The following is a 57671-nucleotide window of genomic DNA, read 5'->3' as shown; positions in this document are numbered from 1 at the left end:
TCGACTGTAATTGAGTGAGAATTGCCGTGACGCGGTCGAGTTTTTTGAGGTAATGGTCGTTCATTGGGTATGAAGGTCGGAGTGTTTTAGTGTTTTAGTGTTTTAGTGTTTTAGTGTTTTAGTGTTTTAGTGTTTTAGTGTTTTAGTGTTTTAGCAAAGTTATCTTTTATCTTTTATCTTTTATCTTTTATCATTATAAGTATTAACCAATTTATCCAGATTTAAACTTCTTGCAGAGGCATCAAAAATTTCTCTGTAGGTTCCGTTGATCTGTACCAGCTCATCATGCGTTCCACTTTCTACTACTCTGCCTTTTTTCATTACATAAATTTTATCTGAATCTAAAATCTGTGATAATGAATGAGAAATAATAATCACGGTTCTGCCTTCTTTTATCGCATCCAGAGAATTTTTGATCTGTTCTGTTGCAATGGCATCAAGGCTCGCCGTTGGTTCATCAAGGAAAATAATCGGTGGATTTTTTAAGAATAATCTGGCGATGGCAATTCTCTGCTGTTGTCCTCCCGAAAGTTGCGTAGCATCATGGTTATATTTTTCCGGTAAATCTAAAATCTGTTCGTGGAGATAGGCTTTTTTGGCAGCTTCCTCAATTTCTTCGAATGTCGCATTCATATTTCCGTATCGGATGTTGTCTTCGATACTTCCCTGAAAAATATGGTTCTTCTGAAGTACCAATCCCAGATCGTTTCTCAGAAAAGTATTGTCGAAATAATTGAGATCTACCCCGTCCAAAAGAATTTCTCCGGAATCGGGAAGATAAAATTTACACAGTAAATTGATAATCGTTGATTTTCCGGCTCCGCTTAAGCCTACTAAAGCTGTTGTTTTTCCGTTTTCAATTTTCATGGAAACATCGTGAAGCGCTTTAGTTCCGTTCGGATACGAAAAGTTGATGTTTTTCAGTTCAAAATTTCCTTTGATATCTTTTTCTACAAAATTACCGTTCGGTTCTTTTTCGTCGTCTGCATTTAAAATATCAAAATAACCTTCTGCATAGATCATCGCGTCATTCATGTCATCATAAATTCTGTGCAGTTGTCTAATCGGAGCCGAAACATTATTGAAAAGCATGATGTGAAGCATAATCGCTCCGATGGTCATCTGCTGATCCAGAACTAGGTAAACCGTCAGAAGGATAATTAAAACCACTCCGAACTGTTCGATAAACGTTTTTAAGCCATCGTAAATAAAATTTGTTTTTCTGGTGAACATCTGGCTTTCCATCAACTGCATCTGCAAGTCGTACTGTTTTTTTCCTTCAAATTTTTCACGGACAAAACTCTTAATTACCATAATGGAATTAATTAGATTTAAAAGTCCTGAAGTTTTCTGTTCACGCTGATTACGCAGAGTTCTTCGTACTCCACTTAACTTCTTCGCCTGTAATGAGCTTACATAAAAATAGATGGGAACAATGATGGTGGAAACAATTCCGACGTACACATTTTGCAGATACATGATGATTAAAGCGATAATTGCATTGGAAAACAAAGGCAGCATATCTATAAAAAAGTTCTGCACCAGTCGTGTTAGACTTTCAATTCCTCTGTCTATTCTGATCTGTAGTTTTCCGGATTCGTGGTTTTCATCATTAAAATAGGCAACTCTGTAGGTTAAAATTTTATCGATGGCAGATTGTGCGAGAATAGAACTTACATTAATCCTGATCTTTTCGCCATAGAATTTCTGTCCGAAATTGATGAAAATATTCAGCAGTTCTTTTCCCAATAATATAACGGAGATGATAACGAGAATATGAATTCCTTCCGACATCGGATGCGGAAGATGCGTAAGTTTGGTTACCTCATCCACCGTATATTTTAAAACCAAAGGATTGACCTGCGCCGCCAAAGCTCCTAAAAAAGTAAGAAAAAGCGTTCCGTAGATCATCAAACGATACGGTCTGATAAAAGGAACAAGCTGTTTATAAATTCCGAATAAGGTGACAGTTCTGTTGAATGGTTTTGCCATACGATGATTTTAAATAAAAAACGTACCGTTTTACAGAGAAAAAGGTACGTTTTATTCTATTTTTCAGCAAATAATTGCCTTATTTAATTTTCGAATACGTAAGTTGTAAGGTAATGCAACTCAGCTTTACTGGCGGCTTTTGAGTCTGATTCTGCCTGTTCTAAAGAATACATTGAATTAATTTCTTTCTTCTGAAACACAAAAGAATTATTGGCATTTTTATCGACCACCTCATTAAAAATATGCTGAATTTCGGAATTTCCCAATGAGGCAAAACTGATGTCTTCAAAGCCATACAGCAATCTGAGATCATCAAACTGCGCAAAATTTTCGTCCACAAAATTCTGAAACTGGGTTTTAGAATCGAAATTTCCAGCCCAGATATTATATCCGTAACTTTTCTTTTGTGGTTTATCGAAAATGCTTTGGTAAACGAAGTTTTCTCCTAAATAAGCTTCTCTTACCTGCGGATCGTTTGCCAGTTCTTCCGGAAGTCCTTCTTTCAGTATTCTTCCTTCAAACATGATGTATGTTTTGTTGGTAATTGCCAGAGTCTGCTGTACGTTGTGGTCGGTAATGAGGATTCCGATGTTTTTATCGGTCAGACTTCTTACGATTTTTTGGATATCTTCTACCGCAATCGGGTCTACTCCGGCGAAAGGTTCATCCAGAAGAATAAAACTCGGATCGGTGGCAAGACATCTTGCGATCTCTGTTCTACGTCTTTCCCCACCGGACAAAAGGTCTCCACGGTTTTTACGGACGTGCTGTAAGGAAAATTCTTCAATCAGCTCATCGCATTTCATCTGCTGTTCGCGTTTTGAAAGCTTAGTTAACTGTAAAACGCCCATGATATTGTCTTCTACCGAAAGTTTACGGAACACAGAGGCTTCCTGAGCCAAATAACCGATACCTTTCTGAGCTCTGCGATACATGGCATCGGTTGTAATTTCCTGTTTATCGAGGAAAATTTTTCCGGAAGTAGGCTTAACCAAACCGACAATCATATAAAACGAAGTGGTTTTTCCTGCTCCGTTCGGACCAAGCAAACCCACAATTTCTCCCTGCTGAACCTGTACAGAAACGCCTTTTACTACTTTTTTAGGACCGTATTCTTTGATTAAGTTTTCTCCACGTAAAATCATAAGGGCAAAGATAAAGTTTTTTTGAATTCAAATTTTAGATTAAAAAATGGACTTGAAAGTTTTGTGAAATTTTAATACATCGTTTAAAGATTCTACGAATAATATTTAACTCAAAATTTTTAAAAACTTTATTTTATTTCCATAATTTTAAGCTTTCATCAACACTTATTATTACTATGGAAAATAATCAACAGCTTACTGAGCTTTTAGCTTTAGATCTTGGTGTAAACATCATCAACCGAAGACCTTACGCGAAAGAAGTTTTCAAATGGCAGGATATGGATCTGCTTCCGCATTCTTCCACTGATACTTTGCTTTGCGAAATCTACGAATGGAACGGAAGAAACTGGAGAACCACGAATAATAATCTTATAGGCTATTTATTTGGCAGCCACCAGTTAAGTACGGTTAAAAATCAACTGATGAATGTTCAGAAATTTCCGGCTCTGATTCCTGATTTTGAATTTACGAAAGACAGCATGATTGAATTCGGACTTGCTCTTCCCTCTCTTTTCAATATCGGAATTAAAGGCGACATTAAAAGTGCCAAAGATTTCTCTGTAAAAGTAAACGGCGTTACAAAATCCAGAATCACCAACATAGATTCTCCGGGAATAGAAATCCTTAGAAAATATTCTGAATTTACGCAAAACGAATCCAGATCATACAGAAAGAACATCAAATTTAATTATCTGAGTACTTCTTTATTTTATGCAGAAAGTGTGGAAATTAATCTTGAAAAAGACGCAGGCGTGAATCTTGATGTGAGTTTCCAGACGCAGAATGTTGAAGTGAAAGCCAATGTTGATACAGATACAAAAAAGAATTTCGTTCTGAAATATACAGGAAACCAAGCTCCTTTTGCTGCAAAATTTACGAAAGGAAAAGATTTTAATATTTCCTGATATTTTTAGGAATGGGTTTTAGCCAAAGCTTACAATCATCAATCATTTTCTTTGGTTTCAAAATAAGTTTTGGCTAAAGCCTAATTTAGAGTTCATCAGTAAAAAACGGGCTAAAGCCCGTTTCTATTGATAAAAACATTTCGGATCGAAATGTTTTTTATTTAAAATATAATGAGAAAAAATTATCTGTTCAAAATCATTGCAGCTTCTTTCGCGAAATAGGTGAAAATCATATCAGCACCGGCTCTTTTAAAGCAGGTTAAGCTTTCGATAATGGTTTTGTCATTATCCAGCCATCCGTTTTGTGCAGCCGCTTTTACCATTGCATATTCTCCACTCACGTTGTAAACCGCAATCGGAAGATCAATCGCTTCACGAACTTTAGAAACAATATCCAGATACGGAAGTCCCGGTTTAATCATGATAATGTCGGCTCCTTCTTCAATATCCTTAAAAACTTCGTTCAACGCTTCTCTGGAATTGTGAAAATCCATCTGATATGTTTTTTTATCCTTCGGAATTTCCATATTATCTTTTGGTGCACTGTCTAATGCGCTTCTGAAAGGTCCGTAAAAAGAACTTGCATATTTTGCAGCATAGCTTAAAATACCCACATCGGTAAATCCGCTGTCTTCCAACGCTTCGCGAATGACCTGAACCCTGCCATCCATCATGTCACTTGGAGCCACAATGTCTGCTCCGGCTTCTGCGTGTGACACCGACATTCTTGCCAAAGCATCGTTTGTAGCATCATTTACAATTTTTCCGTTTTCGATAATTCCGTCGTGACCGTAAATAGAATACGGATCTAAAGCAACATCGGGCATTACCACCATTTCGGGAAGCGCATCTTTGATCGCTCTGATCGTGTTCTGCATCAGTCCGTTTTTATTCCATGCTTCTTTTCCGGTATTGTCTTTCAGGTCTTCTGAAACCTTCATATAAAGATTAACCGCTTTTACGCCTAAAGAAAATAATTCCTTACATTCTTTCACCGTCAGATCAATACTCCTTCTGAAAATTCCCGGCATCGACGGGATCGGTTCTTCTTTATTTTCGCCCTCCATTACGAAGATCGGCATTACAAAATCATTGGTTGTAAGAGAACATTCTCTTACCAGACTTCTTACAGATTCGTTTACTCTCAGCCTTCTATTTCTTGAATGTATCATTTTGGAATACTTTTTGAATGAAATTTAATGCAAATTTACTACAACTTATATAAAAAACTATTGCGTAGAATTGCAGAATTAATTATTTTTGTTAAAATATCCCTTAGAAATTATAATTTGATGAGAAAACTTTTACTTTTGTTTATCTTTTTAGGCGCATTTGTTGGATTTTCCAACAATATGAAAGCGCAGATTAAAGAGCCGGCTTCCTTCTCTCAGAAGTCTGACGACGGAGTGCTTGTTGCTTATCCTAATCCGGCAAAGGATTTCCTTATTGTAAAGGCTAAAGATCCTAACCTGAAAATCAGAAGCGTGATTTTCTATTCGATTTTAGGTACACAGGTTGCAAGTTATTCAGTCAACATGAATTCCGGAGAGATTAATATTGAAAAACTAAAGCCCGGTAAATATCTAATCCGATATATTCTGAGTGACAATACGATGAAAGTCACACAGATTATGAAACAATAATTTAAATCCTGATAATCATCAGGATTTTTTCTTTTAGCTTAATTATTCCGTAACTTTCGGAACATTTTTATACTAATTATAAAAACAATTTAATGCTAAAAGCTGAACATATTAGAAAGACCTATAACGCAGGTAAAAAGGTAGCTTTGGATGATTTCAGCATCCATGTTCCGAAAGGAAGTGTTTATGGTCTTTTAGGTCCTAACGGAGCCGGAAAAACTTCTTTTATCCGGATCATCAATCAGATTACACAGGCAGATTCCGGAGAAATACAGATCAACGGACAAAAGCTTAATCCGGATCATATTAAAGATATCGGATACATGCCTGAAGAACGCGGGCTGTATAAAAACATGACCGTAGGAGATCAGCTTCTCTACTTCGGAGAGCTGAAAGGCATGAAAAAGAATGATGCTTTAACTGAGGCAAAAAAATGGTTTGATAAACTTCACATCGACCAATGGTGGAAGAAAAAGCTGTCTGAGCTGTCAAAAGGAATGGCGCAGAAAATCCAGTTTGTGGTTACCGTTCTTCACAGACCGCATTTATTGATTCTTGATGAACCTTTTTCGGGTTTTGATCCTGTGAATGCCAATTTAATTAAAGACCAGATTATTGATCTTAAGAATAACGGAACTACCATCATCCTTTCTACTCACCGAATGGAAAGTGTGGAGGAAATGTGCGATTATGTGGCTTTGATTAATAACTCAAAAAAGATTATCGACGGAAGAGTTTTCGATGTACGCGAGAAATTCAAGAAAAATATTTTTGGGATCACGCTTTCTGATGTAAAAAACGATCAACTGGAAAGTTTTCAAAATAAATATGAAATTTTCAATATCAATCATGAAAATAATCTGGTTTCTTTTGATCTGAAAAATGAGACTGACCAGAATAATATTCTTCTGGATCTGATAAAAGTAGGAAAAGTAAGGTCATTCGACGAAAAAATTCCGAGTATGAACGAGGTGTTTATTAATGCGGTAAGCAATAATTCTTAATTATGAATAACATTTTTTTAATTACAAAAAGAGAATTTCTTACGCAGGTTAAGAAAAAATCTTTCATCATATTAACGCTTTTAGCTCCGATCCTTTTATTGGGTTTTGGCGCTGTTATCGGCTTGATGTTTAAGGCAAATGAATCTCACAGCATTATTGAAGTGGTGGATAAAAACGGTTTGTTTAAAAATCAACTGAAATCGAATGATAAACTTAACTATGTTTTTGTTTCTGCGGCAGATGAAAAGTCAAAAATCAATAATCTTAAGAACAATGAATCTTTAGACGGGATTTTGGTTCTGCCTGAACTGAAAGATCAGAATTTTGACGAACTGGAAAAGAATACGAGGCTTGTTATCAACAATAAAATCGGGTTCGATACGAAGCAGAAAATTGTTTCGGATATTAATGAAGTCATCAAAAAAGAAAAAATAAAGAAACTGGGCATTGCTGAGCTACAGCTTGATAATCTGGATAAAAGTTTCAATTTAAAAACGATTAACGTATCGGAAAATAACAAAGAAGATTCTGATCTTGCTTTCGGCGTAAAAAGCGTTCTGAGTATGCTTTTAATGTACGTGACATTCATGTTTATTATTATTTACGGAGTTAGGGTGATGAGAAGCGTATTGGAAGAGAAAAACAACCGTGTTGTGGAAATTATTATTTCTTCGGTAAAACCTTTTGAACTGATGATGGGTAAAATTCTGGGGGTAACCATGGTTGCACTTACTCAATTTATCGTTTGGATCACCATGTCGGTTATCGGAGCTTTGGTGCTGAATACAGGATTTTCTGCCATTCCAAAAAACATTCCGGGAAATGAAGATGTCGCAGGTAAATTTGATATTTTACAAATCGGAACCCAGATTTCACACAGTTTACTGGAGCTGAACTTTCCGCTGATTATTTTTGTGTTTATAACATTTTTCCTTTTGGGATACATCTTCTACAGTTCCATTTACGCAGCGATCGGCTCTGCAGTAGATAACGAAACAGAAACGCAGCAATTCACCTTATTTGCGGTTCTGCCTTTAATGCTTGGAATGTATGGAAGTTTTACGTTAATGAATAATCCGGATGGTCCTTTAGGTTTCTGGCTTTCTATTATTCCGTTTACGTCTCCTGTTGCCATGATCGCAAGAATTCCTTACGGAGTTCCGGCGTGGCAGATTGCGTTTTCTATTGGCTTGCTTTTAGGAACGACTCTTTTCATGATATTTTTAGCCGGGAAAATTTACCGTGTAGGAATTTTAATGTACGGAAATAAAGCGACTCTGAAGGAAATCTGGAAATGGATTAAAGGATAAGTTTTAAACAGAATTTTTAAATAAAAAAACTCCCGAAACATTCAGTTTCGGGAGTTTTTTATGTTTTGATTAGAATCAATTTTTATTTGAAGATGTAGCTTAAGCTTACGCTAAGAACCTGTTCAGACTTACCTTTATCAGTTCCTTTCGGCTCCTGATCAAGGCCGGGATATGTATTCGTAACTCCGAAATCATATCTTGCCGTAAGTTCAAGCTGTCTTTTATAGCTATATCCTACTCCTAGTCCTATTCCAAAGTTAAATGAACTCGCCTTTCCGTTTACATTAGGATAATTCGGATCAATCTGATCTTTTGTGTAGTAGATTTTAGGCGCGTTTTTAACGTTCTGACTTAATAAAAAATTAAATCTGGGACCTATTAACCCAAAAAATTCAGATTCAGATTCAGAAAAATATCCTTTAAACGAGATCGGTACACTCAGATAGTTATTTGCGTATACCGCGTCATAACCGGGATAGTTTTTAGCATCCTTATCTTTTCCTGTTTCTCCTGCTCCAAAGTAAACTACTTCAGGCTGTATGAAAAACTGGTTGGCTGAACCTATCGGTATTAAAGCCAATACTCCTGCCTGAACGGTATATCTCGGTCCGGAAGGGTTATGAGCATTCTTCACTCGGGAATAGTTTCCTCCTACAGTAACACCGAATCTTGTGCTGCCAAAATCGATCTGTGCGAAAGACATGGTAGAAAGTGCCAATGCAGAGGCTAATAAAAATTTTTTCATATCGTTATGTTTTATGTTATCCTAGAATTTTTGCAACAGTAGCACCGATGTCTGCAGGAGAGTCTACCACGTTGATTCCGTTTTCTCTCATGATTTCCATCTTAGCCTGAGCTGTATCTTCTGCTCCGCCTACGATTGCACCTGCGTGACCCATTGTTCTACCTTTTGGAGCAGTCTGTCCTGCGATGAAACCTACAACCGGCTTCGTAGAACCACTTGCTTTGTACCATCTTGCTGCTTCCGCTTCAAGACCTCCACCGATTTCTCCGATCATTACAACCGCTTCAGTTTCAGGATCGTTGATGAATAATTCCAAAGCTTCTCTTGTAGTTGTTCCGATGATCGGGTCTCCACCGATACCGATTGCTGTAGAGATACCGTAACCCGCTCTTACTACCTGATCTGCAGCTTCGTAAGTAAGAGTTCCTGATTTAGAAACGATACCTACTTTACCTTTTTTGAAAACGAAACCTGGCATAATCCCAATTTTAGCTTCTTCAGAAGTAATGATTCCCGGGCAGTTCGGACCGATTAATCTGCAGTCTCTGTCAGCAATGTAAGATTTTACTTTCACCATATCCGCTACAGGAATACCTTCAGTAATACATACAATAACTTTGATCCCAGCTTCAGCAGCTTCCATAATAGCGTCAGCAGCAAATGCAGGCGGTACGAAAATGATACTTACGTTAGCTCCGGCTTTTTCTACAGCATCTGCTACCGTATTGAATACAGGCTTCCCTAAGTGCTCGCTTCCTCCTTTTCCCGGAGTAACACCACCTACTACGTTAGTTCCGTATTCGATCATCTGGCTTGCGTGGAAAGTACCTTCGTTCCCTGTAAATCCTTGTACAATTACTTTAGAATCTTTGTTTACTAAAATTGACATTTTATTATTTATTTAATTTATTTATTACTTTTTAAATGCACACAAATTTAATTAAATTTCTTTGATTAAAGATAAATCTAACTAATTTGTTTATTTGAGATTTCTCAGTTTAACTTCTTTTTTCAGATAGGTTTTGAAATCTTCTGCAAACATCCCGATATAGGTTCCTTTTTCGAGGTCTCTGTTTACTCCGGTTTTCCCTAATAATACAGCTCCGCTCTCGATTTTATTTCCTGAAGCAATGCCGACCTGTCCCCATAAGGTAACCTCATCACCGATAACGCAGCATCCTGCAATACCGACCTGAGAAGCGATAAGACATTTTTTTCCGATAACGGTATCGTGCCCGATCTGAATCTGGTTATCCAGAACGGAACCCTCACCAATAATGGTAGAATCTGTAACTCCTCTGTCGATGGTACAACCGTTTCCGATTTCTACATTGTTTTCGATCACTACATTTCCTACCGAAATGAGACGGTCGAAATTGCCGTTCAGTTTTCTGTAGTAAAAAGCGTCACCGCCTAAAACAGTGTTGGACTGGATCACTACATTATCTCCGATTACCGTTCTGTCGCCAATGACAACATTAGGAAAAATTAAGGTGTTTTTTCCTATTTTTACGTTATTTCCGATGACCGCAGAAGCATGAATTTTTGTTCCCTCTCCTATTTCGACATCATGAAGCTCTTCCGTGAAGTTATAGATTCTTGTAAAATGGGTATTGATTTTATTGAAATCCCTGAATGGATCTTCCGAAACCAACAGTGCTTTTCCTTCCGGACATTCTACTTCTTTATCAATTAAAATAATGGTCGCAGCAGAATTTAATGCTTTATCATAATATTTCGGATGGTTAACGAAAACGATTTCACCGGCTTTTACCATGTGAATTTCGTTCGTTCCCAACACTTCGAAGTCTTCTGAACCTACAAATTTTGCCCCGATAAGTTCGGCAATGGTTTTCAGTTTTTGTGGCTGATGAAACGTCATATTTTTTTTAAATGATGTTTTAAATTTTCAACGGTGTCTTAAAATCCAGACACGGCTTTGTTTTTCCAACTTTAATCGCAGCCCGACCTGAGTGGAGCTCTTTTTGTTTCGTTTGAAAAAACGAGACAAAAAAGCGGGAACGGAGGGCGGAAATAGCTGCCATAAAAAATGAAAGCTGAAAGTTGTTATACTTCCAGCCTCATATTATTTGTGAATAATTATTCTTTTACTCTTTCTAAGTAAGAACCGTCTTCTGTGCTTACTTTGATTTTGTCTCCCGGCTCAATGAACAGAGGAACCATTACTCTTGCTCCTGTTTCTACAATTGCATTTTTAAGAGCGTTGGTTGCCGTGTTTCCTTTTACTCCCGGATCTGCTTCTATTACATCAAGGTAAACAGATTGCGGAAGTTCTGCAGAAAGCGGAGTTTCGTCCACTTCTTTCAAAATGATGGTTACTTCTTCACCTGCTTTCATAAGGTTTGAGTTTTCAATCATTTCTTTATTTAAATATAATTGAGAGAAGTCATCATTATTCATGAAGTGAAATCCGTTCTCATCATCATAAAGATACTGGAATTTTCTGGTAATTACCTTTACTTCTTCAATTTTGTGACCTGCAGAGAAAGTATTGTCGATTACTTTACCGTTGGTTACAGATTTTAATTTTGTTCTAACGAAAGCAGGACCTTTTCCCGGTTTTACGTGAAGGAATTCGATAACTTTGTAAATATCGTTGCTATATTCGATGCAAAGTCCTTTTCTGATATCGTTACTTGTTGCCATTAATTTATTATATATTTTTTATTTTCTTTTGTTAAATTGTATTCCTTCTCCCTGAGTTGGCAGTCTGTTGAAAACATTATTATTGAATGAATTCACATTATTATTCAGCCTGTTCACATTCGTCTGGATCTCGGAATGATAGGGATTTGCGGTTCCAAAAATTGAATTTCCCCCGGAATTATTCTGTTTAAGAAGATCATTAAGATTATGTTTAGCAATGCTGTCATTAGATTTTGAAGGAAGTCTTCTTTCCAAAATAGAAGTCTTGGCTGTTTTCTCCGTTTTCAATCCTTCTGTCTGTTGTCCGGACAAAAAAGATGCTATAAAACACATTAAAACAAAAATCAGACTTTTCATTGATAACTGAGCTAAACTTTTCTTTATTATTCTCTTTCCTTCCCTGTTCCGTATCCTTTTACGATCCCTCTTGGAGAGTTCTGGATAAACTGAAGGATTTCATCTCTTTCAGCCGTCGGAAGCATTTCTTTTTCGATGTAAAGCAAAGCCTGAGAAACATTCATCTTCATCTGGAAAATAGCTCTGTAAATTTTCTGAATTTCAAAGATTTTCTCATTGGTAAATCCTCTTCTTCTTAAACCTACGGAATTAATTCCTGCATAAGACATTGGTTCTCTTGCCACTTTTACATAAGGCGGAATGTCTTTTCTTACCAGAGTACCTCCCGAAATCATCACGTGCTTTCCGATCTTCCCGAACTGATGAACAGCCGACAGACCACCCATCACGGTATAATCCCCAATTTCCACATGACCTGCAATACCACAACCGTTTACGATGATCACATGATCTCCGATTACGCAATCATGAGCAATGTGGGAAGTTGCCATAATAAGGCAGTTTTTTCCGATTTTGGTGAAACCGAGAGCTTTTGTTCCTCTGTTTACCGTTACACATTCTCTGATTGTTGTTTCATCGCCGATAATGACCTGCGTATCTTCACCATCAAATTTCAAATCCTGAGGAATCGCAGAAATTACCGTTCCCGGAAAAATTCTGCAATTTTTACCGATTCTTGCACCATCCATGATGGTAACATTGGGACCAATCCATGTTCCTTCGCCAATTTCCACGTCCCCTGCAATTGTAGTAAAAGGCTCTACGATTACATTTTTGCTGATTTTCGCACGTTTATCTACGGCTGCTAATTGATGAATCATTTAATCAACTTTATTTTTTGCAACTTGGGCCATAAGTTCTGCTTCTACCGCTACTGTATCTCCTACGTAACCATAACCCTGCATATGAACAATTCCTCTTCTGATAGGCTCTATTAATTCAATCTTGAAAATAAGCGTATCTCCGGGAATTACTTTTCTCTTGAATTTTACTTTATCTATTTTAATAAAATACGTAGAGTAATTTTCGGGATCCGGAACACTTGCCAAAACAAGAATCCCCCCTGTCTGAGCCAAAGCTTCTACCTGTAAAACTCCCGGCATTACGGGTTCTTTCGGGAAATGTCCAACGAAGAAAGGTTCGTTCATTGTAACATTTTTAAGACCTACCACATGAGAATCTGAAAGTTCAAGAATTTTATCAATCAATAAGAACGGCGGTCTGTGAGGCATCAGTCTCATGATTCCGTTGATATCGAAAACCGGTTCTTTTGTTAAATCAAAATCTGGAACATTTTTCTTTTTCTGCAGTTTCCACTGGCGGTTCAGTTTTTTTGCAAACTGTGTGTTTACGTAATGTCCCGGTTTGTTGGCAATTACTTTCCCTTTTATTTTCACTCCTGCCAAAGCCAGATCACCAATCACATCGAGTAATTTATGTCTTGCAGCTTCGTTGGGATAGTTTAAGTTCAAATTATCAAGAATTCCGTTTGGTCTTATCGATACATTATCTTTACCAAAGGCTTTCTTTAGTTTTTCTGTAGTTTCCGGTGTAAGATCTTTATCTACATAAACAATCGCGTTGGAAATATCTCCCCCTTTGATCAAACCGTGATCCAAAAGCATTTCCAGCTCGTGTAAGAAGCTGAATGTTCTTGCCGATGAAATTTCTTCTTTAAATTCAGAAATATTTTTAAGCGTTGCATTTTGAGTTCCTAAAACTTTGGTCCCGAAATCTACCATTGTTGTTACTTCATAAGTATCTGAAGGAATAATAGTGATCTCTGATCCTGTAGCCGGATCGCTGTAGGTAAGAACTTCTTTTACCACAAGATATTCTCTTGCTATATTTTGCTCCACTACTCCTACGCTTTCGATTGCTTCTACAAAGAATTTTGAAGAACCGTCTAAGATCGGCGGCTCAGAAGCATCCATTTCAAGAATGGCATTATCAATATCACATCCTATCAAAGCCGCTAAAAGGTGCTCGCAAGTTGTAATCTTTACTCCCAGTTTTTCTAATGTTGTTCCTCTTTCTGTAGCTACAACGTAATTAACGTCTGCTTCGACTTGAGGATGCCCTTCCAAATCTGTTCTTACGAATACGAAACCTGTATTTTCTTTTGCAGGTTTCATGGTTAATTTTACTTCTTTACCAGTATGAAGTCCGATTCCGGAAAGTGTCACTTCCTGCTGAAGTGTTTTTTGCATATCACTCATTAGTTTAATCTTTTGAGTTATTCTCGAGATTATTTATTCTTTTTACCACTTCAGGTAAGTTTCTGAAATGTACATAACTTCTAAGGTAGTCGTTGTAGCTGATCGCCGGAGAACCGTAGATGGTTTCTCTGTCATTTACGCTGGAATTTACACCACTCTGAGCCTGTATTTTTACCTGATTTCCTATTTTGATGTGTCCTACAACACCTACCTGACCTCCAATCTGGTTCCAGTCTCCGATGGTTGTAGATCCTGCAATTCCGGCTTGTGCGGCAATTACATTGTTTTTTCCGATTTTTACGTTGTGTGCGATCTGGATCAGGTTATCAATTTTAGTACCTTTTCCGATTACGGTAGAACCGATGGTTGCTCTGTCTATACTGCAGTTGGAACCAATTTCCACATCGTCTTCAATGATAACGTTTCCTAACTGCGGAATTTTTTTGAATCCGTCCGGAGTCGGCTGAAACCCGAAACCATCACCTCCGATTACGGTATTGGAATGAATAACACAATTGTCTCCGATGATGCAGTAATCATAAATTCTCGCACCACTGTCAATTTTACAGTTTTTCCCGATCTTCACACCTTTTCCGATGTAAACCTGCGGATAAATCTGGCTTCCCTCTCCCACTTTTGCTTTTTCCGAAACGTAGGTAAAAGCTCCGATATACACATCTTCTCCGATTACGGCAGTTTCATGAATGGATGAGCCATTTTCGATTCCTTTTCTTCTTCCCTGCATTTCCTGATATAAATTCATGAGAACCTGAAAAGAAAGATAAGCATCCTTTACTGCAATAACAGTAGGAAGATAAGAATCTTTTGAGATAAGCTTTTCCGAAACAATGATAACGGAACATTTTGAAGTCTCTAAATAATGCGAAAATCTATCTTGCGCGATGAAAGAAAGATGTCCTGTTTCCCCGCTTTCTATGGGCGAAACTCCAGTAATAAGTGCATTCTCGTCACCTATTATTTTTCCGTCGATAAAACTTGCAATTTGCGAAGCTGTAAATTCCATATTCTGCAAAGATAAGAAATTCTGTAATTCGCAAACATTTTTTAGTTTTCGGAACGTAAATTTTAATATTCTTTAAGAAATAATGTGTGAAATATTTCTTGGAAATGTAAGAATATACCTTGTGGTTTTGTTTCTCATGAGACCTGATAAAAGCTGGTCTTCCGATTCGTCAAGACGTATTTTTTTTCCATTTTTCTGCAACAGATAAATGGGTTGTTTTTCGGTGTCATAAGGAAGAAGTTTTCTTTTAATTTCATGTACAAGTTCTTTCCCATTATCAATTCCGAAAAATTCATTCACATTCTTTATTTTTTCTTCAATAAAACTTTGCTCAAAAGGATGTGAAGAAATTATGGTTTTCGGAAGGTTTCTCTGGATCACACATTTACACCAGTAAGACAAGATCATGTCATCTGTATTCTGCCAGTTTTTCATTGCCTGAATAATATCATTGTCGTCCAACTGCGTAAATCTTTCAATATCTTCATCTGTAGCAGCACTTTTCCCGCGATGAAGAAAATATTTCAGATTTTCCGCTGCCGGTAAATCGATTCCTTGCGACACCAAAAGTTTGGCTCTTTCTAAAATTTTAACGAGAAGAAATTCTGCCAGGGCAGACGTTTTATGGTAATATACCTGCCAATACATAAACATTCTTGCGGTAAGGAAATTCTCAATAGAATAAACGCCTTTTGCATCTATTACCAATTCGCCCTCATCACAGACGTTCATCATGGAAATGATTCTTTGCGTATTGATGCTTCCTTCGGAAACTCCCGTAAAAAAGCTGTCCCGTTTCAGATAATCCAACCGATCAACATCGAGCTGTGAAGAAATAAGCTGGTTGAAAAACTTTCGGTGGTATTTTCCCTGAAACATTTCGATAGCGCAGGACAATTCTCCGTTAAATTCATCATTCAGACGATTCATGAGTAATAAAGACAGTTTTTCATGATGCCAATCGTCCATCAGCATACTTTCCAACGCGTGGGAAAACGGTCCATGACCAATATCATGCATTAAAATCGCCAACATTGCCCCTTTTTCTTCCTCTTCTGAAATTTTCACGCCTTTCTGCTTCAATGTTTCCAAAGCGGTAAACATCAGATGCATGGCTCCTAAAGCGTGGTGAAATCTTGTATGTGTCGCGCCCGGAAAAATAAGATTCAAAAGTCCGGTCTGCCCGATTCTTCTTAATCTCTGGAAATAAGGATGCTCGATGATGTCGAATAAAATTTCATGGGGAATTTTGATGAATCCGTGAACGGGATCGTTGATGATTTTTAGCTTGTTCTGCATTGGAAAACGTCAGTATTTGTAACAAATTTAGGAATTTTATATTTTAGAGGTCATTAATTTTCAATAAACTGTTTGTTGTTTTAAAAGTAACTTTCTTTGTTGAATTTGTTTTTAGCACAAAGTCCGCAAAGATTTTGTTTACAGTTGTGCGGCATATTTTCGTTCGCAAAGGCGTTTCACTTAGCAAAGGCTGGATAAAAATCTTCTTTGAATAAATAGTTGTGCTATTAGTGTTTAAAAGCTATCTTTGACTGAATAACCTTTTCATGAGAAAATTCTCCCTTTTCATCATCTTATTTTTAAACTTACATTTTTCGGCGCAGACTTTATCGGAAAACCAAAAGCTTGAATCGTTATGCAAAGTATGGGGATTTTTAAAGTATTATCATCCGAATGTATCGAAAGGACAGTTCAACTGGGATCAACAATTATTTCAGAAAATTGATGAACTAGAAAATATTAATGATAAAGATCAATTGAATGAATTGTATTCTAACTGGATTGAAAGTCTCGGAAAAATTGAAGATTGTAAAAATTGTGTAAATGATAACGATAAAGTTTATTTCTTAAAAAATTTTGATCCCGGATGGATGGATGATCGGCAATTTTTTTCTGAAAATGTAAGCCAAAAGTTGAAATTTATTGAGAATAACAGGAATATCGGTGAAAATTATTATTTCGGGTTAAACGGAAGAAAGGTTTATTTCAGGAATGAAAATTCTTACGGCTCGAAATTTACTTCAAAACAAATTGCTCTTCTTGAATTGTTCAGATACTGGAATTATGCAGAATATTTTTTTGCATACAAATACAAAACCGATCAAAACTGGAATGATGTTTTACGGGAAATGATTCCAAAATTTCTCGCTGTTGACAATGATGAAAACTATCATTTAAGTTTAGCGGAACTTGTGACCAAAACGGATGATTCGCACGCTTTTTTATTTTCAAAGCTGACTAGTTTAAACCAATATGGAAGAAAAAATGTTCCGGTACAGTATTCTTATGCGGAAGGAAAGCTAGTTGTAACAAAAATATATCCGACTATTTTTAATGAAGAAAATCCGCTCAAAATTGGTGATGTGATCTACGATGTTGAAGGATTAACGATTCCGCAGAAGATTAATTCGTTTGGGAAATATCTTCCGACTTCGAATTCGTGGGGAAAGATCAACAAGTCGAAATATCTTTTTCTGTACACCAATAAAGATTCTTTGGAGCTTAAAATTGAAAGAGACGGAATTAATTTAGCCATAAAAGTAAAAACATATTTGCAGAAAGAAATTATCCGCGAAAATCCTACGGTTCCTGAAAAATGGAAGTTTCTCGATGATGAAAAAAAGATGGGTTATGTAAACATGGGATTAATCAAAAGATCGGATCTGAATGATATGTTCGAAAATCTGAAAAATACAGAATCAATCATTTTTGACTCCCGAAATTATCCGAATATGACGATTTTGCCTTTAAGCAGGTTGCTTCTTCCTGAAAATAAAATTTATTATGAATTTATTTTTCCAGAAACCAATTATTTAAGCAAATTTTACCGCCGCAAAAACAATATCGGAAGAAATAATCCGGATTATTATAAGGGAAATGTGGTCATTCTGGTGAATGAGGTAACACAAAGTCAGGCTGAAACCACCGTAATGATGCTTAAGCAGCATCCAAAAGCAAAAGTAATCGGTGGGTACACTTCAGGAGCAAACGGTGATGTCATTTCATTTAATATTGCCGGTCTTAAAACTTGTTTTACGGGTTTGGGAGCGTATTATCCGAACGGAAAAGAAACGCAGAGAATCGGCATTATTCCGGACATTATCGTACGACCTACAGTTAAAGGAATACAGCAGGGAAAAGACGAAATTATGGAAAGAGCTCTGGAATATTTAAAAAGTGGAAATTAAATAAAAGAAAAACGTAATTATTGCGTTATTTCATTTAACTTATATTTAACTTTACCTCTGCGGATTTTGGCAGATTTTAGAATTAATTGGTCAGCAATTTGATACAATAACCATGTAAAAAAATAATTATGTCGGAAAAGATATTATGGATAGATGATGAAATAGATCTACTTAAACCACACATCGTTTTTCTTGAAAAAAAGGGATATCATGTAACTCCTGTTAACAACGTTAATGAAGCGCTTGAGCTTATGGATTCTGAGAAGTTTGCACTAACGCTGATTGATGAGAATATGCCCGGAATTTCGGGACTGGAAGCTATTCCGATGATTAAGGATAAAGACAACTCACTGAAAATTGTTATGGTAACAAAAAGTGAGGAAGAGCATATTATGGAAGAAGCAATCGGATCACAGATTGCAGATTACATCCTGAAACCGGTGAATCCGAACCAGATTTTACTTTCGCTGAAGAAAAATCTCCAAGAGGATAATCTTGTGGAGCAAAAGACGATTTTGCAGTATCAGCAGGAATTCAGAAATCTTTCTATGGAACTTTCTTATCTAAGAACGTATCAGGATTGGGCGGAATATTATAAGAAAATCCTGAACTGGGAAATTAAATTTGATAAAGTAACGGATAATGAGTTTGCAGATCTTCTTCAGTCACAGAAAGAAGAAGCAAATATTCAGTTTGCCAAATTTATTGAAAAGAATTATGAGGACTGGCTACACGACTCGGATAAGCCGATTATGAGCCACACGCTTTTCAAGGATAAAGTAAAACCTGAAATTGAAAAGGATAAAGTTTTGCTTCTGATGGTCGATAATCTTCGTTATGACCAATGGAAGATGATCGAGCCTTTGTTTACAAAATATTATAACAAGGTTTCTGAGGATTATTATTACAGTATTCTTCCGACTGCAACTCAGTATGCTAGAAATTCTTTTTTTGCGGGTTTAATGCCTTCTGAGATTGAAAAACGTTTTCCAGATAAATGGTTCAATGATAATGAGGAAGGAAATAAAAATGAATTTGAGCGTGATTTCTTAGAAGATCAAATGAAAAGAATAGGTCTAAGCTCAAAATCCATGAAGTATCTTAAAGTTCTGAATGCTGATTTTGAAAGAAAGATTTATGATGATTTTAATCAGCACAAAAACAATGACCTGTTGGTAATTGTTTATAATTTTATTGATATTCTTTCTCATGCAAAAACGGATAATCATATTGTTGACCAACTGATTCGTGATGATAAAACGTTCAGATCTTTAACATTGAACTGGTTTGAGAATTCTTCTTTACTGAAAATTATTAAAGTAGCCGCTGAAAGTGGTTTCAAATTAGTAATCACCACTGATCACGGAACGGTTTACGTTAAAAAACCGAGCAAAGTTGTGGGAGACAGAGAAACTTCCACGAATATCCGTTACAAGACCGGAAAAAGCTTAACCTATGACGACAGCGATGTTTGGGCAATTACAAATCCTGAAAAGCTGTTTTTACCGAAAGGAAATTTAAGCTCTAAATATATTTTTGCAAAGAATAATATTTTCCTTGCTTATCCAAAGAACTATAATCATTTTGTGAATTATTATAAAGAAACGTACCAACATGGAGGGATTTCTCTGGAAGAGTGTATCATTCCATTCAGTATTTTAGAGCCCAAGTAGTTTTCATAGTTTGACTTCGGGTTATGAGGGGCGGAAAAAATCTTTGATTTTTTCCGCTTCTTTTTTATTAATACTTTTGAATTATGAAATTAATCACTTATAACGTTAACGGAATCCGTGCTGCTTTTACCAAAGATTTTTTGGGCTGGCTGAAAACGGCGGATCCGGATATTATCTGTATTCAGGAAAGTAAGGCAGGAAACGACCAAATTGATATTGAAAGTTTAGAAAAACTGGGATATCACAGTTATTGGCATTCCGCGGTGAGAAAAGGCTACAGTGGCGTCGGAATTGCGTCTAAAATAAAGCCCAATCATATAGAATATGGCTGCGGTATTGAAAGCTATGATAACGAGGGAAGAATCCTTCGTGCAGATTTTGACGGATTTTCTGCCATTTCTGTATATGTTCCTTCTGCTTCAAATATCGAAAGGCTGGATTTTAAAATGCAGTTCTGCCATGATTTTTTAGAGTATATTAAAAATTTAAAAAAGGAAATTCCGAATCTTATTATTTCCGGAGACTTTAATATCTGTCATGAAGCGATAGATATCCATAATCCGAAAGGTTTACAAAATGTTTCCGGCTTTTTACCGATGGAAAGAGAATGGATGACGAATTTTATCAACGAATGCGAACTGATCGACAGTTTCAGGTTTTTTAATAATGAACCCGACCACTATACATGGTGGAGTTACAGACAGAATTCAAGGGAAAGAAATAAGGGATGGAGACTGGATTATAATTTCACTTCCTACAGTTTGAAAGATAAGCTCACAAGAGCTGTTATTCTGAAAGAAGCATTACATTCTGATCATTGCCCTGCTTTGGTAGAATTAAGCCTTTAAAACAAAGCAAAAAGCCAACTGAATCAGTTGGCTTTTTAAAATTTAAAATCATAAATTTTAGTCGACAATTTCATATTCCACCGGAATTGTACCTCTGTCGGTATCTCCGATTTCATCGAACGCTGCTTTAGACATATCTAAAGCTCTTGATGAATGGTAAGGTCCTCTATCATTTACTTTCACTATTACCTCTTTACCATTGTTAAGGTTGGTTACCTTAATGTTTGTTCCAAACGGAAGCGTTCTGTTGGCTGCGGTGAACTTTGCATTATCAAAGATCTCTCCGCTTGCTGTTTTTCTACCGTTAAATTTATCGTGGTAGTACGATGCATAACTTGTTTTTTTCGCATCTATGGCATTCATTTTGAAAGAATAAATACCAAGGGTTGAAATCATCATTATGATTACGAGAATGAATCTTTTCATCATTTTGAAATTTTATTGGTTTTGACTGGGGCAAATCTATAAGGAATCTTTTAATACACCTATTTTATTTGTTAACAAGTGTTAATGAAAATAAAATTTTATGTTAATATTTTTCTTAACTCCCTATAAACAGGCGATTTAGATGCTATTGTTAAAAAGTGTTAAAAAACAATGTTAAAAGTTAACAATTTTAACTAAATTATTCAGATTAAGATATTTTTAACACAAACATTTCTCTATTAATCAATAAGTTAATGAATTTTATGATTTAAATTTTTTAGCCCCAATTTATAGGAGTTCTTAGCTTACAACTAATTTGTCTGATATTAATAAAGAAGGTTATAAGTTACGTTTAAAATAGCTCGGATTTTAATGTAAAAGATCAAAAACCAAATAAAAAACAACCTATTGTATTAGAATTTAGCTGAATATAGGGATTAGACAAATCAAAATTGATAATGACCAATATTTTATATGTGTATTAGTTAAGTCAATTATTTCTTTTATGTAAAATGTCTTAAAGATTATTCGTTTATATTTTCGTATGGCTTAGGCTTCTGCATCAACTTTACATTATATAAATAAAAACACATACGAAAGCAAGATTAAATTATCCTTGTTAAAAGAAATAAACTTTACAAAAATTAAAAAACCAATGAGAATACTCTCATTGGTTTTATATATTGTTGTTATTCAAATGTTATTTGAAATATTCTAATACATAGTCATAAGTATCTGCCGGATAAACTACAGACATACTTTGAGAACCGGTAATTGCAGCACCTGTAGTAACATCATAAGAATATAATTCTTTAGAATAAACCACTTTATTTCCAGTTCCTGATTTCTTATAGATTGTAATTCCATATAAAGAAGTCATTCCGGAAGGAGCAGGAATTGTAACTGAAGTAGAAGTACCTGTAGTCGTAAACTGACCTTTAATACCGTAAACCTGAGCTCCATCTACTTGTGTATTGGTAACAGTTTCAGTTGTTGCAAAATTTACTCTTGTATTAGGAGTTAAAGGCTTCCATGTACCACCAGTTACTGTGGTTGATTTATTATCATAATACCAAAAGCCAGGAAATAATGTTTCTGAGGTAGATCCAACACCAGCTACACCACCAGAAGCTGTGTTATAAACTATCATACCATCAAAACGAGTAGGAAATGACGTTCCGATTCCAACAGGACTTCCACTAAATGCATTAAAAGTAGTTAAATCTGTTCTTGGAAATATTAATCCTTTTCCAACATTTACTGTCGCATTTGTTGTAGAATTAGACGAAGCATCAATAAAAGCAGAGCTATTATTTACTGCGGTATTAGTAGTAGAATTAACAATTCTAACCTGTGCCATAGAAAAGTTTGTTACACTTAAAAAAACAGCTACAGCTAAATATTTAAATTTATTATTATTCATCATCTTAAAAATTAAAGAGGTTATTAATATCCTGAAATAATAGACCAAGGCTTAGTTGCATCACCAGTATACATAAGTATATTTCCCTGACCAGTAATTAAATTCTGATTAGCAGTTTCTCTAGGAGTAGGAGAAAGAGCAACATCATTAGTTCCTATTACAGAAACATAGATTCTTTTACCAATTGTAACGCCAGTGGTTGGTAAAGTTAATGTAACCGGTCCAGTAGTTGTAAATAGAATAATGTCATCAGTAGCTAAAGCTGTGTAACTAGCTGTTTGATTTGTAACATTCAAAGCAGTAGGAGTAACTACTCCTCCTAATCCTTTCCAAACAGAGTTTGGTGCATCATAGTAATAGAATCCGGTAGCCGTAATGTTTACTGCTTTTCCGGTAGCAGACCCATCAGCAATTGAGGAAACAAATGCCAATGCTCCGTTTTGGGTGGCAGTATACACTGCATCTTTTCCCTGTAACTGACCTCTTGTTAAACGAGGGACCAATAATGCGTCCGGCTTTGTTGCGTCAGCAGGAGCACCTACAACATCCAAAGTCGCAGCGGGAGTAGTTGTATTAATCCCCACTCTTCCTTGCTGAGCCTGAGCGATCGCTACAAATCCGACTAACATAGTCGCTGTTAATAAAAATTTTTTCATAAGTTTTTAAAGATTTTAAATTACATTTTAACCAATGAGTGCATTGTTAAATCAGGATACCATACCCAATTTGTGCATTCATTAATATAAATAAATATTTTTAATTATATAATTTCAAAAAATTATTTTCACATTTCACAAGAGTCTAATTTTTAACTCAATAGTTATGTAAAATCTCTTTATTTCGCAAAGTTAATATTTTTAAAATTAATTTTCATAACAATACATAAAAAAGTTTTAACATTTTAATTTTCAAAAATAAAATAATATTGAAAATCAAACAATTAAATTCTATGCAAGCAATGTTTTATTAATGTTAATTTTTATTAATCATTGAATAACATTGTATTAATGAAAACAATATACGATTTTTTTTACTAAAAAATCAAACAATTGGGAATAATTTTAAATTAATTCGCCATACAGATCAAATTCCTCAGCAGAAGTAATTTTTACTTGTGCAAAATCACCGATGGAAATGTATGTATTTTCAGCAGAAACCAATACTGTGTTGTCTACATCGGGAGAATCATATTCGGTTCTTCCGATGAAATAATTTCCTTCTTTTCTGTCGAATATACATTTATATATATTGCCAATTTTCTCCTGATTTTTCTCCCATGAAATCTGAGACTGGATTTCCATGATTTCTTCCACTCTGGCTTCTTTCACTTCCTGCGGAACATCATCTTCCAGAACATATGCTCCAGTATTTTCTTCGTGAGAATAAGTAAAACAACCCAGTCTGTCAAATCTCTGTTCTCTTACCCAGTCTTTCAGCTCATTGAAAATTTCCTGAGTTTCTCCGGGATAACCAACGATAAGCGTTGTTCTGATTGCCATATCCGGAACTTTTTCTCTGAATTTTCCAAGAAGGGCATCCGTTTTTTCGTGAGTAGTCCCTCTTTTCATTGATTTTAGTAAATCTGAATTGATGTGCTGAAGAGGAATATCTATATAGTTGCAAACTTTCGGTTCTTCTCTGATGATATCTAGAACATCTTCCGGAAATCCGCTCGGAAATGCATAATGAAGACGAATCCATTCAATTCCTTCCACTTTTACCAATTCCTTTAAAAGCTCTCCAAGCGCACGTTTTTTATAAATATCTAAACCATAATAAGTAAGATCTTGCGCAATAAGAATTAATTCTTTGGTTCCTTTTTTTGCCAATTTTTGGGCTTCCGTAACCAATTTTTCGATAGGTGTAGAAACGTGACCTCCTCTCATGAGAGGAATTGCACAGAATGAACAAGGTCTGTCGCAGCCTTCGGAAATTTTTAAGTATGCGTAATGTTTTGGAGTGGTGGTAAGTCTTTCCCCAACCAATTCGTGTTTATAATCTGCTCCTAAATGTTTTAATAAAACAGGAAGATCTCTAGTCCCGAAATATTGATCTACATCCGGAATTTCTCTTACCAGATCCGGCTTATATCTTTCCGAAAGACACCCTGTTACAAAAACTTTTTCAACCTCTCCCCTGTTTTTTGCCTCAACATAGTCGAGAATCGTGTTGATGGATTCTTCTTTTGCATTGTCTATAAATCCGCAGGTATTAATTACAACGATGTCTCCTTTGTCTTCATGTACCACTTCTTTGCCATTGGCTTTAAGCTGGCTCATTAAAACTTCAGAATCATATACATTTTTGGAACAACCCAACGTTACTACATTTATTTTTTTCTTCCCTACAGATTTTGTACGCATCTTTTTGATTTTGAGTTTGCAAAGATACAAAATATTGAAGAGTCTGTATTAAAAAAATAAAAACCACTTCAATAAGTGGCTTTTAGTATATTTAAAAATTCTTTTCTTTAAAGCTTGCTGCATTTTCATCTTTTTCTGAAAGAACAGCTTCACTGTCGGAAATTTTCCAGTCGATATTCAGATCCGGATCGTTGTATTTTACACTTCCTTCTGATTCTTTGTTATAAAAGTTGTCGCATTTATAAGAAAAAACGGCAGTTTCGCTTAAAACAGAAAATCCATGTCCAAAACCTCTTGGAATATAAAGCTGTGTTTTATTTTCCGCTGTAAGCTCAATCCCAAACCATTTTCCAAATGTAGGTGAATCTTCTCTAAGATCTACGGCTACATCCCAAACTTTTCCCTCAAGACAGGATACCAGTTTTGCCTGTGCGTGTTCTCCTTTCTGTAAATGAAGACCTCTCAAAACGCCGTAAGAAGATTTAGAAATGTTATCCTGAACAAAATGACCGTTCATTCCGGTAAGTTCCTCGAATTTCTTTTCATTGAATTTTTCGAAAAAATAACCTCTGTCGTCTTCGAAAATTGTAGGCTCTATAATGTAACAGTCCATTAAAGGGGTTTCTTTTATTTTCATTCTTTAAATTATATGCAATGTAAATTATAATACTAATCTTATCTGGTAAAAATTTTAAAAAAAGTCTGAAATAAAATCCGGACATCAGTCATTAAAGACATATTATCCAAATATTGAAGATTCATTTTTACCTTATCCGGAAACAATACTTCATCATTGTACTTTAAAGGATTTTCATACTGTCTAAGTATCTGTTCTTCATTACTATACTTAATACTAGCTTCGGATGTTAGTCCTGGTTTCAGTTCCAGAATTCTTCTCAAATCTCCTTTTAAATTATCATAATATCCTTCTATATCAGGACGCGGTCCAACAAAACTCATCTCTCCCTTTAGAATATTGAAAAGTTGCGGAAACTCGTCAAGTTTATATTTCCTAAGTAACAATCCTGTATTGGAAGATACTTTTTTACGATCATGAATTGTCTTGAATTTATAAATGGTAAATATTTTACCGTACTGTCCAACTCTTTTCTGAAAAAAAATCCCATTAGAATGTGTATCTACACTCGCTATAATAAATAATATAATTAATAAAGGTAAAAAAAGAACGATTAAAAAAATCGATAAAATAAAATCGATATACTTCTTTAAATACCTATACCTCCTATTCATTATTCAATATTATTCTCCGAAAAAACTATGAATTACCCCGGCAATTCTTTCTCTCTCTTCTGTGGTAAGATTGGATCCTGAAGGGAGACAAAGTCCGTCATTAAATAACTTTTCAGAAGTACTACCACCATAAAATGGGCAGCTTTCAAATACAGGCTGAAGATGCATTGGCTTCCAGAGTGGTCTGGATTCTATATTATCTTCCAGAAATGCCATTCTAAGATCCTCTCTGCTCTTCCCTGTTATCTGTTTATTCACTGTAATTGCAGAGAGCCAGTGATTAGAATAAAAATCTGAAGATGGTTCTGAAAATACCTTTATCCCGTCAATATTTTTAAAAATTTCTTTATAGAATTCGTGCATAGAACGTCGTGCCGCCACTCTCTGCTTCAAAACTTCCATCTGTCCTCTTCCTATTCCCGCAACAATATTACTCATCCTATAGTTATAACCTATGTATGAATGCTGATAATGAGGAGCATTATCTCTTGCCTGTGTAGAAAGAAATACAGCTTTATCTTTATCTTCCTGACTGTTGCAGACCAAAGCTCCTCCTCCGGAAGTAGTAATAATTTTATTTCCATTAAAGCTTAAAATACCGAAACGTCCAAACGTACCACAAGCCTGCCCTTTATACACAGAGCCTAAAGCTTCCGCAGCATCTTCGATAACATCAATTTCAAATTCATTGGCAATGGAAATAATACCATCCATTTTTGCGGGCATTCCGTATAGATGTACAATGATGATGGCCTTTGGTTTTTTTCCTTTCTGAATTCTTTCGCTAATAGTTTGCCTAAGACCTGCGGGACACATATTCCAGGTTTCAGGTTCACTGTCTACGAATACAGGAGTTGCTCCGCAATACGCAATCGGATTTGCTGAAGCAGAAAACGTCATTGATTGACAGATAACTTCATCGCCAGGTTGAACACCACATTGGATGAGAGCCAGATGTAGCGCAGCCGTTCCGGATGATAATGCTGCAACTTTAACATCTTCTCCCAAAAAATTTTCAAGATCTTCTTCAAAACCATTTACATTCGGTCCTAAAGGAGCTACCCAGTTTTCGGCAAAAGCCTCACTAATATATTTTTGCTCATTACCTCCCATATGCGGAGAAGAAAGCCAGATTTTACTATTCATAATTTATTCATGAAATTTTATTGGTTTTGCAGGAATTCCAACTGCCGTACAGTTTGCAGGGATATTTTTTGCTACAACGGCTCCTGCTCCTATAATCGAGTTTTCACCAATTTCCAAAAGATTAATGATTTTAGCTCCAGTTCCAACATAAACATTTTCATTGATAACAACTTCTCCAGAAATATTTACTGTCGGCATAAAAGAGCAAAAATTTTTAATTTGCGTATCGTGCCCGACGGTACAAGCCAGATTCAGAATCACAAAATCTTCAATAATTATGTCGACTGTAATAATAGACCCTGCACAGATGATATTTCCTTTTCCCAACACTACATTATCCTTCCCTATTATTACAGAAGGATGGATTAAATTAGGAAATTCAATATTTTGATTTTTAATTGTATTCAGTATTTTTTTCTTTGTTAATGGATCTCCTATTGCGATTGCTAAGGATAAGTGTTGAGTAAAAGAATTTATATTTTCTATTTTTCCCAAATACGGAATGCCATTAATGAATTCCTGATGTTCTTTATCATCATAAAAACCTATGATTTCATATTCAGGGCTTTTTTCATTAATTTGATCAATAAGCATTTTTACTTCTCTACCAAAACCTCCTGCACCTATTATTGCTATCTTTTTCATATATTTTTTATTGAATTGTTACAAAATAATTTGACGCTCAACAATGAACGCTTCAGCCCTTTCCACTCCGATTGTAGCTCCTCTATACATCGCAAGAGCTCGGAAAGTTTCCAATGAACGTGAATGCGGAAACTGCTTAATTTGCGATTTAAAAAATTTCATTGCTTCAGTCTTTTTATCAAATACATCAGTAACATCTACAAAATGATTTGGGACAAATGCTTTTTCCTGCATAGGAGTCCATTCGGTTTCAGAAAGAGTTTCATAACAATAAATGTTTAAAACTTTATGATCTTCTCCCTGAGGTCTTGCAGAAACCAGTGATGCTCTATAGACCGCTTTATGGTCCTGATGCATATCACCTGGGTGAGGAAGATACAGATGGGTGGGTCTTATCTTCTGAATTATCATTGAAATTTCTAAAGATATTTTAAATTCGGGGAAGGCATTTAAAGCGGGAGCTGGAAATTCAAGAAAAATAGTTTCTTTCACCCCTAAAAAATGATGTGCAGAAACGGCTTCTTCTCTTACTTTATCAATCAATGACTGAGCATAAAATTCAGGTGCACCTACTGCTGCATTAGTTACCACTACGATTGTTACCTCATCACCCGACTCTATATGCTTTGCGATCGTAGCACCACAACCAATGATCTCATCATCAGGATGGGGGGCTATTACAATAACTCTATTCATTTGTAATCTCTTTTAGTTTTATTTTCATTCTGAATATTTCGTCTTCAATAATATAGCCTAATTTAGAACCAACACATATCTCCTTCGGAGAATCATTGGTAAATTCATATTCTTCAATCCACAAAAGACCATCACCAGTCTGTATAAGCAGATGATTATTGTTATTCTTCAACAAAACCCTTCCAATCACTCCTTTAAAATTAAGCTCCCTTTCTATCCTACAGGTCCATATTCTCAATTTCTTATCGTTCCAGTAGGTATATGCTCCAGGATGGGGTTTATCAGACGCTTTAATAAGACGATTAATATAAACCGCATGATCATTCCAGTTAATATGCCCGTCTTCTTCTTTTCTCACCCCGTAATAGGAAGCGAGATGCTCTGTCTGAGGAACCGGATTCCACAATCCTTTTTTCAGATCCGGAAGCCATTGGTCTAAAGCAATATCTATATGATCTAGAATTTTACGCTCAACCGTTTGTGCAGAATCATCTTCTTCCACTTTAAAAATAGACTGGATAAATACAGGACCATCATCTGCACCGCTTCCCATGAGAAAAAAAGTTGCAGATCCGTAGGACTGTTCAAGCGTAATCCATGACAAAGGTGCCCTGCCTCTCCCCAGAGGTAACTGTGTGGGATGAAAACCTATACAGCCTAATTTACCGACCGAAAACCAGATATCACTTAACAATTGAGAAAATCCGACAGCAAAAATAACATCCGGCTTTTTTTCAGATGCCCAGCTTAGGTTTTCCTCATCATTTATTTTGGTAAAGCCCTTATAATGAAGATTAAACTGTGCCGACAGATCCTGCAAATCTGCCCATCCCGAAACCTTATCTTTATTCTTGGGCTCATGTCCTAAAATGCCGACTACTTCCATATCGTGCTTCATAAGACTTTTTATGATGTGTACGGTAGAATTTACGGCTCCTATAACCAGTATTTTATACATTGGGTTTTTTTAAATATTTATCTTCTCCATAAAGAAGTATCAAAAATGTTTTGCCTATGATTTTTAAATCCAGAATAAAACTTTGATTTTCCCCATATTCTCTGTCGTATTTCCATCGTTCCTCCCACGATAAATGAATGTTTCCGTTTACCTGTGACAATCCAGTTAACCCCGGAACAACTTCAATACGTTTCTTACCGTCTTCGTTAAAATCTTTCAACTGTGACGGAAGACAAGGACGGGGGCCAACGATAGACATATCTCCTTTCAGAACATTGATGATCTGGGGCAGTTCGTCTATCTTGAAACGCCTGAGATAAAATCCCACTTTTGTAACATCCACATCATTTTTAAAGATCTCTCTGTCCGGAACTCTCTTCCTGTCGTACATGGTTCTTATCTTATAAATTCTGAATATCTTTCCCTTATAGCCAAGCCTTTCCTGAAAAAAGAAAAAATTTCCTGAACTATCTATTTTAACTAAAACATAAATAATCAAAAATAACGGCAGCAGAAATATGATGATGCTTAAAGCTACCAGAATATCTAAAAATCTTTTAAAAAATAATTTATACATGTATATGCAAATCAACAATTTGTATGTTACAAAAGAAATAAGATCCTTTCATTTCTATTTTTTTACTTCACCAAATTTATAATTTTACGATAAGAATCACTCACCAGAAAATCCTTTTTCAGAAATTTCCGGCTGTTTTCTCTCATTTCTTCGAATATTTCTTCATCCATTGATACAAATTCATCTATTTTCAGAACCATTTCCTCGATATTGTCTGAATAGACCGAAGCACCGCAGCTGTTATTAACAATATCTGTACCTATATCTGTATTTTTATCTGTTGCTGCGAGAACTGGCATTTTGTTTTCTAGATAAGAAAGAAGCCTTGAAGGATAATTGGGAATTGTGAAATCTTTATGCAAAAATATCATTCCGACATCACATGCCTTAATGAGAATATCGTAATCATGCTTAGGCAAAACGGAGAGCAATAGTACATTTTCAGGCTTTACTGTTTCCATCCAGTTTTTTATTTTCATATATTCTGTACCAGAGCCCACAATAATGAAAAATATCCGGTTATCTTCTTTTTTTGCGTCCAGAGTTTGTATAAGGAAATCGATTCCCTGTGGTTTTCCCAAGTTTCCGCCATAAATAAAAACCTTCCTTCCGACAGGGATGTTGTATTTCTTTTTTATTCCGTTATTTTCTTTAGCCGATAATTCTTTAAAACCCCTCAATTCGATGGAATTAGCATTGATTTCCACTTTTGATTCCGGAATAAAAGTATTGTGTTTCAGGAGAAAATTGATATTGGCTTTAGACATACATCCTATTTTATCCGAAATGCTGTATAGATCTTTTTCCTTTTTCCTGAAATATCTGTATAGTATTCCTTTATTAGAAATAAGCTTCATATCTACGGCATTTTGGGGAAAAATATCTTTCAGCAAAAGGTATGTTTTTGCTCCGTCTCTATTTTTAATGAATTTTATAATTTTTGTAAAAGTAATGGGTGGTGTTGAATAAATAATCAAATCAAACTTTACGTCTGAAAAATATTTATTAATCGCTTTAAAAAAAAGTCTTTCAATCAATAAAGTTGAAATTCCTTTTTCAACAAAGTTAGTTTTTTGAATATTAAGAGTTCTTACATTCAGAAATTTTGTATTGCCTTCATTTTTTACAATAGTCTTCAAATTTTCACGCCTTTCAGAAGGAGAAACAATATAAAGAAGATGATCGTGAACCGAAAATTCGCGCATCAGATCATGATAAATACCACTTTTATTTAGTGTATCTATTTTAGCTAATGTAAGAAATAGTATATTCATTATTTTTTGCTCCAAACAACTCTGTTAACGTAATCCGTATAACTCAGAATAATTCTTACCATTTTCTCTGAAACATTCGGCATTGAATAATCTGAAACCTGTCTGTAATTTCTTTCTGTTCCTACTTTCTGCTGCTGAAGCTGCGTTAATCCCTGTAAGATTCTTTCCGGGGATAAACCTACCATCATTACGGACGCTTCTTCCATTGCTTCTGGTCTTTCGTGGGCATCTCTGATATTCAAAGCGCGGAAATTTAAGATGGAAGATTCCTCTGAAATAGTTCCTGAATCTGATAAAACAGCATAACTTCTCATCTGTAACGCATTATAATCGTGGAATCCAAGCGGTTTTAAGAACTGAATTTCCGGTCTTACCTCAACTTGTTTTTTATCGATCATATTTCTGGTTCTCGGGTGTGTGGAAACGATGATCGGATAGCCAAATTTCTCTGCAATGGCATTTAAACTTTCTATTAATCCGTTGAAGTTTTTCTCAGAATTAATATTTTCCTCTCTGTGGGATGATACCACAAAATATTTTCCTTCTTCTAAATTCAGACGGCTTAAAACATCTGAACTTTCGATCTGAGGAAGATAATGATTCAGCACTTCAAACATAGGAGAACCCGTTTTGATGATTCTGTCTGCAGGAAGACCTTCTCTTAAAAGATATTCTCTTGCGATGTCTGAATAGGTTAAATTAATATCTGCAGTGTGATCTACAATTTTCCTGTTGGTTTCTTCCGGAACTCGCTGATCGAAACATCTGTTTCCTGCTTCCATGTGGAAAATCGGAATCTGTCTTTTCTTAGCAGGAATGGCACAAAGACAAGAATTGGTATCTCCTAAAACCAAAAATGCTTCAGGCTGCAATTCTTCCAGCAAAGGATCTATTTTAATTAAAATATTCCCCACTGTTTCTGTTGCCGTTTTACCTGCTGCTTCCAGAAAATAATCCGGTTTGCGAAGTCCTAAATCTTCAAAAAAGATCTGGTTCAGCTCGTAATCGTAGTTTTGACCTGTATGGACGATAATATGTTCAACGGCTTCGGAAGCATCCAAAGCTGATAATACTCTTGATAGTCTAATGATTTCCGGTCGTGTTCCTACAACCGTCATTACTTTTAGTTTTTTCATTGTATTTTTTTGCCTTTGCAAAGATAAATTTTTAATGTCTGTTTATTGGAGAAGCCCGTGAAGTTTATAATTAAAGATTATTAAACTTCTACAAAATAGGTATCTGAATCTTCCGGATTAAAGGGTTCATTGATCCAGAAAATGGTGTACAGTTCTTCTTCTCCGATGTTTTTAATATTGTGAGTATACCAAATCGGCATATCTACATAAGCGGGTTCGTTTCCGTCTAAATAAAAATCCAGAACCTCATCGCTGTCTATTTTTCTTAATTGAATAAGGGCTTTGCCTTTAATTACCGCAAATCTTTCGATTTTTCTTGTATGAAAATGGTTTCCTCTGGTAATTCCCGGAACGGTAGTGGAAAAAGAACATTGTCCGCCGATTCCCAAACGAATTACTTCCACGAAAGCTCCTCTCGGATCAGTGTGCTGTGTAAATTTTACGGGATAATGATCTTTAATATCAAAATAGCAACGGAATGTATTGAAAAGATTGAGATCGAATTTCGTTTCCAACACCGGAATTTCTCCGCTATCAAAATAAAGTTTTTTGTAATTTTCAAGTTTAGCTAAAACTTCAGATACTTTATTTACGGATGTGTGAGGAACTTCGTATAATTCATTAGTTTCTGCAACTTCAATCTGATTGATGATTTCCTGCACAAGTTCTCCGACGTAGATCAGTTTTACTTCTCCATCATTATCAATCACAGGATTTTCGCCGTGGGTAAGTTTATGACAAAACGTTGCGATGAAAGAATTGTAATTCGGTTTTCCAAAAGGTCCGAAAACGTTCGGAATAATCATTCCCGTAAATTTGCCTCCGTTATTTTTTGCCCAGTCTGCAAATAATTCCCTGCCTTCTTTTTTAGATTTACCGTACAGATTATCCTTTTCTTCCTGAGAAGATGAAGAGAAAAGAACGTGTGCTTTTGATCCCGTTCTCTGTAAAGAGTCTGTCAGTTTTTTAACAAGCTCTACATTATTATTGAAGATTACTTCCGGATCGGGATGACGATTCATGGCTGCAAGATGTACAATGACATCACATTGCTTCACAAAGTCGTCCAGTTTTTCAGGAGAGTCGAAAAAATCTCTTTCGAAAGAAATTCTTTCAAATTTTTCTGGCTGTAAGCCCAAAGTGTTATATAAATGCGAACCAACGAAGCCGTTTTGTCCGGTAATTCCTACTTTTTTCATTGTTATATTTTTTCAAAATACTCTGAGGGAAAGCGATAATCGTCCTGTAATTCTCCAAAATAATGATCTACCATAACCAAAAGTTTTGATCCTATTTCTTTTGATTGAATACTGCTTATATATCCTTTAGGCATATGCAAAATATCAAGTTTATCCGAGGTGAGTTCAAATTCTTTAGTTTCAAGTGATTTTGATGGATTTTTCCAATTGTCAACTTTTATTAACTTTACTGTAAAGCTTCCCTGAACAGATGAAAACCAACGCTGTTCAATTTTATGACCTATCCAACCGCGTATAAAATATGTTTCATTATTTTCAATAATATAGATTCTCTTCACTAATGAAGCATCAAAAGTATTATTGAAAAAGAGATTTCCTCTCTCATCCGAATATTTTTCTCCTGCAATGATTTGCGGTGAATTCATATTTTAATCGGGATATTGCATTATATCTTCTCCTAAAACCTCTTTTCTGATTAAAGGAAGTTTTAATAACAGCTTTTTCATTCCTTCAACATCTTCCTGTTTTGTATTATGAGAATGGTAGTCTTCTATTTTGGAAATATCTTCTACCCCTTCTGAAAAATACTGTGCGTAATTAAGATCTCGGTTATCGGCAGGAATTCTGTAAAAATCGCCCATATCTTCTGCTTTGAGCATTTCCTCACGCGTACAAAGGGTTTCGTATAGTTTTTCACCATGTCTCGTCCCGATTACTTTTACCGGATTATCGACCTTAAACATTTCTTTTAAAGCCTGAGCAAGGTCTCCAATGGTTCCTGCAGGAGCTTTATTAACAAAAAGGTCTCCGGAATTTCCGTGTTCAAAAGCAAAAAGAACCAAATCTACTGCTTCCTCCAATGACATTAAGAATCTTGTCATACTCGGATCTGTAATGGTAATGGATTCACCATTTTTAATCTGTTTTACAAATAATGGAATTACCGATCCTCTGGAAGCCATTACGTTTCCATATCTGGTAAGGCAAACCGTTGTATTTTCCAGATTACGTGATGCGGCAACTGCTACTTTTTCCATCATTGCTTTGGAAATTCCCATTGCATTGATAGGATATGCTGCTTTGTCTGTACTTAGACAGATTACTTTTTTCACATTATTTTTTGCAGCGGCATCAATTACGTTTTGGGTTCCTTCCACATTGGTTTTTACAGCCTGCATCGGGAAAAATTCACAGGAAGGAACCTGCTTAAGTGCAGCGGCATGAAATACATAGTTTACTCCTCTCATTGCAGGTTCTACACTTCTGTAATCTCTTACATCCCCGATATAGAATTTCAGTTTATCGCTTCTAAACTGATTTCTCATATCATCCTGCTTTTTCTCGTCACGGGAAAAAATACGGATTTCTCTAAAGTGATCTGTATTGATGAATTTTCTTAAAACAGCCGTTCCGAATGAACCTGTTCCACCTGTGATAAGAAGGACTTTATTCTGTATTTCCATAATTTATATTTTTAATGAAGTAAAGAAATTAATGTATTGATTTCATTCTTTACTTTAGACTCTGAGTTTATTGTATTTTTTTGCAAAGATAGTGATAATGCTTCAGTAATTGAATCTACTTCCAAAGGATTAAAAACAAAACTGGGTTTGCAGACGGCATAAGTATAAGGTAAATCTGCACCAATAACCTTACATCCATTTTCTATAGCTTCTACCAAGCCTAAACCAAAGCTTTCTGTAAGTGAAGGATATATATGATATTCTGATTCTTTGTATAACTTGCGCAACGCATTCCGATCTATAAACCCAATATTTTCTATAGGATATCCTTTATCTTTTTTTATATTAATTAAATTTAATATGTCAGCAGCATGGTCAGGAATGGTTAAAATTAGTTTTCCTTTTTTGTGTTGATCATAAAATTTTGTGAATGCATCCATTAATCTCAGATGATTTTTGTGCCGGGTTACATTACTCACATAAATATACTGATGCTCTTTTCTGATATTTTGCTTGATCTGCATACCAAAGGGCGGATAAAATGGCATCACCAGAATGTTATTTTCCCGGATGTCATATTTTTTTGAAAGTTTTTCTTTAACTAAATCTGTCTGGACAATCCAGTAGTCCGTATTTTTTCTGAAAGCATTCAGAACACGGGTTTTGATATAGTATATTTTTTTGCTGATAAAAGGTATTTCTTTCGGAAGCTCAAGAAATAAGAGCTGATGAAAATAGGTATATACTTTGGCTGAAGTTCTGATATTAGGTGGAAGATTTCCAAAACACAGTATCGCTGAAAATTTATTTTTATTTTCTCTATAGAATTTTCTTCTTTTGAATAACGAAGCTTGTAGATAAGTTACTTTATTCTTAAGTTTCAGACTATGGTTTTCATTCTGGATACGCTCATCCAAAAGATAAAAAATTTCTTTGCTGGTTTTTTCCAATTCTTCAATAAGATAGTCCAGTAAAACTTTCCCACCGCTGTTGTTAATATATAATGCGTCAATAAGAATCATTTATTTGCAAGGATTTTTTTATATAATTCTGTATATTGTTCCACCACCCAATCAGGAGTATAATTTTTTACATTTTCCTGCCCCCTGATGACTAATTCTCTACGTAGATCCTCTTCATTGGCAATTCTTAACACTGCATTTCTTATTTCTTCTGCATGATGAGGATTTACTAATAAGGCTCCTTTTCCTGCAACATCTTTCATAGGTGAAAGATCTGAAGTGATAACCATGCAGTTCCTTGCTTGGGCTTCAAGAATTGGCAGACCAAATCCTTCGTAGGTAGACGGGAAGCATAATACATTGCTTTCATCATACAGTTCTCGAAGTTTTTCATCTGAAATATTGATATAATTGCTGAAATCATACTGGTAGTCCTCTAATAACCTACTCTGTCTTTCGTTCAGTCTTCCCACTATGGATAAGGCAATGTTGAGATCTTTACAAGCTTCTAAAACTTTTTCAATATTCTTATTTTCCCTCGTCCCTACAATAAGGAGTTTCATTTTACTGAAATACTTAAATTTTATGGGTAAGATATCTACCGTAATACAGTTAGGAATAACCTTAATTTTACTTGCCACAGAAGGCAGAAGCCAAGAAATTTCCTTTTTGGTTTTTTCAGAAATAACGGTAATGTATCTTAATTTTTTTAAAGGCAGATAAATCCAAAGTAAATAATATAAAATTTTTTTCAATCCGGTATGCTGATAATATCCTGAAAGATCATGAACCGTTAAAAGAGTTTTTCTAGAATCTAAAGCTAATGAAGACCAGTGTATGTCTCCTGTGATATGATTAATTTCTCCCTGATTTTTTTTAAAATACATCAGAGTCTTTAGCATCTCTGAAAGTTTAAAAGGATTTACAAACACACTGTATGCAACTCCTTTCCTTGATAATTCCTTTTTTATTACGGAAAAAAGCTTCTCTATACTTACTTGCCCATCTGCGGGATTTCTTTCAAAAAAGTGAATTTTCATAATTAAAATGTGAAGAATATAGTCTTGTAAGGCAAAAATAATTCCGGATAGTTTATAATACCTTTATAAGCTAAAATAAAAAAAAGAATGAACAAAGCTGAAACATATGTATACTTTTTTTCTTTAACAAAGATTGTTATTAAAATTGAATAAAAAAACACTTCAAAGATAATAAAATAAATACTTATCCTTGAAATTATAAAGGTAAAATCGAATGACAGTATGATGTAAGCAAAAAGGGAGAAGAATAGTACATTCAGAATAAATTCCAGATGATTGGTTTTTACTGAGCGGTTTAATACATCCCGGTATAAGAAAAATAAAACAACTGGCAAAATCCTTCTACAAATCCCTGAAATAAAAACGATTACTGAAATACTGTTCTGATGAGCAATAGATAGATACCCAAAGTACCTTTCAGAAAAGGCTTTGGGTAAAAGCAATATTACTTTTTCACTAAGTAAAGAATTCATACCGCTGAGTTGGGCAAAAACTGCAAATCCAATTAAATAAAGCCAATATTTATATCTAATATTATTGGTAAATATGATATAAATAAGACAGACGATTATTGTACGGTGAAACATTGATGCTAAAAACACAAACAAAATAAACCACAATTTCTTGTGCTCTAAAAAATATACTGTTGCAAAAAACATAATGGATAATGCCATTAATTGCCGTGTACTTCCCATTAACCCGATACTTAAACAAAAGAAAATAAATATAAACAGTATAGAATCCAGAGATGCTTTCTTAATAGAGAAATAATATAGTAAAAAGACTATTGCATAATAAACTGCATTGAAAGTATAAAAGGAAAGATGCATATAGTCTCTAAAAAAAATAATCAAAAGGTTGTAACCAAGCTCAAATCTGTTGGTCTCGATCTTACTCTCTTTAATATTACTAAAGTTACTATAGTAAATATAAAAATCTGTCCCGCTTTCCCATCTGAAACTCTCTAAAAACCACCAAAAGACTAATAAGAAAATAAATACAAGGTTTTTCTGCATTAAGCTGAGTTTATTTTCTGTCAGGAAAAAAAACAATACCATGAATACAAAAAGAAGTATCATTTGTCCTTATTTAATTTATTAAAAATCTACTCTTCGATATTCTTCATTATAAAATATCCCTTTATACGGATTAAAGATATCTTTATATACACTTATAGATTGGTTAAAATTGATGATAGCAATTACAAATAAAGGAAAAATCATCATCATTCTTTTTTTCTTATCATCTACTAATAATAAAAGAAAGCCTAGAAGCAAAGGTTCCATTGCATTAAAGTACATACTTCCCCGGCTTACCATTACCAACAAAGATTTACCAAAGATAAAATAGAAAAGTATTCCTAGGAAGTATCCGTTAAAAATTAAGTTATATTGGGGTATTTTCTTTTGCAGATGTTTTCTGGCAATAAAGAAAATAAGTACAAAAGACAATCTTTTAATAAGTCCGAAAGTAGAAAGAATTGCTGTTTCTTCCTGTGCCTGCCTCAGATACATCCCTGCTTTAGTGCTAACATTTTCATTAAAACCTCCTACTAAGCCAAAGAAGTATACAGGCAATGGAGAGTAAGATATTGCAATAGAAGCCACAAGTAAAATTAATAATACACGATCTTTAATTTCACGGTTTATAAAAAAATAAAGGAAAAAAAGTAAAGAAGTAGAATGAAAAAAGTATCCTATTATTACTAATAAAAAATAATAAATATACCTCTTTTCCAATAAAAATTTCAGTGAATATAAACCAAATGCTAATGCTAATAATTGGCGGTTGGTTCCCCAATTTCCCATAAATAAGCAGTAGAATATGAGCAGCGTAATAAAAAAATATTTGGAAAGAAACTCTAACGATTTGAATGTGATAGCATAAAAAACAAATGCATTAAAGAACAAAAAGAGAGAGTATCCGTAAAAATATTTGTAAAAAAAGTGTGTCAACAGGTTATATCCCAAGTCCATTTGGTTGGAATAGCTGAACCATTTATTCTCATTCCTGAAACTTTCATAGTGATCATAATATGAAGGCCAATCCGTACCCGTTTCCCAACGAAGTCCCATCTGCCCAACCAATACTGTAAAACTTAAAAACTTGAGAGTATTTAATATTGTGTGAGCACCCTTTACATCTTTAATATTGAGTTCTATTAAAGAGAAGAATGCTAAGAAAAATATAGTAAAAAAATAAATTTCCATACCTGTCTGTTACTTCGAATCTTTTTTTGGTTCTTCTCTGCCAGCATCTCTAATATTTATATGCACATCCATTTCTTACAACTTCTAAATAATATTAAAATATAACGCGTTATTCACTTCAATATTTGAGAATATTTTAAACAAAATCCTCAGCGAGCAACTTAGCCCTGTTAATATAATTATTGCTGGTATCAATAGTCCTCCTGAATTCTTTTGCTCCTTTTAAGGCTTCCTCATAATTATTTACGATCCAATGCGCTTTTTCTATCATTTCATTTAAAGTTTTGAAATAATAAACATCTTTTTTATCTGCGAACTGATTTTCAAATTCCGGTATAAAAGTTGATAGCTGGGGAACTCCTGAAAGAGCAATTTCAAAAAATCTTAAATTAGATGAAGGATAATTCAGATGGTCAATTGCATTTAATGCTATTTTACTGTTTGCAGTATAATTTAAAAAAGTATTTAAATCTACCATCTGTTCTACAAGTGTAAGATTTTTTTTATTGTGAAAAGACAGCTTTTTCCAGCCGGTTCCTGCCAGAAAGAATCTGCTTTCGGGAAATTCTTTTAATAACCCGTTGATGGCTTCATAACGTTCTGGTCTGAAAGCTCCCACAAAAGAAAAATCGTATTCTGTTTTCTTTTCCGAGTAAGCATCAAAATCTGCGGATGAAATGGTATCTCCTGCAAAAGGAAGCCATGTGGATTCGATGTCGTTTCTTTTAAAAATATCTACATTTTCTTTTGAATGGGCATATACTTTTGTATAATGTTTTAAATTGGAGAAAACGTTATTCGACATATTTACGATAGAATCTGGCCAATAGAAAATAACATTTTTGCAGATCCTTTTAAAATATTCAATGGTTCCGGGATAAAGCTTCACATTAGTAAATACCATAATTGCAAAAGGAGGTTCTTTAAAAAATTTTTTTGCAACAAAATGGTTAGCTTTTACAATGGCCGGAGTATAATCGGAGTTGAATTTCTGAAGAATTATGAAAGGATAGTATGAATTTATAAGATTCGCAAAATCGATAATCTCCACCTCAAACCCCAGTTTTTCCAAAGCATATTTATAGCTCCTTTCCATACCAAACTTACTCGCTGATCCTATTATATATATTTTTCTCATAAACCATTTTTTTGTATTAAAAATTACATTTTCCGTTAGAAGATATTTCGACTACATCTGTTTTCCAAGCCTGTATCTTCATAAACAAATCTTCGTGCTTATATCTTGTTATCCAAGAAGTAATTGTAAGTTAGGGATAGATTGTTTGAAAAATTGTTTGTGGTAATTATCTTGTCAAAATCAGACTCTATTTTATTGATACTTTCGAACAGTTTAATTACTGATATTTCTACGGTCTCAGGAAAATAATTTACCAGATCAAAGCCATTTTCTTTTCTGTTGACGATTTTATTACTGATATTTTTTACCAGATCATCAATAAATAACAGCTGCAATACCTTATCTCCATCAATAATTTTACTTTCTTTTCCATGGATAACGTTATGGCAGAATGTTGCCACTACAGATACATAATTCGGTTTCATCCCCGGTCCGAATATACTCGGAATTCTAAGGCATAAGAAGTAGTTTTTTTTCTCAAATCCAAGCTTCGTAAGCAAAAATTCATTATATCTTTTGCTGATACCGTAGATGGTTTCTACATAATAATGAATGGAAGAAAAATAAATAAACATCTTATTTTCAAACTTATTTACAAGTAAAAATAATTTCTGAGCATAATAAATATTATACATAAAAAAATCATTCTCAGAATCTGATCTGGACACTCCTGCAGCATTTATAATGATATCGGCTTGTTCTATTTTTTTTAACAAAACAGTTTCATCTTCATTAATTTTTGCAGTATCAACTTCACTATTTACCGAAAAAAAATTAACTAAATTTTTTCCAATAAAACCAGTAGCTCCGAATATTAAAATTTTCATGTCTCCTTTAATATGTTTTTATTATTTCAGTAAAATACTTCCAATTCTCTTTAAAAGTATATTTAAAATTAAAAAAATTCAAAATTAAAAATAAATAGTCCGTTATCACAAACGTAGAGAACCTTTTGCGATCATTTCTTTTTAAGTAAAGCACTCTGCTGGTATGAGTCATTATTCTTTTTTTATTGGAATAGTTTATAATCGTCTTACTGCTCGCCTCTTCCAGGTGGATGATATTGGTCTTTGTATAAATATACTGTTTATATCCAAGGTTACTGATTCTTTTCTGCAGATCTGTCTCTTCATAATACATAAAGAACTTGTGAAAGAAGCCATCTAACTTTTCAAACAAAGATTTTCTCATAAACATATCGGCTCCTATAACATAATCTATTTCAAAATACGTTTTGCTGAAATCGTAAACTTTTTCTTCCTGCAAAAGTATAAAAGATGAAACGAAAGGAATTTGTTTCCATACTTTATTTTTTTCGTTAGAACACGTCGGAAAACTGTTTCCGTATCCGTTGATCGTATGGTTCTTATCAATCAGCGGGCATCCCAATACCCCTATATTCAACTGATCTTCATTATTCACAAAAAAAGAATGAAGCTTGGTAATAGAATCTTCAATTAGGAGTGTATCTGAATTCAAAAAGAATAAAAACTCTCCTTCTGCTTGCTGAACCCCTAAATTATTTGCTCTCCCGAAACCTAAATTGGTATCGGAATAAATATATTTAATTCCCTCAAAGTTTTCAAAATGCTCTTTTGATCCATCTGTTGAAGCATTATCAACGAGAATAATTTCGTGGCTTATATCTTCTGTATATTTCTTGACAGAATGTATACAATCAGTCGTTAGCTGTTTTGTATTATAATTTATTATGATAATTGAGCAAGTCATTTATTACGTAATTTTAGTAATCTATAGTTTTAAAAGCTTATTATTCAGCTTATCGATTATTATAGGCCAATAGTATTTGGAATAAACATATTCCGCCCCTTCCCGACTTAATTTTTCTAAATCATCTTTAGCGATTGTCTCTTTAATTTTCACGGCAAGGTCATCCGGATTCTGGTAATTGAAAACAGCAGCATACTTCCAGTTATCTGTAATTTCCTTACATGGATTCAGTGGAGTTGAAATGATAAAACATTTATTGGAAAGAGCCTCCAGATAAACAAAACCGAAAGATTCTGACAGCGATGCAAATAAAAATAGTGCTGATTCTTCGTAAAGCTTTGCCAGTTCCATCCGGTCATAGACTGCACCGGCAAGGATAATCCTATCTGCAAACCCAGCATATTTATCTGTAATATTCCTGATAGCTGATAAGAATTTTTCACTGTACGCTCCTACCAAAACAAAATCCCATTCGTTATCCGGATTTTGTTTACAAAATGTCAAAAACCCTTCAATAAGCGTTAGATTAGATTTTCCGGGATCATCCAGCCTTGAAACAGTAATACATCTCTTTTTCTTTTTATCATAAGAAACATTGGAGATCTTTTGAGAATAAAAACCATTGGAGATCAAAAAAACTTCTTTTCCGAAAATATTTTTTTTATTTAATGCGTTTACTATACTCTCTATCTCAGCAGAAATGATGTCCACATACTTTACCAGATAGCCGATGAGTTTCCTTTTTAAGCCTGTATACTCCTGATCGAGTATGGAATCGTTGGCATCCAGTTTTATATAACTTTTACCTCTTCCGAAAGTAAGTACCTTAAATATAAAGCATAGCAGTACTTTCTGTAAAGAAAAGTGGTAAAAATTGATAACATCAATTTTTCTCAGATGTAACAATAGGAAAAATAAGATGTTTAGTGTTTCATTTCCAGAGAATATTTTTTTAATTTTTAAAGTTTTCAGTCCTCTAACGTCAGATTCCAGATAAGGAAAAGGACCGTCTGAATATCCTGCAATATAGGAGTCATAATGATGATTTTTATAAAGCAGATAGGGTATCATGCCCACATCTTTGATGAGATGGATATTTTCGCAATTCGGAAAAATTGTTACAAAAGTCTTTTTCTTCTTTGAAAACATCATTTTCTAAGTTGTTTTATTTTTTGACTTATCAGTTTTAAAATTATCTGTCTTTCTTCAAGCCTGAAAATATAGCTCAGAATAAACAGCAAAATCGCCAGAACGCCTGCCTGAAATATCACTTCCGGATATGGACTTGTAAAACTGACTGAATGGCGCATTCCAAAATACATAATGGAAACGATAATGATTACAAGAAGAAAGTATCTTGGCTCAATATTAAGATCTTTTCTAAACGGATATTTCAAATACATAAAGTAGGCGAATATGCTATGAGAAAAAAATATGGAGATAGGAAATATATAAATTCCACCTAATTTTACGAACAGAAAATTTATGGTAATAACAGCAATCTGTGTAGCCATTCCTATAAACGCATAATACTTTTGATTTTCAGAGGATAATAAACTCATACCGAAAATAACATATCCGAATATTCCTAAAAGTGAAATCCCATACAGTATGGAAAGATCTGCAATGCTTATAAGTTCTTCCGTAGAAATACTTCCTCTATCATAAAGAATCTTCACCATAGGTAAAGAGGCTCCCGCAATAAAAGCAGTGATAAAAGAAATAATAAGCAATCCAAGCTGAAACATTTTTCTGAACTCATCATTATAAAGATCTTTATCTCCTTTTATATAATACTTTGATAATACAGGTACCAAGATGGTTGTAATGATACTTACCACAATTCCGTACATCAAGGTAGGTATCCTGTTAGCATAATCAAGTGAGGAAATAACCCCTTCTCTTATTCCTGATGCTAAAATTTTCTCTACCAATGAATTGATCTGTCCGAAAAAATACGGTAAAAAAAAGGGAATGGCAAAAAGGAAAAAAGTTTTAAAGCCATCGAATGAAAAATTCCAGTTTGCTTTAAATAAGGGAATTTTTTTCTTTATGATAAAAAAGACGATAAATGCAATAAGCAGCAGTGTAGAAATATAATATGACAGAGGCAGAGAAAGAATGCCCATTCTTTCCACGAAAAAATAGATCAGTGCAATATTAATAATTGTGCTGAAAAATCCTGAAACCTCGGCGATAAAAAAAATTTCATACGCATTCAAAATACTGATTCCTATCGACATCAATTGGTTAAAAAGCAGTACCGGAGCTACATAATAGATCATTTTAACCAATACCAGACGCTGGGAAACATCGTAGTCAGGAGCTATTAAATATGTAAAATAATCCGGAAAGGCCAAAATACCCCCTACCAGTAATACTGAAAAAAGAATGAAATATGTGAGCAAAGACTGTGTCTTTACCAATGCAGTTTCTTCAGAATTGTTTTCTTTGAGAAAAATAAACTTTGTTCTGAACGTTTCATTTATAGGTCCCCATAGTGCAGCATCTATTGTAGACATTGTAGTAAATGCCAAAATCCATACATCTTTTTCCAAAGACACCCCAAAATATTTGGCAGTCATAGAAAGAAGAATAATATTTAAGGGTATTTTTATTAACTTTAAAATGAAAAGTAAAACTGCTTTTTTTCTCATTAAGTATTCTTTGAAACAATAGAATTATTTTCGAAAAATCTGAAAAATCATTTTATTATTTCTTATTTTAATTGATATAATTTTTAACAAAATTCTTTAAATCTTTATGATTAATTCCATAATATGGAATATAAATTAAAGATTCTTTATTTGCTAAAATCATGTATACGCCGATAATTATGCTTATAGTCTTGCATCAACAGTATCTCTTTCCAAGAATGCTTTTACATCAAATAAAACTGATTTCTCAGTTTTTAATGAAATAATATCTAAATTCTTAAACTCTTTATGAGAAACTGCCAAAATAATAACTTCATACTTTTTATCTTCTATAAAATCTTCAAGAGTTTGAATATTATATTCAGATTTTACTTCATCCTGATCTGCCCAAGGATCATAAATATCTACATTAAGATTATATTGCTTAAGTTCGGAATAGATATTTACAACTTTGGTATTCCTTATATCCGGACAGTTTTCTTTAAACGTAATTCCTAAGATTAAAGCATTTGCATTTTTAATCTGAATCCCTTTTTGAATCATTAACTTAATAACTTTTCCAGCAATAAATTCAGGCATCATGTCGTTTACTCTTCTTCCACTTAAAATTACCTGTGGATGATAACCAAGTTGCCCAGCTTTATGTGCAAGATAGTAAGGATCTACAGAAATACAGTGCCCTCCCACCAAACCCGGACGGTATTTTAAAAAATTAAATTTCGTACCTGCTGCCTCTAAAACATCATGAGTATCAATACCTATTCTATCAAATATCAAAGCTAATTCATTAACAAAAGATATATTTACATCCCTTTGGGCATTCTCAATTGCTTTAGAAGCTTCTGCAACTTTAATACTAGGAGCCTTGTGGGTTCCTGCTTTAATGATTAATTTGTATAGCTGATCTATATCTTCTGCAATTTCAGTAGTAGATCCTGATGTAACTTTTTTAATTGTCACTAAAGTGTTTACTTTATCTCCGGGAACGATTCTTTCTGGAGAATAACCAACAAAAAAATCTTCATTCAGTTTTAATTTTGATTCTTTTTCTAATATAGGAATACATTCTTCTTCTGTACATCCTGGATAAACTGTAGATTCATAAATAATAATGTCTTGTTTCTTAATAATTCCCCCCAACATCTTACTTGCCTTAATTAAAAGACTAAGATCCGGAGAGTTAAATCTATCTATAGGTGTAGGAACTGTTACTATATATATATTTGCCTCTGCAATTTCTTCCAGAGAACTGGAAGGAATATAACCTTTCTGAAAATTACTCTCTGAAGCAATTTTTAACTGTTCTTTTATTTCATCAGAATCGGCTTCTAGGGTATGGTCTTCACCATTATTGAGCTCTTTAACTCTCTGCTCATTAATATCAAATCCATAAACTGGTAAAAATTTAGAAAACTCAAGAGCTAGAGGCAGGCCTACATATCCCTGGCCGATTACAGCAATTTTATAGTGTTTGGGTAAATTCATCATTCTTTATTAAAAATACCTTTTATTTTATCTAAAAAGTTTTTGTTCTCTGTTGCCTTGTATCCGTACCCATATTTATTTCCGTAGGCAAAATACTCTTTACTTACATCATTAAGTACGAAAGCAACATTTTTTATTTTATGTGTTTCTATTTGTTTGTTTGCAAAATCTATTAACGTTTTTTCTGTATGTCTAGATCGGGTTACATACAGTGTAACGTCTGCCATATTAGCAATGAGTAAAGTATCCGTCACCAGCATAAGCGGTGCTGTATCAATAATGATATAATCATACGTTCCCTGCAGGTCTGCAAGAAGATCCTCGTATCTTCCGTTAGACAGCAATTCCGTAGGATTTGGAGGTATGCTTCCAGAAAATATAACATCCAGATAAGGATTAAATGCACTCTGATGCACAATGTCTTCTACAGAAATTTGGTCATCATAAAGAAACTCCGTAAGTCCGGCAAGCCCTTTTCTTGTAGTATTGTATCTCTGTAACTGAGGGTTTCTGATATCCGAACCGATGATGATGATCTTCTTTTTAGGTGTAGCCATCGTTAACGCAAGGTTTACAGAAACGTGTGTTTTACCTTCTCCTTTTACAGTGGAAGTAACAAATACCGTTCTTCCTTTTTTAATGTTCTTAGGAAACATAAAATTCATATTGGTAATTAAAATCCTGAATGATTCAGCCATAGGAGATAGATCGTTCATTCTTACCAACTCATCCTGGCCTCTTTCCATACTGGGAATTTCGCCGATGATAGGTTTTCTGTTGGTAAGTTTTTCCAGATCATGTTTTGTTTTTACCTTATCGTTAAAAAGCTGTTGAAGATAAATAAAAACAATCGGAAGCAAAAGACCTGCTACAAGTCCGGAAAGTAAAATTACCCCAGATTTTGGTGAAACTTTCATTCCAACATAAGCTTTGTCCACAATTCTTGCTTTTGCTGATGTAACAGCCATCGATATTGCAGTTTCTTCTCTCTTCTGTAACAATAGAAGATACAATGATTCTTTGATCTGCTGCTGACGTTCAATACTTCTGAATAGTTTTTCCTGAGCCGGTACTTGGGATATTCTGCCAGAAATATTATTCTGTTCGGCAGAAAGACCATTTCTTGCTAACTGAAGTGCCGTTCTGTTCTTCTGTAAACTCTGCATTACAGAAGTCCTAATATTATTTATCTGTTTTGTAATATCAACAACAAGAGGGTTTTCTGGTGTAGCGTTCTGAAGAAGTTTATTTCTTTCCAAAACCAACTGATTATACGCTGAAATATTGGCAGTAGCGCCTGGATTATTCAGACCAAGATTACTCGGAAGGGTCTGGTTAGAGTTCTGATTAGAAACATATCCTAGCAAAATATCCGTAAGTTCCAACTGTGCATTAATTTCAAGTTCTTTACTTTTTGCCTCAGTATTAGTCTTAAGCCCCAATTGAACTTCGGTTTCTATATCAGATATTCTATTGGACTTTTTAAACTGTTCTTTCTGGTTTTCTACATCGCCCAAATCTCGTCCAACCTGATCTATTCTTTCATTGATAAACTTAGCTGTATTTCTGAACTCTGTATTTTTATCCTCAACAGCATCTTCATTATACACCTGAACAAGCTTATTGATAAATGCTTTCGCTTTATCCACTTCGGCATAATTCATTGATAATTTGATAACAGTAGCATCTTTATTAATCAGACTAACATTAAGAGCAGACTGAAAGGCATTTGTTCTGTCATCTAAAGTAGAAATATCCAATAAAAGATCCGTAATACTTTTTTTAGACCTGTAATTCGCATTTCTCAATATCATTATATTGGCAAAAGGTAAACTGATTACTTTATTATATGAGGATTTTACAGGGGACATTCCTTCAGCAGAAAGTGTAAGCTCATTTCCGTTAATCTTTAAATTGATCAAACGGGAAGCATTGCCTGAAAATTCTTTTTCCTGAACAATAACGACTCTTATTGGAGAAGTCTCTTCGAAAAGTTCGTTTTTCAGATCGCCATTATAAATATTTGTTTCTAAACCTAAAACTCTTACTACTTCACGTACAAGTTTTTTGGATTTAAAAATTTCCATCTCGTTCTCCACCCCATTACTCCCTATCTTTCCTATACCCGAGATATCTCTTAACGTTGCAAAGTCCTGTGTTCCGCCGCTGTTCGCTTTTGAATCTTTAATTAAAACTGTTGATGCAACTTCATATACAGCCACTTGTTTTTTTAAATATAAATATGCTATTAAAAGTGAAACTGCAGCCCCAATTAAGAACCAAAACCATCTTTTTAGATAAGGATGTATTATTTCTCGTATATGTAATTCTATCTCTTTTGTCTCCACAAAATTATTTTTTTCTTCCATTCTTTTTATTTCTTAAATAAACCTACGACTACCGCAATAGCAGTAACACCAATTGAAATTGCAGATAAAATAAGTGGAGTATTTGGGTTTTGCTTTGAAGCAATATCTTTTGTATTATTTGCAGAAACTATAATAGCATCTCCTTGCCTCAGATTATAATAAGGAGAATTAATTAGGTTAGCATCTTGCAGGTTTATCCTCCCATGAGTAATTTGCCCATTTTCCGTTCTTATTATTAATATATCATTTCTTTTTCCATATATAGTAAGATCTCCAGCCATGGCCAATGCATTCAATATTGTAGCCTGTCCATTTGCCACAACATAATCACCTTGCCTGTTTACTTCACCCAAAATTGAAATTTTGAAATTTGAGAGTCTCACAGAAACACTAGGATTAATAACAAATTCTTTTATTTTGTCTCTTAGTTCATCTTTAAATTGAACTAAAGTTTTATTTTTTGTATTTAACTTTCCTAAGATAGGAAAATCTATATCACCATCAGAATCTACAATATAAGTTGGTCCAGAAATATTTGCCGATCCCTGACCTGGAGTATTTCCACCTGCGAATGTATTATTCTGAATAAACTCTGAGGATGAAAAATTTTGATTAAATGGTTTAACAACATCTAAATCTTTAGCCGTAATAAGAATAACAAGCTGATCTCCCGATTGAATTGTATTTTGAGAATTTTTAGCAGAAGCTTCTATGGCAACATTTTCTATATTCTGCATATAATTCAGATCGTTGTGTGCGTTGGGATTTGTTTTGCACGAAACTAATGTAACTGCCAGTAATACAGCCAGTATTTTACCTTTCATCATATTTTAAAATTGTACAAATATACATTTATTATTTTTCTATTTATCCAGTATTTCATAAATAGAATTGTTACTTCTAAATTCAGGAACTATAGTTTTCAAAATTCTTACGACTTCTACCTTATCTCTTTTGATAGCAGCTTTGGTAACCAAATTCACCATAGATTCAATTTCAGAAAATACCATACTCGGATCTTTTGAGATCATAATCTTTTCGTTATGAGTCGGCAATGTTTTTGCATCATCACTCAAAAGCTCTTCATATAATTTTTCTCCGGGCCTTAAACCTGTATAAATAATTTTAATATCTATATTAGGCTCAAATCCTGATAATTTTATCATTCTTCTCGCGAGATCCAAAATTTTTACGGGTTCTCCCATATCAAAAACGAAAATTTCCCCGCCGTGTCCCATGGTTCCGGCCTGAAGAACAAGTTCACAAGCCTCCGGAATCGTCATAAAATATCTTACAATATCAGGATGCGTAATCGTAACGGGACCTCCTGCTTCAATTTGCTTTTTAAAATGAGGAATTACCGATCCGTTAGATCCTAAAACGTTTCCGAATCTTGTTGTAATAAATTTGGTTTTGTTTCCTTCCACATTTTGTAAAGACTGAACAAATAATTCCGCAGCTCTTTTTGAAGCTCCCATCACATTGGTAGGATTTACAGCTTTATCTGTTGATACCATTACAAACCTGTTCACATTATACTTACTGGAAAGTGTTGCAATGATTCTTGAACCTAATACATTCACTATAATACCTTCGTGTGGATTTTCTTCAACCAATGGCACGTGTTTATATGCCGCAGCATGATAAACCATAGAAAAATTATAGGTTTGAAACAATGGTTCTATTCTATGCTTATTGGAAACATCTGCCAATACAAATTTAAAGGTGATATGAGGAAATTTTTCTCTCATTTCAAGCTCTATATCATACAGAGGTGTTTCAGCCTGATCTAATACAACGATAAGAGAAGGATTAAATTGTGCAACCTGTCTGACAATTTCGCTCCCAATAGAACCTGCACCTCCGGTTACTAAAATTGTCTTGTTAAAATGTCTGCTTCGCACATCTTCACTTTCAATTTTAATTGGTTTTCTGTTCAACAAATCTTCGATCTGAAGATTTCTGATGGAACCTCCAAGATCACTGTCTCTAAGTTTCTGAACCGAAGGAGCTTTAAAGATGTTGAAATCTTTTTCAAGAAATAAATTTACCCAGGAATTCATTTCATCTTTAGACATCATTTCTTTTATAATGATGACTCCGTCTACTAAAAGTTCTTCTTTCGAATGTTTTTCAATTTTTTCCTTTGAAAGGATTGGCTTTCCTAGCAACGATGCTCTTTTAGAATCTGTTCTCTGGGTTAAAAAACCTACTACATGATAAGGAAGGCTTGGATTGTCTAAAATAGCTCTCGCAATGGCAATAGACTGCTCATCGATTCCTAAAACAAGAATTCTCTTCTTAAGTGTACTTCTTCTATATTCTCTCACGATATGAAAAAATTCTTTTACATACAATCTGAAAAGAAATAATCCCATAAACGAGATGATGAAATATAAAATAAGATAAGGTGTTAAAATAAATTTTCCGCCGGTGATCCAGAAATAAAAAATGTTAATTGTAGCTACTGTAACCATTGTACAGAAGCAGGACGTCAAAAGTTTAAAAAGATCTGTAAAAGTAGAATGCCTTATAATTCCTGCATATGTTTTAAAAACATACATGAATAAGGCGTTGATAACGATAATAGATAAAAATACAAGACTTTTATCATCATAGATAAATTCACGCTGGGTAATTTTTTCTATAATATAGGTAGATAAAAATAACGATACTACCAGAATAATAATATCAATTACTAATATTATCCATCTTGGCAGATATCTTACATCCGAGAGACTGACAACATTATCTCCTCCAAAAATCTTCTTCCTAAGAGAATTGTACATTGTCTATATTTGTGTTCATAAATATTAAAGGTATAAGACCCGGATTATTGAAATAATAACCTTAAGGCTGTCATGCAAAATTAAAATAAAATTTTATCTATACTTTAAATTTAAAAAATAAATTTAGTTTGAATTTTCACTAACCGTTTTTAAAATTTGGTTAACAACAGTTCCAAAAATAGTACCATAAAATTTCATATCGTAAAAATACGTTTTATTTCAACATTAATAGAAATATACGTTCTTTAAACATAGTATTTTATTCTAATCAATTCATTTACAATCTATATATTTTGTTACAAATCTTAATAAAAAAAACTTTTACCATAGAATTAATTCTAATCAAAAATATCATTTATCTTCTCATATTCAAAGCCTCTGCTTATTAAATATTTGATTGTTTTTGCTTTTCTTTGATAATCCTTCAATCCACTCTGCTTATCATAGTAATCCTGATAAATTTTACGGATCGTTTTTTCATAATCATCCTCATGAATTTCATCAAAACATGTACTGATTAATTTATCGGAAATCTGTTTTTGTTTCAGATGAATTTTAATTTTCGCCTTTCCCCAGTGTTTGATGTAAAACTTACCTCTGATGTAGCTTCGCGTAAACCGTTCTTCATTCAGATAGTTTTCTTTCATCAGATAAAGCATAATTTCTTCCTTCGCTTCATCAATTAAAAGAAATTCTCTCATTTTCTGCTCAACTTCTGCATGACAGCGATCCTGATACACACAATAGTTTACCAGTTTCAGTTTAATCTCATCAAAAGTGAAAGACTTCTTCTCCATATATTTTTTACACAAAAAAGAATGAGCAAAAGCCCATTCTTTATTATTTATTTCTTTGAAAATTAATAGTTGAATAAAGCTTTACCTTCCATTAATTCATTTACTTTTTTTCTTACCGAAGAAATTACTTCTTCATTTTTGATGTTATCTACCACATCAGAAATTAATCCTGCAATGGTATCCATATCATTCTCCTTCAGACCTCTTGTCGTAATAGCAGCCGTTCCTAATCTGATTCCTGAAGTGGTGAATGGTGATTTATCATCAAAAGGAACCATATTTTTGTTACAGGTAATGTCTGCAAGAACCAAAGCTTTCTCTGTTTCCTTACCGTTTACATTTTTATTTCTAAGATCTACCAACATTAAGTGGTTGTCTGTTCCACCGCTTACGATATCAAATCCTCTGTCGATCATTGCTTTTGCCAAAGCCTGTGCATTAGCCTGAACCTGCTTCGCATATGTTAAGAACTGATCGTCCAAAGCTTCTCCGAAAGCAACTGCTTTACCCGCAATAACGTGTTCCAGCGGACCTCCCTGAATTCCCGGGAAAACAGCTCCGTCCAGAACCTGACTCATCATCTTAGTTTCTCCTTTTGGCGTTTTATGACCATAAGTATTTTCGAAATCTTTCCCCATCATGATCATCCCTCCTCTTGGTCCTCTCAGCGTTTTGTGAGTGGTTGTGGTTACTACATGACAGTGTTCAAAAGGATTATTTAAAAGACCTTTTGCCACCAAACCGGCAGGATGAGCAATATCTGCCCAAAGTGTAGCTCCGATTTCGTCTGCAACTTCTCTGAATTTTGCATAATCCAGATCTCTTGAATATGCAGAGAAACCGGCAATAAGCATTTTAGGTTTTTCTCTTAAAGCCACTTCTCTCATCTGATCGTAATCAATAAGACCTGTTTCTTTCTGAACTCCGTAAGAAACCACATTATACTGAATTCCTGAGAAATTAACCGAAGAACCGTGCGTAAGGTGACCTCCCATGGAAAGATCCATCCCCATTATTTTATCTCCGGGTTTTAAAACTGCCAAGTAAACTGCCGCATTCGCCTGAGATCCGGAATGGGGCTGAACATTTGCATACTCTACACCGAAAAGCTCTTTAGCTCTATTGATCGCCAGAGTTTCAACCTCGTCTACGACTTCACAACCTCCGTAATATCTTTTTCCGGGATATCCTTCAGCATATTTATTAGTCAATACGCTTCCCATAGCTTTCATTACATTATCAGAAACAAAGTTTTCCGATGCAATCATCTCAATGCCATGAGTTTGTCTTTGTCTTTCTTTTTCAATCAGGTCGAAAATAATGTCCATTTTACTTTTAGTTTTAGAAATTTTTCATGCCAAAAGTACGAAATTTTCACCGAGATTTCAGCATCCGGAATAATGATTTTAAAACTGATTTTCAACTACAGATTACTCTATTTTTGTTTTAAATATAAACTTGCCTTCACCAAAAGAATAAGAACCGGAACTTCTACCAAAGGACCGATAACTCCTACAAAAGCCTGCGCAGAATGAATTCCGAAAACAGCAATGCTTACTGCGATAGCCAGTTCGAAATTATTTCCGGTAGCTGTAAAAGCAATTGCAACATTCTTATCATAAGGAACTTTCATCATTTTATTCATCAGAAAACTGATAAAAAACATAATAATAAAGTAAAAAATCAGCGGAACCGCCACTTTCACCACATCCATCGGAAGCTCCAGAATCTGATCTCCTTTAAGACTGAACATCAGCACAATCGTAAATAACAAAGCATACAAAGTAATCGGAGAAATTGCCGGAATAAATTTCCTGTTGTACCAGTCTTTTCCTTTAAATGAAATAAGAAGATAGCGAGATAAAAATCCGGCCAGAAACGGAATTCCGAGATAGATCAGTACACTTTCCGTGACTTCACGCATTGGCACAGAAATACTGAAATTTCCAAGACCTAATTTCTGAGGAAGCACATTAATGAAAAGCCATGCAAAAAAACTGTAGGAAAAAATCTGAAAAATACTGTTCAATGCCACCAAAAGAGCAGCATATTCGCGATTTCCTCTTGCGAGATCGTTCCAGACAATTACCATGGCAATGCATCTTGCCAAACCAATCAGGATAAGACCGATCATGTAATCCGGTTCGTTTTTAAGAAAAATTACTGCCAGAACAAACATTAAAACAGGTCCCACAATCCAGTTTAAAAACAGAGAAACCGAGATTACTTTTTTATCTTTAAAAGCCTGTGGAAGGAGACTGTAATCTACTTTGGCCAAAGGAGGATACATCATGAGAATTAATCCGAGAGCCAAAGGAATATTTGTAGTTCCCGAAGAAACAGATTGCGTAACCCGGGAAATTTCAGGAAAAAAGTAACCCAAAGAAACGCCGACAATCATTGCCAGAAAGATCCAGAGCGTTAAATATCTGTCTAAAAACTTTAATTTTGGATTCATCTACAATCTATTTGAGAAAATACATAAAACATTTCTGAAGCAATCTCCAGACTTCTTTTTTCATACACCTCAGTTTGTTGGGGAGTGTTATCCGAAACTTTAGGATCTTCGAAAGTAAGCGGAACTCTTTTTTCGGCTCCGGGAATAAACGGGCAGCCTTCATCGGCAGAAGAACAGGTCATTACAGCGGCAAAACTACGTTCAGGGTTAAACGGATCATCATATTTTTTGGAAAAACCAATCAAAGGCAATGTATTTTCATCAAATTTCATGGCATATACAGGATTTTTAGTTTCACTTAATTTCCAGACCTCAAAACCTGCATCAGATAAAGTTTCCGTAATTTTCGGAAACAGTTCGGTACCTTCCGTTCCTCCCGAATAACATTGTACATTCGGGATTTCATAATAATGTGCCGCAACCTGTGCCCAAATCTGTGACAAATGGCTTCTGCGCGAATTGTGAGTACAGATAAAATTGAGGCGCACTTCTTTATTCTCTCGTTTTTTTTGCTGAATATAGTCAGTGAGACTTTTTAAAACCACTTTTCGCTCTTCGCTGATTTTTTGCTGAAGAACTTTTTCTAGGTAAACAGATAATTTCGGATTCATACAGTTACTTTAATTAACAGCATCCCGAGTTCGGAGCGCATTGAGATGTTTTATGACCAAGCTCTTTCAGACTTAATTTTTCCTTTTCCTGCGGAATTCCACATGAATCCTGCGCAAGACAGGCAGTCTTTTTATTTTTAAGGATAAAATGTTTTCCATTAAATTCAAGGTCATACTTACCAATCGTTGTATCCTGATATTCCACTTCAATCTCTGAATTTCTAATTCCCAGTTTCTCTTCCGAAAGCTGAATAATATGAAGAAGTTTCCCCGGCTTCAGACGATGCTCATCATCTTCTGCATTCCAAAGCTGAAAATTAACTTTTTCTTCTTTTCTGATGGTTCCACCACAATCGATAAAATTTTTGCTTACCATCCCTATTTCTGTTACATGAAAATGTTCCGGTACAAAAGTTCCGTTTTCCAACTGAAATTCAACATTATCCAACGTTGGAAGGATATTTTTGATCTGTTCAAGGGTCATATTTCTCTTTTTAATTGTTTAAAAAATTATAATTAATCATATATTACAATATCGCAATATTACGATAATTGAAGACAAAAAAATTCAACAGCACTTTTGCTTTTTAACAGTAGAAATTACTTTTGAAAAAAATACATTCAGTACCTCAAATGCATTCTCATTAATACAGTAACAGATAGAATTTCCTTCAATATTTCCTTTGATGAGTCCGGCATTTTTTAATTCCTTCAGATGTTGGGAAACTGTAGGCTGTGCCAAAGGAAGCTCATTGACAATATCTCCGCAGATGCACTCATTTACCTTCAGCAAATATTCAATGATAGCGATTCTCGCAGGATGTCCTAAAGCTTTTGCAATGGTAGCAATTCTGTTTTGTTCATCTGTAAAAAAATCTGTTTTTGTAGCTCCCATATTAAACTATATCGCAATATTACGATAAATAATTTTCATTGACAATATTTTTAAAAAAAATTCTAAAAATCTGAGGAGAATTATTAATTATATGAGACTTATTTGATATTCTGAAAGTCATAGGGTTTTATAATGAAATCAACGAATGTTAAATCCATGACGAAGAATTTCATCTTGTAATCGAATTATTTTTTGAGACCAATAAATGACTCTTTCCATTTTATCAGGAAAATCCTCTTCAGATGAATTTTGATAAACACTCTGATAATTCTTATACATTTCCAACCTATCGATTAAATATTCTTCATAATCTTTCAGATTTTGAGGAATATAACCAGGCCCTTCACAACCACAAGAATGGAAAACTTTCCCGATTCTGTAAAGACTTTCAACAATTTTCCATTCTTTAGCAGTGCTTTTCTTTGGTGCTTTAAAATCCAGTCCTAAATCTGCCATCAAACTTGAACATTCAGGACATTTTATCACGCGGTTTTTTATTTCTGAAATTACTTTTTCTAACTGATTTTGCTCTTTTTTTACAAAAATTGATGAGACATTTCGAACATTGAATCCATTAATCTTATGAAAATTTTTATCTTCTCTGATCCTTTCTAAAATATCAAAAGAATGAGTCTGCTTAAAAGACTTTCTACATTTGAAACATACAAAATGAGATTTATATGTTTTTCCTGCGTATCTGCACATATACACTGGTTTAATTCTACTCAAATATATTGTTAGTTAGCCAAATCAACAAGTAAGATTCTATAAAAATATATACACTTATAATAATTCGTTCTCAAACGCAGATCATATTTTCAGGAGCTTTATCCCGCTATCCACTCTTACTCCTCGCGCCCTGCTTTCCGAGCTAATGCCTTCTTTCCCACATCACGCTGCGGGGTATCCGTTTCTATCGGGGCTAGGAGATGGCAAACAATATTGATAATTGATGAGTAATGAGTAATGGGTAATGAGTAATAAAGATGAATGATGATTGATGATTGATTATATCCTCGGGTTTCTTTACTTTTCTCTTGTTACTTCTTACTTTTTACTTTGTTCTATTTCCTTTTCTCTTGTTTCTTTCCTTTGATAAGGGAATAGATTAAGATGAGAGATGGAGAGTTATACGCAAAAAAAAAGTCTCATAGAAATTAATCTATGAGACTTTTAAATAAAAACTGGCGGCGACCTACTCTCCCGCTTGTCGCAGTACCATCGGCGCTGGTGG

At 34.4% G+C, this 57671-nt stretch carries 55 protein-coding genes and 1 pseudogene (1 of these 56 running past the window's edge); 7 read left to right on the top strand and 49 right to left on the bottom strand.

Translation table 11 applies throughout. The features are described 5' to 3' along the window. From H6W53_RS04055 to lptB, 3 genes and pseudogenes are all read right to left on the bottom strand, one after another. Positions 1-64 carry the 5' portion of a helix-turn-helix transcriptional regulator gene (locus tag H6W53_RS04055; protein WP_185204988.1) on the bottom strand. 893 nt of this gene lie to the left of the window's left edge, so only the first 64 of its 957 coding nucleotides appear in the window; the start codon lies at positions 62-64; its stop codon lies beyond the left edge, outside the window. A 116-nt stretch (positions 65-180) separates the two neighbouring features. Then, complete coding sequence (locus H6W53_RS04050; protein ID WP_185205588.1) at positions 181-1911, bottom strand: ABC transporter ATP-binding protein; 1731 nt, start codon at positions 1909-1911, stop codon at positions 181-183. 500 nt (positions 1912-2411) lie between these two features. After that, positions 2412-3137: pseudogene (gene lptB, locus H6W53_RS04045) on the bottom strand (LPS export ABC transporter ATP-binding protein); the annotation flags it as partial. 176 nt (positions 3138-3313) lie between these two features. On the opposite strand from lptB, the gene H6W53_RS04040 reads away from it, so the two are divergent. After that, complete coding sequence (locus H6W53_RS04040; RefSeq protein WP_185204986.1) at positions 3314-4042, top strand: hypothetical protein; 729 nt, start codon at positions 3314-3316, stop codon at positions 4040-4042. A 182-nt stretch (positions 4043-4224) separates the two neighbouring features. Here the strand turns inward: H6W53_RS04040 and hemB are convergent, their stop codons facing one another. Further along, entirely contained in the window at positions 4225-5214 is a 990-nt protein-coding gene (gene hemB, locus H6W53_RS04035) for a porphobilinogen synthase (RefSeq protein WP_076395578.1), read from the bottom strand. Positions 5215-5334: 120 nt separating this feature from the next. On the opposite strand from hemB, the gene H6W53_RS04030 reads away from it, so the two are divergent. From H6W53_RS04030 to H6W53_RS04020, 3 genes are all read left to right on the top strand, one after another. After that, the gene (locus tag H6W53_RS04030) at positions 5335-5685 is read left to right on the top strand and encodes a T9SS type A sorting domain-containing protein (RefSeq protein WP_076395580.1); all 351 of its coding nucleotides are present in this window, start codon (positions 5335-5337) and stop codon (positions 5683-5685) included. A gap of 92 nt (positions 5686-5777) precedes the next feature. Next, positions 5778-6689, top strand: coding sequence for an ABC transporter ATP-binding protein (locus tag H6W53_RS04025; protein WP_185204985.1), 912 nt, complete (start codon positions 5778-5780; stop codon positions 6687-6689). A gap of 2 nt (positions 6690-6691) precedes the next feature. Next, positions 6692-7999, top strand: coding sequence for an ABC transporter permease (locus H6W53_RS04020; protein WP_185204984.1), 1308 nt, complete (start codon positions 6692-6694; stop codon positions 7997-7999). An 82-nt stretch (positions 8000-8081) separates the two neighbouring features. On the opposite strand, the gene H6W53_RS04015 is transcribed toward H6W53_RS04020, so the two are convergent. The 9 genes from H6W53_RS04015 to H6W53_RS03975 all read right to left on the bottom strand — a co-directional run bounded on the left by H6W53_RS04015 (position 8082) and on the right by H6W53_RS03975 (position 16310). Further along, positions 8082-8744 (bottom strand): porin family protein, encoded by a 663-nt coding sequence (locus H6W53_RS04015; protein ID WP_185204983.1) that lies wholly within the window; start codon positions 8742-8744, stop codon positions 8082-8084. Positions 8745-8760: 16 nt separating this feature from the next. After that, positions 8761-9633, bottom strand: coding sequence for a succinate--CoA ligase subunit alpha (gene sucD, locus H6W53_RS04010; protein ID WP_047488432.1), 873 nt, complete (start codon positions 9631-9633; stop codon positions 8761-8763). 90 nt (positions 9634-9723) lie between these two features. Further along, a complete protein-coding gene (locus H6W53_RS04005; RefSeq protein WP_116096029.1) occupies positions 9724-10626 on the bottom strand; it encodes an LpxD N-terminal domain-containing protein in 903 nt (300 codons plus the stop codon). Positions 10627-10844: 218 nt separating this feature from the next. After that, the gene (gene efp, locus H6W53_RS04000) at positions 10845-11411 is read right to left on the bottom strand and encodes an elongation factor P (RefSeq protein ID WP_087709289.1); all 567 of its coding nucleotides are present in this window, start codon (positions 11409-11411) and stop codon (positions 10845-10847) included. Between the two features lie 18 nt (positions 11412-11429). Continuing rightward, the gene (locus H6W53_RS03995) at positions 11430-11768 is read right to left on the bottom strand and encodes a hypothetical protein (protein WP_228457749.1); all 339 of its coding nucleotides are present in this window, start codon (positions 11766-11768) and stop codon (positions 11430-11432) included. Between the two features lie 26 nt (positions 11769-11794). Further along, a complete protein-coding gene (gene lpxA / locus H6W53_RS03990) occupies positions 11795-12589 on the bottom strand; it encodes an acyl-ACP--UDP-N-acetylglucosamine O-acyltransferase (RefSeq protein ID WP_076395592.1) in 795 nt (264 codons plus the stop codon). Next, complete coding sequence (locus H6W53_RS03985; RefSeq protein WP_185204982.1) at positions 12590-13987, bottom strand: bifunctional UDP-3-O-[3-hydroxymyristoyl] N-acetylglucosamine deacetylase/3-hydroxyacyl-ACP dehydratase; 1398 nt, start codon at positions 13985-13987, stop codon at positions 12590-12592. Positions 13988-13991: 4 nt separating this feature from the next. Continuing rightward, complete coding sequence (gene lpxD / locus H6W53_RS03980; RefSeq protein WP_185204981.1) at positions 13992-15011, bottom strand: UDP-3-O-(3-hydroxymyristoyl)glucosamine N-acyltransferase; 1020 nt, start codon at positions 15009-15011, stop codon at positions 13992-13994. 72 nt (positions 15012-15083) lie between these two features. Further along, on the bottom strand, positions 15084-16310 hold the full coding sequence (locus tag H6W53_RS03975; protein WP_185204980.1) for an HD domain-containing protein: 1227 nt from the start codon (positions 16308-16310) through the stop codon (positions 15084-15086). Between the two features lie 266 nt (positions 16311-16576). On the opposite strand from H6W53_RS03975, the gene H6W53_RS03970 reads away from it, so the two are divergent. From H6W53_RS03970 to H6W53_RS03960, 3 genes are all read left to right on the top strand, one after another. Beyond that, positions 16577-18217, top strand: coding sequence for a S41 family peptidase (locus tag H6W53_RS03970; RefSeq protein ID WP_185204979.1), 1641 nt, complete (start codon positions 16577-16579; stop codon positions 18215-18217). A gap of 128 nt (positions 18218-18345) precedes the next feature. Beyond that, complete coding sequence (locus H6W53_RS03965) at positions 18346-19890, top strand: PglZ domain-containing protein (RefSeq protein ID WP_087709296.1); 1545 nt, start codon at positions 18346-18348, stop codon at positions 19888-19890. 83 nt (positions 19891-19973) lie between these two features. Beyond that, on the top strand, positions 19974-20738 hold the full coding sequence (locus H6W53_RS03960; RefSeq protein ID WP_185204978.1) for an exodeoxyribonuclease III: 765 nt from the start codon (positions 19974-19976) through the stop codon (positions 20736-20738). Positions 20739-20795: 57 nt separating this feature from the next. On the opposite strand, the gene H6W53_RS03955 is transcribed toward H6W53_RS03960, so the two are convergent. From H6W53_RS03955 to H6W53_RS03780, 36 genes are all read right to left on the bottom strand, one after another. After that, entirely contained in the window at positions 20796-21167 is a 372-nt protein-coding gene (locus tag H6W53_RS03955; RefSeq protein WP_087709300.1) for a septal ring lytic transglycosylase RlpA family protein, read from the bottom strand. Positions 21168-21864: 697 nt separating this feature from the next. Continuing rightward, a complete protein-coding gene (locus tag H6W53_RS03950; protein WP_228457748.1) occupies positions 21865-22590 on the bottom strand; it encodes a hypothetical protein in 726 nt (241 codons plus the stop codon). Positions 22591-22610: 20 nt separating this feature from the next. After that, entirely contained in the window at positions 22611-23216 is a 606-nt protein-coding gene (locus H6W53_RS03945; protein WP_185204977.1) for a hypothetical protein, read from the bottom strand. A 432-nt stretch (positions 23217-23648) separates the two neighbouring features. Then, positions 23649-24950 carry a 30S ribosomal protein S12 methylthiotransferase RimO gene (rimO, locus tag H6W53_RS03940; RefSeq protein ID WP_185204976.1) on the bottom strand — a complete coding sequence of 434 codons (1302 nt, stop codon included), beginning with the start codon at positions 24948-24950 and terminating at the stop codon, positions 23649-23651. 91 nt (positions 24951-25041) lie between these two features. Beyond that, the gene (gene rfbC / locus H6W53_RS03935) at positions 25042-25587 is read right to left on the bottom strand and encodes a dTDP-4-dehydrorhamnose 3,5-epimerase (RefSeq protein WP_185204975.1); all 546 of its coding nucleotides are present in this window, start codon (positions 25585-25587) and stop codon (positions 25042-25044) included. A gap of 38 nt (positions 25588-25625) precedes the next feature. Next, positions 25626-26201 carry a sugar transferase gene (locus H6W53_RS03930; protein WP_185204974.1) on the bottom strand — a complete coding sequence of 192 codons (576 nt, stop codon included), beginning with the start codon at positions 26199-26201 and terminating at the stop codon, positions 25626-25628. Positions 26202-26210: 9 nt separating this feature from the next. Then, entirely contained in the window at positions 26211-27347 is a 1137-nt protein-coding gene (locus H6W53_RS03925; protein ID WP_185204973.1) for a DegT/DnrJ/EryC1/StrS family aminotransferase, read from the bottom strand. 3 nt (positions 27348-27350) lie between these two features. Continuing rightward, positions 27351-27992 carry an acetyltransferase gene (locus H6W53_RS03920; protein ID WP_185204972.1) on the bottom strand — a complete coding sequence of 214 codons (642 nt, stop codon included), beginning with the start codon at positions 27990-27992 and terminating at the stop codon, positions 27351-27353. An 18-nt stretch (positions 27993-28010) separates the two neighbouring features. After that, positions 28011-28688, bottom strand: coding sequence for a PIG-L deacetylase family protein (locus H6W53_RS03915; protein ID WP_185204971.1), 678 nt, complete (start codon positions 28686-28688; stop codon positions 28011-28013). Next, positions 28681-29646, bottom strand: coding sequence for a formyltransferase family protein (locus tag H6W53_RS03910; RefSeq protein WP_185204970.1), 966 nt, complete (start codon positions 29644-29646; stop codon positions 28681-28683). Before H6W53_RS03910 ends, H6W53_RS03915 begins: the two co-directional genes overlap by 8 nt. Then, complete coding sequence (locus tag H6W53_RS03905; RefSeq protein WP_185204969.1) at positions 29639-30223, bottom strand: sugar transferase; 585 nt, start codon at positions 30221-30223, stop codon at positions 29639-29641. The genes H6W53_RS03910 and H6W53_RS03905 overlap by 8 nt, the downstream gene beginning before the upstream one ends. A 62-nt stretch (positions 30224-30285) precedes the next feature. After that, positions 30286-31497 carry a glycosyltransferase family 4 protein gene (locus H6W53_RS03900; protein WP_185204968.1) on the bottom strand — a complete coding sequence of 404 codons (1212 nt, stop codon included), beginning with the start codon at positions 31495-31497 and terminating at the stop codon, positions 30286-30288. After that, complete coding sequence (gene wecB / locus H6W53_RS03895; RefSeq protein ID WP_185204967.1) at positions 31497-32633, bottom strand: non-hydrolyzing UDP-N-acetylglucosamine 2-epimerase; 1137 nt, start codon at positions 32631-32633, stop codon at positions 31497-31499. The genes H6W53_RS03900 and wecB overlap by 1 nt, the downstream gene beginning before the upstream one ends. Before the next feature lie 80 nt (positions 32634-32713). Then, on the bottom strand, positions 32714-33832 hold the full coding sequence (locus tag H6W53_RS03890) for an NAD-dependent epimerase/dehydratase family protein (RefSeq protein WP_185204966.1): 1119 nt from the start codon (positions 33830-33832) through the stop codon (positions 32714-32716). Between the two features lie 2 nt (positions 33833-33834). Beyond that, positions 33835-34257 (bottom strand): WxcM-like domain-containing protein, encoded by a 423-nt coding sequence (locus H6W53_RS03885; protein WP_185204965.1) that lies wholly within the window; start codon positions 34255-34257, stop codon positions 33835-33837. Positions 34258-34260: 3 nt separating this feature from the next. After that, positions 34261-35295 (bottom strand): polysaccharide biosynthesis protein, encoded by a 1035-nt coding sequence (locus tag H6W53_RS03880; protein ID WP_185204964.1) that lies wholly within the window; start codon positions 35293-35295, stop codon positions 34261-34263. 11 nt (positions 35296-35306) lie between these two features. Beyond that, positions 35307-36245 carry a glycosyltransferase gene (locus H6W53_RS03875; protein WP_185204963.1) on the bottom strand — a complete coding sequence of 313 codons (939 nt, stop codon included), beginning with the start codon at positions 36243-36245 and terminating at the stop codon, positions 35307-35309. Between the two features lie 68 nt (positions 36246-36313). Further along, positions 36314-37159 (bottom strand): glycosyltransferase family 4 protein, encoded by an 846-nt coding sequence (locus H6W53_RS03870; protein ID WP_185204962.1) that lies wholly within the window; start codon positions 37157-37159, stop codon positions 36314-36316. A 140-nt stretch (positions 37160-37299) separates the two neighbouring features. Next, the gene (locus H6W53_RS03865; protein ID WP_185204961.1) at positions 37300-38313 is read right to left on the bottom strand and encodes an EpsG family protein; all 1014 of its coding nucleotides are present in this window, start codon (positions 38311-38313) and stop codon (positions 37300-37302) included. An 81-nt stretch (positions 38314-38394) separates the two neighbouring features. Continuing rightward, positions 38395-39507: an EpsG family protein gene (locus tag H6W53_RS03860; protein ID WP_185204960.1), complete on the bottom strand. Its 1113-nt coding sequence runs from the start codon at positions 39505-39507 to the stop codon at positions 38395-38397. A gap of 136 nt (positions 39508-39643) precedes the next feature. Then, positions 39644-40645 carry a glycosyltransferase gene (locus H6W53_RS03855; RefSeq protein WP_185204959.1) on the bottom strand — a complete coding sequence of 334 codons (1002 nt, stop codon included), beginning with the start codon at positions 40643-40645 and terminating at the stop codon, positions 39644-39646. 98 nt (positions 40646-40743) lie between these two features. Then, positions 40744-41472, bottom strand: a complete 729-nt coding sequence (locus tag H6W53_RS03850; protein WP_185204958.1) for an NAD-dependent epimerase/dehydratase family protein — start codon at positions 41470-41472, stop codon at positions 40744-40746. A 7-nt stretch (positions 41473-41479) separates the two neighbouring features. Continuing rightward, positions 41480-42376 (bottom strand): glycosyltransferase family 2 protein, encoded by an 897-nt coding sequence (locus H6W53_RS03845; protein ID WP_185204957.1) that lies wholly within the window; start codon positions 42374-42376, stop codon positions 41480-41482. 21 nt (positions 42377-42397) lie between these two features. Then, a complete protein-coding gene (locus H6W53_RS03840) occupies positions 42398-43528 on the bottom strand; it encodes a glycosyltransferase (RefSeq protein ID WP_185204956.1) in 1131 nt (376 codons plus the stop codon). Then, entirely contained in the window at positions 43525-45033 is a 1509-nt protein-coding gene (gene murJ, locus H6W53_RS03835) for a murein biosynthesis integral membrane protein MurJ (protein ID WP_185204955.1), read from the bottom strand. Before murJ ends, H6W53_RS03840 begins: the two co-directional genes overlap by 4 nt. Before the next feature lie 183 nt (positions 45034-45216). After that, on the bottom strand, positions 45217-46521 hold the full coding sequence (locus H6W53_RS03830; RefSeq protein ID WP_185204954.1) for a nucleotide sugar dehydrogenase: 1305 nt from the start codon (positions 46519-46521) through the stop codon (positions 45217-45219). Beyond that, positions 46518-48887, bottom strand: a complete 2370-nt coding sequence (locus H6W53_RS03825; protein ID WP_185204953.1) for a GumC family protein — start codon at positions 48885-48887, stop codon at positions 46518-46520. Before H6W53_RS03825 ends, H6W53_RS03830 begins: the two co-directional genes overlap by 4 nt. A gap of 5 nt (positions 48888-48892) precedes the next feature. Beyond that, complete coding sequence (locus H6W53_RS03820; RefSeq protein ID WP_228457747.1) at positions 48893-49714, bottom strand: polysaccharide biosynthesis/export family protein; 822 nt, start codon at positions 49712-49714, stop codon at positions 48893-48895. Positions 49715-49750: 36 nt separating this feature from the next. Further along, positions 49751-51676 carry a polysaccharide biosynthesis protein gene (locus H6W53_RS03815; protein WP_185204952.1) on the bottom strand — a complete coding sequence of 642 codons (1926 nt, stop codon included), beginning with the start codon at positions 51674-51676 and terminating at the stop codon, positions 49751-49753. Positions 51677-52014: 338 nt separating this feature from the next. Further along, positions 52015-52473, bottom strand: a complete 459-nt coding sequence (locus H6W53_RS03810) for a regulatory protein RecX (protein WP_185204951.1) — start codon at positions 52471-52473, stop codon at positions 52015-52017. Positions 52474-52535: 62 nt separating this feature from the next. Then, positions 52536-53801 carry a serine hydroxymethyltransferase gene (gene glyA / locus H6W53_RS03805; protein ID WP_185204950.1) on the bottom strand — a complete coding sequence of 422 codons (1266 nt, stop codon included), beginning with the start codon at positions 53799-53801 and terminating at the stop codon, positions 52536-52538. Positions 53802-53908: 107 nt separating this feature from the next. Then, on the bottom strand, positions 53909-54931 hold the full coding sequence (arsB, locus tag H6W53_RS03800; protein ID WP_185204949.1) for an ACR3 family arsenite efflux transporter: 1023 nt from the start codon (positions 54929-54931) through the stop codon (positions 53909-53911). Then, positions 54928-55542 carry a low molecular weight phosphatase family protein gene (locus H6W53_RS03795; protein WP_185204948.1) on the bottom strand — a complete coding sequence of 205 codons (615 nt, stop codon included), beginning with the start codon at positions 55540-55542 and terminating at the stop codon, positions 54928-54930. Before H6W53_RS03795 ends, arsB begins: the two co-directional genes overlap by 4 nt. A 13-nt stretch (positions 55543-55555) precedes the next feature. Further along, a complete protein-coding gene (locus tag H6W53_RS03790) occupies positions 55556-56026 on the bottom strand; it encodes a DUF6428 family protein (protein ID WP_185204947.1) in 471 nt (156 codons plus the stop codon). 84 nt (positions 56027-56110) lie between these two features. Continuing rightward, positions 56111-56437 carry an ArsR/SmtB family transcription factor gene (locus tag H6W53_RS03785; protein WP_185204946.1) on the bottom strand — a complete coding sequence of 109 codons (327 nt, stop codon included), beginning with the start codon at positions 56435-56437 and terminating at the stop codon, positions 56111-56113. Positions 56438-56575: 138 nt separating this feature from the next. Continuing rightward, positions 56576-57166 carry a hypothetical protein gene (locus H6W53_RS03780; RefSeq protein ID WP_185204945.1) on the bottom strand — a complete coding sequence of 197 codons (591 nt, stop codon included), beginning with the start codon at positions 57164-57166 and terminating at the stop codon, positions 56576-56578. Between the last annotated feature and the right edge of the window lie 505 nt (positions 57167-57671).

The sequence above is a fragment of the Chryseobacterium sp. C3 genome, assembly GCF_014218905.1.
In the GTDB taxonomy this organism is placed as follows: domain Bacteria; phylum Bacteroidota; class Bacteroidia; order Flavobacteriales; family Weeksellaceae; genus Chryseobacterium; species Chryseobacterium mucoviscidosis.
The sequence above is the reverse complement of the archived record's forward strand: the minus strand, read 5'-3'. Positions and strand labels throughout refer to the sequence as shown.

Bases quoted from the DNA above. Each gene is read 5' to 3' on its own strand.
- efp (WP_087709289.1), bottom strand. From the start codon at position 11,411: ATGGCAACAAGTAACGATATCAGAAAAGGACTTTGCATCGAATATAGC.
- H6W53_RS03955 (WP_087709300.1), bottom strand. From the start codon at position 21,167: ATGATGAAAAGATTCATTCTCGTAATCATAATGATGATTTCAACCCTT.
- H6W53_RS03975 (WP_185204980.1), bottom strand. From the start codon at position 16,310: ATGCAGAACAAGCTAAAAATCATCAACGATCCCGTTCACGGATTCATC.
- H6W53_RS04050 (WP_185205588.1), bottom strand. From the start codon at position 1,911: ATGATCTACGGAACGCTTTTTCTTACTTTTTTAGGAGCTTTGGCGGCG.
- hemB (WP_076395578.1), bottom strand. From the start codon at position 5,214: ATGATACATTCAAGAAATAGAAGGCTGAGAGTAAACGAATCTGTAAGA.
- H6W53_RS03855 (WP_185204959.1), bottom strand. From the start codon at position 40,645: ATGAGAAAAATATATATAATAGGATCAGCGAGTAAGTTTGGTATGGAA.
- H6W53_RS03960 (WP_185204978.1), top strand. From the start codon at position 19,974: ATGAAATTAATCACTTATAACGTTAACGGAATCCGTGCTGCTTTTACC.
- sucD (WP_047488432.1), bottom strand. From the start codon at position 9,633: ATGTCAATTTTAGTAAACAAAGATTCTAAAGTAATTGTACAAGGATTT.
- lpxD (WP_185204981.1), bottom strand. From the start codon at position 15,011: ATGGAATTTACAGCTTCGCAAATTGCAAGTTTTATCGACGGAAAAATA.
- H6W53_RS04040 (WP_185204986.1), top strand. From the start codon at position 3,314: ATGGAAAATAATCAACAGCTTACTGAGCTTTTAGCTTTAGATCTTGGT.
- H6W53_RS04025 (WP_185204985.1), top strand. From the start codon at position 5,778: ATGCTAAAAGCTGAACATATTAGAAAGACCTATAACGCAGGTAAAAAG.
- H6W53_RS03950 (WP_228457748.1), bottom strand. From the start codon at position 22,590: ATGATGAATAATAATAAATTTAAATATTTAGCTGTAGCTGTTTTTTTA.
- H6W53_RS03905 (WP_185204969.1), bottom strand. From the start codon at position 30,223: ATGTATAAATTATTTTTTAAAAGATTTTTAGATATTCTGGTAGCTTTA.
- arsB (WP_185204949.1), bottom strand. From the start codon at position 54,931: ATGAATCCAAAATTAAAGTTTTTAGACAGATATTTAACGCTCTGGATC.
- H6W53_RS03845 (WP_185204957.1), bottom strand. From the start codon at position 42,376: ATGACTTGCTCAATTATCATAATAAATTATAATACAAAACAGCTAACG.
- H6W53_RS03870 (WP_185204962.1), bottom strand. From the start codon at position 37,159: ATGCTAAAGACTCTGATGTATTTTAAAAAAAATCAGGGAGAAATTAAT.
- glyA (WP_185204950.1), bottom strand. From the start codon at position 53,801: ATGGACATTATTTTCGACCTGATTGAAAAAGAAAGACAAAGACAAACT.
- H6W53_RS03815 (WP_185204952.1), bottom strand. From the start codon at position 51,676: ATGTACAATTCTCTTAGGAAGAAGATTTTTGGAGGAGATAATGTTGTC.
- H6W53_RS03885 (WP_185204965.1), bottom strand. From the start codon at position 34,257: ATGAATTCACCGCAAATCATTGCAGGAGAAAAATATTCGGATGAGAGA.
- rimO (WP_185204976.1), bottom strand. From the start codon at position 24,950: ATGCGTACAAAATCTGTAGGGAAGAAAAAAATAAATGTAGTAACGTTG.
- murJ (WP_185204955.1), bottom strand. From the start codon at position 45,033: ATGAGAAAAAAAGCAGTTTTACTTTTCATTTTAAAGTTAATAAAAATA.
- H6W53_RS03890 (WP_185204966.1), bottom strand. From the start codon at position 33,832: ATGAAAAAAGTAGGAATTACCGGACAAAACGGCTTCGTTGGTTCGCAT.
- H6W53_RS03830 (WP_185204954.1), bottom strand. From the start codon at position 46,521: ATGATGAATTTACCCAAACACTATAAAATTGCTGTAATCGGCCAGGGA.
- wecB (WP_185204967.1), bottom strand. From the start codon at position 32,633: ATGAAAAAACTAAAAGTAATGACGGTTGTAGGAACACGACCGGAAATC.
- H6W53_RS03910 (WP_185204970.1), bottom strand. From the start codon at position 29,646: ATGTATAAAATACTGGTTATAGGAGCCGTAAATTCTACCGTACACATC.
- H6W53_RS03840 (WP_185204956.1), bottom strand. From the start codon at position 43,528: ATGATGTTTTCAAAGAAGAAAAAGACTTTTGTAACAATTTTTCCGAAT.
- H6W53_RS03945 (WP_185204977.1), bottom strand. From the start codon at position 23,216: ATGTTAGTCGGATTTGTAGCGATCGCTCAGGCTCAGCAAGGAAGAGTG.
- H6W53_RS04005 (WP_116096029.1), bottom strand. From the start codon at position 10,626: ATGACGTTTCATCAGCCACAAAAACTGAAAACCATTGCCGAACTTATC.
- H6W53_RS03860 (WP_185204960.1), bottom strand. From the start codon at position 39,507: ATGGAAATTTATTTTTTTACTATATTTTTCTTAGCATTCTTCTCTTTA.
- H6W53_RS03970 (WP_185204979.1), top strand. From the start codon at position 16,577: ATGAGAAAATTCTCCCTTTTCATCATCTTATTTTTAAACTTACATTTT.
- H6W53_RS03810 (WP_185204951.1), bottom strand. From the start codon at position 52,473: ATGGAGAAGAAGTCTTTCACTTTTGATGAGATTAAACTGAAACTGGTA.
- H6W53_RS04030 (WP_076395580.1), top strand. From the start codon at position 5,335: ATGAGAAAACTTTTACTTTTGTTTATCTTTTTAGGCGCATTTGTTGGA.
- lpxA (WP_076395592.1), bottom strand. From the start codon at position 12,589: ATGATTCATCAATTAGCAGCCGTAGATAAACGTGCGAAAATCAGCAAA.
- H6W53_RS03965 (WP_087709296.1), top strand. From the start codon at position 18,346: ATGTCGGAAAAGATATTATGGATAGATGATGAAATAGATCTACTTAAA.
- H6W53_RS03820 (WP_228457747.1), bottom strand. From the start codon at position 49,714: ATGATGAAAGGTAAAATACTGGCTGTATTACTGGCAGTTACATTAGTT.
- H6W53_RS03795 (WP_185204948.1), bottom strand. From the start codon at position 55,542: ATGAATCCGAAATTATCTGTTTACCTAGAAAAAGTTCTTCAGCAAAAA.
- H6W53_RS03985 (WP_185204982.1), bottom strand. From the start codon at position 13,987: ATGAGTGATATGCAAAAAACACTTCAGCAGGAAGTGACACTTTCCGGA.
- H6W53_RS03850 (WP_185204958.1), bottom strand. From the start codon at position 41,472: ATGAAAATTTTAATATTCGGAGCTACTGGTTTTATTGGAAAAAATTTA.
- H6W53_RS03825 (WP_185204953.1), bottom strand. From the start codon at position 48,887: ATGGAAGAAAAAAATAATTTTGTGGAGACAAAAGAGATAGAATTACAT.
- H6W53_RS03790 (WP_185204947.1), bottom strand. From the start codon at position 56,026: ATGACCCTTGAACAGATCAAAAATATCCTTCCAACGTTGGATAATGTT.
- H6W53_RS04015 (WP_185204983.1), bottom strand. From the start codon at position 8,744: ATGAAAAAATTTTTATTAGCCTCTGCATTGGCACTTTCTACCATGTCT.
- H6W53_RS04020 (WP_185204984.1), top strand. From the start codon at position 6,692: ATGAATAACATTTTTTTAATTACAAAAAGAGAATTTCTTACGCAGGTT.
- H6W53_RS03915 (WP_185204971.1), bottom strand. From the start codon at position 28,688: ATGAATAGAGTTATTGTAATAGCCCCCCATCCTGATGATGAGATCATT.
- H6W53_RS03785 (WP_185204946.1), bottom strand. From the start codon at position 56,437: ATGGGAGCTACAAAAACAGATTTTTTTACAGATGAACAAAACAGAATT.
- H6W53_RS03865 (WP_185204961.1), bottom strand. From the start codon at position 38,313: ATGCAGAAAAACCTTGTATTTATTTTCTTATTAGTCTTTTGGTGGTTT.
- H6W53_RS03925 (WP_185204973.1), bottom strand. From the start codon at position 27,347: ATGAATAGTAAAATCTGGCTTTCTTCTCCGCATATGGGAGGTAATGAG.
- H6W53_RS03880 (WP_185204964.1), bottom strand. From the start codon at position 35,295: ATGGAAATACAGAATAAAGTCCTTCTTATCACAGGTGGAACAGGTTCA.
- rfbC (WP_185204975.1), bottom strand. From the start codon at position 25,587: ATGAAAATAAAAGAAACCCCTTTAATGGACTGTTACATTATAGAGCCT.
- H6W53_RS03930 (WP_185204974.1), bottom strand. From the start codon at position 26,201: ATGAATAGGAGGTATAGGTATTTAAAGAAGTATATCGATTTTATTTTA.
- H6W53_RS03995 (WP_228457749.1), bottom strand. From the start codon at position 11,768: ATGAAAAGTCTGATTTTTGTTTTAATGTGTTTTATAGCATCTTTTTTG.
- H6W53_RS03900 (WP_185204968.1), bottom strand. From the start codon at position 31,497: ATGAATATACTATTTCTTACATTAGCTAAAATAGATACACTAAATAAA.
- H6W53_RS03920 (WP_185204972.1), bottom strand. From the start codon at position 27,992: ATGAAAAAGATAGCAATAATAGGTGCAGGAGGTTTTGGTAGAGAAGTA.